Source organism: Borborobacter arsenicus (genome assembly GCF_003934165.1).
Taxonomy (GTDB): Bacteria; Pseudomonadota; Alphaproteobacteria; order Rhizobiales; family Rhizobiaceae; genus Pseudaminobacter; species Pseudaminobacter arsenicus.
In genome coordinates, this window is record NZ_RKST01000001.1 from 1 (window position 1) to 56,770 (window position 56,770).

General features: G+C 61.1%; 56 protein-coding genes (1 of these 56 cut by a window edge). 19 read left to right on the forward strand and 37 right to left on the reverse strand.

The features are described from left to right. The 4 genes from EET67_RS07670 to rpsL all read right to left on the reverse strand — a co-directional run. Window positions 1-119, reverse strand: a 119-nt coding sequence (locus EET67_RS07670) for a GTP-binding protein (protein WP_245450842.1), incomplete at its 3' end; no start/stop codon positions are given. A 66-nt stretch (window positions 120-185) separates the two neighbouring features. Next, window positions 186-2,276 carry an elongation factor G gene (gene fusA / locus EET67_RS07675; RefSeq protein WP_128625583.1) on the reverse strand — a complete coding sequence of 697 codons (2,091 nt, stop codon included), beginning with the start codon at window positions 2,274-2,276 and terminating at the stop codon, window positions 186-188. A 30-nt stretch (window positions 2,277-2,306) separates the two neighbouring features. Then, on the reverse strand, window positions 2,307-2,777 hold the full coding sequence (gene rpsG / locus EET67_RS07680; RefSeq protein ID WP_128625584.1) for a 30S ribosomal protein S7: 471 nt from the start codon (window positions 2,775-2,777) through the stop codon (window positions 2,307-2,309). A 59-nt stretch (window positions 2,778-2,836) separates the two neighbouring features. Continuing rightward, window positions 2,837-3,208, reverse strand: a complete 372-nt coding sequence (gene rpsL / locus EET67_RS07685; protein WP_008837709.1) for a 30S ribosomal protein S12 — start codon at window positions 3,206-3,208, stop codon at window positions 2,837-2,839. 582 nt (window positions 3,209-3,790) lie between these two features. Here rpsL and EET67_RS07690 point away from each other — a divergent pair. Then, window positions 3,791-4,447 (forward strand): TerC family protein, encoded by a 657-nt coding sequence (locus EET67_RS07690; protein ID WP_128625585.1) that lies wholly within the window; start codon window positions 3,791-3,793, stop codon window positions 4,445-4,447. Between the two features lie 209 nt (window positions 4,448-4,656). Beyond that, a complete protein-coding gene (locus tag EET67_RS07695) occupies window positions 4,657-5,397 on the forward strand; it encodes a flagellar biosynthetic protein FliO (protein WP_128626116.1) in 741 nt (246 codons plus the stop codon). A gap of 72 nt (window positions 5,398-5,469) precedes the next feature. Here EET67_RS07695 and dksA read toward each other — a convergent pair whose 3' ends face one another. Next, window positions 5,470-5,886 (reverse strand): RNA polymerase-binding protein DksA, encoded by a 417-nt coding sequence (gene dksA, locus EET67_RS07700; protein ID WP_128625586.1) that lies wholly within the window; start codon window positions 5,884-5,886, stop codon window positions 5,470-5,472. A 189-nt stretch (window positions 5,887-6,075) separates the two neighbouring features. On the opposite strand from dksA, the gene EET67_RS07705 reads away from it, so the two are divergent. From EET67_RS07705 to EET67_RS07730, 6 genes are all read left to right on the forward strand, one after another. Next, complete coding sequence (locus tag EET67_RS07705) at window positions 6,076-6,582, forward strand: SixA phosphatase family protein (protein WP_128625587.1); 507 nt, start codon at window positions 6,076-6,078, stop codon at window positions 6,580-6,582. Window positions 6,583-6,689: 107 nt separating this feature from the next. Further along, window positions 6,690-8,162 carry a YcjX family GTP-binding protein gene (locus EET67_RS07710; protein WP_128625588.1) on the forward strand — a complete coding sequence of 491 codons (1,473 nt, stop codon included), beginning with the start codon at window positions 6,690-6,692 and terminating at the stop codon, window positions 8,160-8,162. Then, the gene (locus EET67_RS07715; RefSeq protein ID WP_128625589.1) at window positions 8,159-9,232 is read left to right on the forward strand and encodes a YcjF family protein; all 1,074 of its coding nucleotides are present in this window, start codon (window positions 8,159-8,161) and stop codon (window positions 9,230-9,232) included. The genes EET67_RS07710 and EET67_RS07715 overlap by 4 nt, the downstream gene beginning before the upstream one ends. Window positions 9,233-9,346: 114 nt before the next feature. Next, entirely contained in the window at window positions 9,347-9,892 is a 546-nt protein-coding gene (locus EET67_RS07720) for a hypothetical protein (protein ID WP_128625590.1), read from the forward strand. A gap of 65 nt (window positions 9,893-9,957) precedes the next feature. Further along, complete coding sequence (locus tag EET67_RS07725) at window positions 9,958-11,169, forward strand: bifunctional 2-C-methyl-D-erythritol 4-phosphate cytidylyltransferase/2-C-methyl-D-erythritol 2,4-cyclodiphosphate synthase (protein WP_128625591.1); 1,212 nt, start codon at window positions 9,958-9,960, stop codon at window positions 11,167-11,169. After that, complete coding sequence (locus tag EET67_RS07730; RefSeq protein WP_128625592.1) at window positions 11,166-11,651, forward strand: CinA family protein; 486 nt, start codon at window positions 11,166-11,168, stop codon at window positions 11,649-11,651. Before EET67_RS07725 ends, EET67_RS07730 begins: the two co-directional genes overlap by 4 nt. Here EET67_RS07730 and EET67_RS07735 read toward each other — a convergent pair whose 3' ends face one another. The 13 genes from EET67_RS07735 to EET67_RS07795 form a co-directional block, all read right to left on the reverse strand. Beyond that, a complete protein-coding gene (locus EET67_RS07735) occupies window positions 11,652-12,113 on the reverse strand; it encodes a type II toxin-antitoxin system RatA family toxin (RefSeq protein ID WP_128625593.1) in 462 nt (153 codons plus the stop codon). Next, the gene (lipA, locus tag EET67_RS07740) at window positions 12,113-13,090 is read right to left on the reverse strand and encodes a lipoyl synthase (RefSeq protein WP_128625594.1); all 978 of its coding nucleotides are present in this window, start codon (window positions 13,088-13,090) and stop codon (window positions 12,113-12,115) included. The genes EET67_RS07735 and lipA overlap by 1 nt, the downstream gene beginning before the upstream one ends. An 8-nt stretch (window positions 13,091-13,098) precedes the next feature. Next, on the reverse strand, window positions 13,099-13,377 hold the full coding sequence (locus EET67_RS07745; RefSeq protein WP_128625595.1) for a GlsB/YeaQ/YmgE family stress response membrane protein: 279 nt from the start codon (window positions 13,375-13,377) through the stop codon (window positions 13,099-13,101). Between the two features lie 78 nt (window positions 13,378-13,455). After that, the gene (gene lpdA, locus EET67_RS07750; protein ID WP_128625596.1) at window positions 13,456-14,901 is read right to left on the reverse strand and encodes a dihydrolipoyl dehydrogenase; all 1,446 of its coding nucleotides are present in this window, start codon (window positions 14,899-14,901) and stop codon (window positions 13,456-13,458) included. 69 nt (window positions 14,902-14,970) lie between these two features. Beyond that, a complete protein-coding gene (locus tag EET67_RS07755; RefSeq protein ID WP_128625597.1) occupies window positions 14,971-16,368 on the reverse strand; it encodes a pyruvate dehydrogenase complex dihydrolipoamide acetyltransferase in 1,398 nt (465 codons plus the stop codon). Between the two features lie 12 nt (window positions 16,369-16,380). Next, window positions 16,381-17,775, reverse strand: a complete 1,395-nt coding sequence (locus EET67_RS07760; protein WP_128625598.1) for a pyruvate dehydrogenase complex E1 component subunit beta — start codon at window positions 17,773-17,775, stop codon at window positions 16,381-16,383. 15 nt (window positions 17,776-17,790) lie between these two features. Further along, on the reverse strand, window positions 17,791-18,834 hold the full coding sequence (gene pdhA / locus EET67_RS07765; RefSeq protein WP_128625599.1) for a pyruvate dehydrogenase (acetyl-transferring) E1 component subunit alpha: 1,044 nt from the start codon (window positions 18,832-18,834) through the stop codon (window positions 17,791-17,793). Between the two features lie 172 nt (window positions 18,835-19,006). Next, on the reverse strand, window positions 19,007-19,333 hold the full coding sequence (locus tag EET67_RS07770) for an FtsB family cell division protein (RefSeq protein ID WP_128626117.1): 327 nt from the start codon (window positions 19,331-19,333) through the stop codon (window positions 19,007-19,009). A gap of 148 nt (window positions 19,334-19,481) precedes the next feature. Continuing rightward, window positions 19,482-20,756 carry a phosphopyruvate hydratase gene (gene eno, locus EET67_RS07775; RefSeq protein WP_128625600.1) on the reverse strand — a complete coding sequence of 425 codons (1,275 nt, stop codon included), beginning with the start codon at window positions 20,754-20,756 and terminating at the stop codon, window positions 19,482-19,484. Between the two features lie 134 nt (window positions 20,757-20,890). Next, window positions 20,891-21,253: a PRC-barrel domain-containing protein gene (locus tag EET67_RS07780; protein WP_128625601.1), complete on the reverse strand. Its 363-nt coding sequence runs from the start codon at window positions 21,251-21,253 to the stop codon at window positions 20,891-20,893. Between the two features lie 85 nt (window positions 21,254-21,338). Continuing rightward, a complete protein-coding gene (locus tag EET67_RS07785) occupies window positions 21,339-21,542 on the reverse strand; it encodes a dodecin family protein (protein ID WP_128625602.1) in 204 nt (67 codons plus the stop codon). Between the two features lie 57 nt (window positions 21,543-21,599). Beyond that, on the reverse strand, window positions 21,600-22,436 hold the full coding sequence (gene kdsA, locus EET67_RS07790) for a 3-deoxy-8-phosphooctulonate synthase (RefSeq protein WP_128625603.1): 837 nt from the start codon (window positions 22,434-22,436) through the stop codon (window positions 21,600-21,602). Then, entirely contained in the window at window positions 22,433-23,314 is an 882-nt protein-coding gene (locus EET67_RS07795; protein ID WP_342634658.1) for a VOC family protein, read from the reverse strand. The genes kdsA and EET67_RS07795 overlap by 4 nt, the downstream gene beginning before the upstream one ends. 258 nt (window positions 23,315-23,572) lie before the next feature. On the opposite strand from EET67_RS07795, the gene EET67_RS07800 reads away from it, so the two are divergent. Beyond that, window positions 23,573-23,848 carry a hypothetical protein gene (locus EET67_RS07800; protein WP_128625604.1) on the forward strand — a complete coding sequence of 92 codons (276 nt, stop codon included), beginning with the start codon at window positions 23,573-23,575 and terminating at the stop codon, window positions 23,846-23,848. A 1,264-nt stretch (window positions 23,849-25,112) separates the two neighbouring features. On the opposite strand, the gene EET67_RS07805 is transcribed toward EET67_RS07800, so the two are convergent. The 4 genes from EET67_RS07805 to tpiA form a co-directional block, all read right to left on the reverse strand. Continuing rightward, window positions 25,113-26,741 (reverse strand): CTP synthase, encoded by a 1,629-nt coding sequence (locus EET67_RS07805; protein WP_165899826.1) that lies wholly within the window; start codon window positions 26,739-26,741, stop codon window positions 25,113-25,115. Between the two features lie 145 nt (window positions 26,742-26,886). Then, a complete protein-coding gene (locus EET67_RS07810; RefSeq protein ID WP_128625606.1) occupies window positions 26,887-27,828 on the reverse strand; it encodes a L,D-transpeptidase in 942 nt (313 codons plus the stop codon). 206 nt (window positions 27,829-28,034) lie between these two features. Continuing rightward, a complete protein-coding gene (gene secG, locus EET67_RS07815) occupies window positions 28,035-28,457 on the reverse strand; it encodes a preprotein translocase subunit SecG (protein ID WP_128625607.1) in 423 nt (140 codons plus the stop codon). A gap of 141 nt (window positions 28,458-28,598) precedes the next feature. Continuing rightward, window positions 28,599-29,363 (reverse strand): triose-phosphate isomerase, encoded by a 765-nt coding sequence (gene tpiA / locus EET67_RS07820; protein WP_128625608.1) that lies wholly within the window; start codon window positions 29,361-29,363, stop codon window positions 28,599-28,601. A 211-nt stretch (window positions 29,364-29,574) separates the two neighbouring features. Between tpiA and EET67_RS07825 the strand changes: the two genes are divergently transcribed. The 6 genes from EET67_RS07825 to lexA all read left to right on the forward strand — a co-directional run bounded on the left by EET67_RS07825 (window position 29,575) and on the right by lexA (window position 35,850). Continuing rightward, on the forward strand, window positions 29,575-31,464 hold the full coding sequence (locus tag EET67_RS07825) for a SurA N-terminal domain-containing protein (protein WP_128625609.1): 1,890 nt from the start codon (window positions 29,575-29,577) through the stop codon (window positions 31,462-31,464). 5 nt (window positions 31,465-31,469) lie between these two features. Beyond that, complete coding sequence (gene trpD / locus EET67_RS07830) at window positions 31,470-32,480, forward strand: anthranilate phosphoribosyltransferase (RefSeq protein WP_128625610.1); 1,011 nt, start codon at window positions 31,470-31,472, stop codon at window positions 32,478-32,480. Between the two features lie 4 nt (window positions 32,481-32,484). Then, window positions 32,485-33,291, forward strand: a complete 807-nt coding sequence (gene trpC, locus EET67_RS07835; RefSeq protein ID WP_128625611.1) for an indole-3-glycerol phosphate synthase TrpC — start codon at window positions 32,485-32,487, stop codon at window positions 33,289-33,291. Continuing rightward, a complete protein-coding gene (gene moaC, locus EET67_RS07840) occupies window positions 33,284-33,772 on the forward strand; it encodes a cyclic pyranopterin monophosphate synthase MoaC (RefSeq protein WP_128625612.1) in 489 nt (162 codons plus the stop codon). Before trpC ends, moaC begins: the two co-directional genes overlap by 8 nt. A 1-nt stretch (window position 33,773) precedes the next feature. Then, entirely contained in the window at window positions 33,774-34,979 is a 1,206-nt protein-coding gene (locus tag EET67_RS07845; RefSeq protein ID WP_128625613.1) for a molybdopterin molybdotransferase MoeA, read from the forward strand. A gap of 151 nt (window positions 34,980-35,130) precedes the next feature. Further along, the gene (gene lexA / locus EET67_RS07850; RefSeq protein ID WP_128625614.1) at window positions 35,131-35,850 is read left to right on the forward strand and encodes a transcriptional repressor LexA; all 720 of its coding nucleotides are present in this window, start codon (window positions 35,131-35,133) and stop codon (window positions 35,848-35,850) included. A 155-nt stretch (window positions 35,851-36,005) separates the two neighbouring features. Here lexA and EET67_RS07855 read toward each other — a convergent pair whose 3' ends face one another. After that, window positions 36,006-38,462 (reverse strand): ComEC/Rec2 family competence protein, encoded by a 2,457-nt coding sequence (locus EET67_RS07855; RefSeq protein ID WP_128625615.1) that lies wholly within the window; start codon window positions 38,460-38,462, stop codon window positions 36,006-36,008. Between the two features lie 159 nt (window positions 38,463-38,621). Between EET67_RS07855 and gltX the strand changes: the two genes are divergently transcribed. Further along, on the forward strand, window positions 38,622-40,046 hold the full coding sequence (gene gltX, locus EET67_RS07860; protein ID WP_128625616.1) for a glutamate--tRNA ligase: 1,425 nt from the start codon (window positions 38,622-38,624) through the stop codon (window positions 40,044-40,046). 165 nt (window positions 40,047-40,211) lie between these two features. Beyond that, the gene (gene gltA / locus EET67_RS07865) at window positions 40,212-41,501 is read left to right on the forward strand and encodes a citrate synthase (RefSeq protein ID WP_128625617.1); all 1,290 of its coding nucleotides are present in this window, start codon (window positions 40,212-40,214) and stop codon (window positions 41,499-41,501) included. Window positions 41,502-41,547: 46 nt separating this feature from the next. Here gltA and lpxB read toward each other — a convergent pair whose 3' ends face one another. From lpxB to EET67_RS07935, 14 genes are all read right to left on the reverse strand, one after another. After that, window positions 41,548-42,729, reverse strand: coding sequence for a lipid-A-disaccharide synthase (gene lpxB / locus EET67_RS07870; RefSeq protein WP_128625618.1), 1,182 nt, complete (start codon window positions 42,727-42,729; stop codon window positions 41,548-41,550). Further along, window positions 42,726-43,631, reverse strand: coding sequence for an LpxI family protein (locus tag EET67_RS07875; protein ID WP_128625619.1), 906 nt, complete (start codon window positions 43,629-43,631; stop codon window positions 42,726-42,728). The genes lpxB and EET67_RS07875 overlap by 4 nt, the downstream gene beginning before the upstream one ends. Further along, on the reverse strand, window positions 43,606-44,439 hold the full coding sequence (lpxA, locus tag EET67_RS07880) for an acyl-ACP--UDP-N-acetylglucosamine O-acyltransferase (protein WP_128625620.1): 834 nt from the start codon (window positions 44,437-44,439) through the stop codon (window positions 43,606-43,608). The genes EET67_RS07875 and lpxA overlap by 26 nt, the downstream gene beginning before the upstream one ends. After that, window positions 44,439-44,906, reverse strand: coding sequence for a 3-hydroxyacyl-ACP dehydratase FabZ (fabZ, locus tag EET67_RS07885; protein ID WP_128625621.1), 468 nt, complete (start codon window positions 44,904-44,906; stop codon window positions 44,439-44,441). Before fabZ ends, lpxA begins: the two co-directional genes overlap by 1 nt. A gap of 5 nt (window positions 44,907-44,911) precedes the next feature. After that, a complete protein-coding gene (gene lpxD / locus EET67_RS07890; RefSeq protein ID WP_128625622.1) occupies window positions 44,912-45,958 on the reverse strand; it encodes a UDP-3-O-(3-hydroxymyristoyl)glucosamine N-acyltransferase in 1,047 nt (348 codons plus the stop codon). A 51-nt stretch (window positions 45,959-46,009) separates the two neighbouring features. Next, on the reverse strand, window positions 46,010-48,403 hold the full coding sequence (bamA, locus tag EET67_RS07895; RefSeq protein ID WP_128625623.1) for an outer membrane protein assembly factor BamA: 2,394 nt from the start codon (window positions 48,401-48,403) through the stop codon (window positions 46,010-46,012). Window positions 48,404-48,620: 217 nt separating this feature from the next. Beyond that, the gene (gene rseP, locus EET67_RS07900; RefSeq protein ID WP_165899827.1) at window positions 48,621-49,760 is read right to left on the reverse strand and encodes an RIP metalloprotease RseP; all 1,140 of its coding nucleotides are present in this window, start codon (window positions 49,758-49,760) and stop codon (window positions 48,621-48,623) included. A 124-nt stretch (window positions 49,761-49,884) separates the two neighbouring features. Beyond that, window positions 49,885-50,700, reverse strand: coding sequence for a phosphatidate cytidylyltransferase (locus EET67_RS07905; RefSeq protein ID WP_128625624.1), 816 nt, complete (start codon window positions 50,698-50,700; stop codon window positions 49,885-49,887). Continuing rightward, complete coding sequence (locus tag EET67_RS07910) at window positions 50,697-51,416, reverse strand: isoprenyl transferase (protein WP_128625625.1); 720 nt, start codon at window positions 51,414-51,416, stop codon at window positions 50,697-50,699. The genes EET67_RS07905 and EET67_RS07910 overlap by 4 nt, the downstream gene beginning before the upstream one ends. A gap of 37 nt (window positions 51,417-51,453) precedes the next feature. Then, a complete protein-coding gene (frr, locus tag EET67_RS07915) occupies window positions 51,454-52,014 on the reverse strand; it encodes a ribosome recycling factor (RefSeq protein WP_128625626.1) in 561 nt (186 codons plus the stop codon). Between the two features lie 46 nt (window positions 52,015-52,060). Further along, on the reverse strand, window positions 52,061-52,783 hold the full coding sequence (gene pyrH / locus EET67_RS07920) for a UMP kinase (RefSeq protein ID WP_128625627.1): 723 nt from the start codon (window positions 52,781-52,783) through the stop codon (window positions 52,061-52,063). A 220-nt stretch (window positions 52,784-53,003) separates the two neighbouring features. Then, a complete protein-coding gene (tsf, locus tag EET67_RS07925) occupies window positions 53,004-53,927 on the reverse strand; it encodes a translation elongation factor Ts (protein ID WP_128625628.1) in 924 nt (307 codons plus the stop codon). 125 nt (window positions 53,928-54,052) lie between these two features. Next, entirely contained in the window at window positions 54,053-54,835 is a 783-nt protein-coding gene (gene rpsB / locus EET67_RS07930) for a 30S ribosomal protein S2 (protein ID WP_128625629.1), read from the reverse strand. Window positions 54,836-55,059: 224 nt separating this feature from the next. Beyond that, window positions 55,060-55,887, reverse strand: coding sequence for a cell envelope integrity EipB family protein (locus EET67_RS07935; RefSeq protein ID WP_128625630.1), 828 nt, complete (start codon window positions 55,885-55,887; stop codon window positions 55,060-55,062). A gap of 145 nt (window positions 55,888-56,032) precedes the next feature. On the opposite strand from EET67_RS07935, the gene EET67_RS07940 reads away from it, so the two are divergent. Next, complete coding sequence (locus tag EET67_RS07940) at window positions 56,033-56,497, forward strand: RidA family protein (RefSeq protein ID WP_128625631.1); 465 nt, start codon at window positions 56,033-56,035, stop codon at window positions 56,495-56,497. 8 nt (window positions 56,498-56,505) lie between these two features. Continuing rightward, a protein-coding gene (locus EET67_RS07945) for a glycerophosphodiester phosphodiesterase (protein ID WP_128625632.1) crosses the window boundary here: on the forward strand, window positions 56,506-56,770 show its 5' end (the start). Its footprint extends 464 nt past the window's final position; the window shows 265 of its 729 coding nt (coding positions 1-265); it begins with the start codon at window positions 56,506-56,508; its stop codon lies off the right edge, out of view.

Below are 56,770 nucleotides of genomic sequence, written 5' to 3' on the forward strand. Positions count from 1 at the left end.
CGGAAATCGCCGAAATACTTCGTGATCGCTGCCGTCAGCGACGTCTTGCCATGGTCAACGTGACCAATCGTGCCAATGTTCACATGCGGCTTGGTGCGCTCGAATTTACTCTTGGCCATGTGAGGTCTCCATTCCTAGAAGCCGATTAAGGCGACAAATTAAGGTGCGGTCGTAGGTTCTTGGAACTACGCGAATTTCTTCTGAACTTCTGCCGCCACTGCGGTCGGCACCGGATCATAGTGGTCGAACTGCATCGTGTACTGGGCGCGGCCCTGTGACATCGAGCGCAGCGTATCGACATATTTGAACATGTTGGCGAGCGGCACCATTGCGTTGATGACAACAGCCACCCCGCGCGCCTCCTGGCCCTGAATCTGGCCACGGCGGCTCGTCAGGTCACCGATGACGTTGCCGACATAGTCTTCCGGCGTCACCACCTCGACCTTCATGATCGGCTCGAGCAACTGAACGCCAAGCTTGGGTGCAGCCTCGCGGAAGCACGCCCGGCCGGCGATTTCGAAGGCGAGGACCGAGGAGTCGACATCGTGGAAGGCACCGTCAATGAGCGTTGCCTTGACACCGATCATCGGGAAGCCGGCGAAAGGCCCAGCCGACAAGACGCTGGTGATGCCCTTTTCCACGCCCGGAATGTATTCCTTCGGAACGGCACCGCCGACAATCTTCGACTCGAACTGGAAGTCGTCGCCCTCGGCATCCGGCTCGAAGATGATCTTGACGCGCGCAAACTGGCCGGTACCGCCGGTCTGCTTCTTATGGGTGTAGTCCTGCTCATGGGTGCGCGTGATGGTTTCACGATAAGCCACCTGCGGCGCACCGACATTGGCTTCCACCTTGAATTCACGGCGCATGCGGTCGACCAGAATGTCGAGATGAAGTTCGCCCATGCCGGCGATGATGGTCTGACCCGACTCTTCGTCGGTCTTGACGCGGAACGAAGGATCTTCAGCAGCCAGACGGTTGAGCGCCAGGCCCATCTTCTCCTGGTCGTTCTTGGTCTTCGGCTCGATGGCGATCTGGATGACCGGCTCGGGGAATTCCATACGCTCCAAAATCACCGGCTTCAGCGGATCGCAAAGCGTGTCGCCAGTGGTGGTGTCCTTCAGGCCGGCAAGAGCAACGATGTCGCCAGCGAAGGCTTCTTCGATGTCGGCGCGCGAGTTCGCATGCATCTGCAGCATGCGGCCGATGCGCTCCTTCTTGTTCTTGACCGTGTTGTCGAGCGACATGCCCTTGGTGACCTTGCCCGAATAAATGCGGCAGAAGGTCAGCGAGCCCACGAACGGATCATTCATGATCTTGAATGCCAGCATCGACAGCGGCTCGTCATCGGTCGAATGACGAAGAACTTCAGCCTCCGTCTTCGGGTCGATGCCCTTGATGGCTGGGATTTCATCCGGCGCCGGCAGGTAGTCTACGACGGCGTCGAGCAGCGGCTGCACGCCCTTGTTCTTGAACGCCGTGCCACAGAGAACCGGATGGAACTTGACCTCGATGGTGCCCTTGCGGATCAACTCGCGCAGCTCATCATTGGTCGGCATCTTGCCTTCCAGGTAATTTTCAAGCGCCGTCTCGTCCATTTCGACAGCGGTTTCGATCATCTTCTCGCGATATTCTTCCGCGCGAGCCTTCAGATCGTCCGGAATCTCGATGACATCCCAGTCGGCACCGAGATGCTCCTCGTGCCAGACAAGACCCTTCATCTCGATGAGGTCGACAACGCCCTTGAACTCGCTCTCAGCGCCGATCGGCAGCTGCAGAGCAATAGGAACCGCACCGAGGCGTGATTTGATCATGTCGAGGCAGCGATAGAAGTCGGCCCCGATCTTGTCCATCTTGTTACAGAAGATCATGCGCGGGACATGATACTTCTCGGCCTGACGCCAGACGGTCTCGGTCTGCGGCTCCACGCCGGCATTCGAATCCAGCAGCGTGATCGCACCATCGAGAACGCGCAGCGAGCGCTCGACTTCGATGGTAAAGTCGACGTGACCCGGCGTGTCGATGATGTTGTAGCGATACTGCTTGCCGTTGCGGCCCTTCCAAGAAGTCGTGGTCGCAGCGGACGTGATGGTGATGCCGCGCTCCTGCTCCTGCTCCATCCAGTCCATGGTCGAGGCGCCATCATGCGTCTCGCCCATCTTATGGTTCTTACCGGTGTAGTAAAGGATGCGTTCCGTAGTCGTCGTCTTGCCGGCGTCGATATGCGCCATGATGCCGAAGTTACGGTATTCGTGGATATGGAATTCGCGGGCCATGGGAGGGTGCCTCTAACTCTAGTTCGCGCTTTACCAGCGATAATGCGCGAAGGCGCGGTTGGCTTCCGCCATCTTGTGGGTGTCTTCACGCTTCTTGACGGCAGTGCCACGATTATTGGCGGCGTCCATCAGTTCGCCAGACAGACGGTCAACCATCGTCGTTTCGTTGCGGTTGCGCGCAGCCGTGATCAGCCAGCGAATGGCCAGAGCCTGCCGGCGCTCCGGACGAACATCGACCGGCACCTGATAGGTAGCACCACCGACGCGACGCGAACGCACTTCGACATGCGGCGCGACATTGTCCAGCGCCTGATGGAAGACCGTCACCGGCTCCTGCTTGGTCTTGGACTGCACCTGATCGAGCGCGCCATAGACAATCGTCTCGGCAACCGACTTCTTGCCGTCATACATGACTGCGTTCATGAATTTCGTGATAACCAGATCGCCGAACTTCGGATCCGGGTTGATTTCACGCTTATCTGCACTGTGACGTCGGGACATGGTTTTCGTCTCTCAACTTCGAGGTTCGGCGCAACAATCAGGCACCGGAACCGAAAAACTTACTTCGGACGCTTGGCGCCATATTTGGAACGGCGCTGCTTGCGGTTCTTGACGCCCTGCGTGTCGAGCACGCCGCGGATGATGTGGTAGCGCACGCCGGGAAGATCCTTGACGCGGCCGCCGCGGATCATGACGACCGAGTGCTCCTGAAGGTTATGACCTTCGCCAGGAATATAGCCGATCACCTCGAAGCCATTGGTCAGACGGATCTTCGCGACCTTGCGGAGCGCGGAGTTCGGCTTCTTCGGCGTCGTCGTGTAAACGCGCGTGCAGACGCCCCGCTTCTGCGGATTGGCCTGCATGGCCGGAACCTTATTGCGCTTCACCGGCGCAATGCGCGGCTTGCGGATCAACTGGTTGACGGTAGGCATTAAACCCTCTTGTCCAAATAATTCCGTGTCTCGAGCCCATTCACGGGCGGCTTCAAGCGGCGTTTCCATACGCAAATTCGGGCCACAAGCCGCATCTCGCGGTGAGCCCGAACAAAAAGCAGAGGAAGCGGAACTCCGCCTCATGCACGCCGGAAATGTGTATTCGCTCGTAAAACGAACCTTGTTTGAGGCAAACTCCAGAGCGCGACGCTGCCGGAAAGCCAAACCTCACATCGGTTCAGACGAGGCGGGTCATACTCGCAAGACCCGAAACCGTCAAGCCTGCAACACAGATTATCTTAACAAAACCGGCGTTTGACGGTACGTGTGCGGCGCAGCGCAATTATATTGCGTTGTTTTGCAAATGCGAAATCAAAAATGACGCAGCCGAACGGCTTCCCTCCGCTCTCCAGGGGCCAATTCGCCCGATCTGGTCAGGCCGGTGAGCGAATCTAAGGGCAGTGGACGGAATCACCTTATAGACACCGGCCGACTTTAGATTACTTGACGCAAGGCAAGCCCGCGCGTTAGGCCGTGCGTCACCACAGCCTGGCCACAGGCACTCAAGAAGGTCTTCGTAACATGGAAATTTTCACCGCCGCCGGATTTGCGGCGTTGCTGCAGGTCATTGCAATCGATCTCGTGCTTGCCGGTGACAATGCCATAGTCATCGGCCTGGCTGCGGCCGGCCTGCCTGCCGATCAGCGAAAAAAAGCTATTCTGGTTGGTGTTCTGGCGGCAACAGTCCTGCGTATCATCTTTGCGATGCTTACCGTCCAGCTCTTGCAGGTCCTCGGTCTGTTGCTGGTCGGCGGTATTCTGCTTTTGTGGGTATGCTGGAAAATGTGGCGCGAACTGCGCACTTCGAAAGCCGAACATGAAGCTGCCCATGAAGCCCTATCTGAGATGGACATCAACGCTGACGGTTCCGTTGCCAGCGGCGCCCCGCGCAAGACGTTGAGACAGGCGGCAATCCAGATCGTCGTTGCCGACGTGTCGATGTCGCTGGACAATGTCCTGGCCGTTGCCGGTGCCGCGCGCGACCATCTGACAGTGCTTGTCATCGGGCTGATCCTCTCTATCGCCCTGATGGGTCTGGCCGCCAGCTTCATCGCTAAGCTGCTGCATCGCTATCCTTGGATTGCCTATATCGGCCTGGCCATCATCCTCTATGTCGCACTCGACATGATCTATCGTGGCATGGTGGAAGTGGCGCCCTTCGTAGCTGCGGCTATGTAGCTCTTGCTGGGGCAGCCATGTGCTGCCCCAATGCCCTCCGGCCAATTCGGCCGCAAGGTCCCGCCAAATCAAAAATCGTGCCCGGCAACCCGGCAGCCAGCCCGACATGTTTCCGGCGTTCATCAACCGTGAAACGCAGCTTGCGGACGATGGAGCCAACGGTTTAGTGTCTCGCGCGGGCGAAGCGAATTGAAGCGAGGGCGCAGATGATGGACTGGTTGGATGGCATTGCCGGGCCCGGATATTCGGCAGCAATTTTGTGGACTTTTGCCGCCCTCATTCTCCTGCTTGTCGTCCTGGTCATCATCAAGCTGGTGCGCAGCCTGACATTCGGCACTTTTGTCGCCGGCGGCCGCAACCGCAAGGCGCGTCTGGCGGTGATGGACGCGACTGCAGTCGACAGCAACCGGCGTCTGGTTCTCGTGCGCCGTGACGACATCGAGCACCTGCTGCTGATCGGCGGGGCAAGCGATATCGTGGTAGAGCGCGATATCCGCCTTACCCAGCACCGTCGGCCAGTCCTGTCTGCCAGTGACAGCCATGATGTGCCCACTAGAACTCATGCGCCTGAACAACCGGCACAGAGGCCAGCACCGCCTCTGCGTGCGCCAGCCCCGACACCACGGCCGGCCCCCGCTGCCGTACGCCCTGCCCCTGCATTCGCACCGCGACCGGCGCCTGCGCCAAGGGCAGAGCCTCCGGTCGCGCCTCAAGCGACCCCCGCCCCTGTTCCGCATCGCGGTCCCTCACCGGTCTTGGCGCACACCAACCCGTCCCCGGCCGCGCCTCAGCCAACCGCCGAGCGCGACAAGATTGACGACGAACTGATGAAAGAGCTGGAATTTTCCTTGCGGGAAAGCCCTCAGGCGGCCGCTTCCAAGGCTGCCGAAGGCTCCCTCGATGACGAAATGACCAGGCTGCTCGGCGAGCTTTCCAGCCACAAGAGATAGCCGAACGCGATCAGCAAACAAAACAGGCGGCCGAAGCCGCCCGTTCTTCATTTAAAATGACTATCCGCGCTGTCAGTCGTCGCGATAGACCTTCTCGCGCCGCTCATGGCGTTCCTGCGCTTCGATCGACAGTGTTGCGATCGGACGGGCGTCCAGTCGCTTCAGGGCGATCGGCTCGCCGGTTTCTTCGCAGAAACCGTAAGTTCCCTCGTCGAGCCGCTGGAGTGCCGAATCGATTTTCGAGATCAATTTGCGTTGCCTGTCGCGTGCCCTGAGCTCGATTGCCCGATCTGTTTCGGAGGAAGCCCGGTCTGCGAGGTCCGGATGGTTGGCGTTTTCCTGCTGGAGAATTTCGAGCGTTTCGCGTGCTTCACGCAGGATGTCGCTCTTCCATCTGACGAGCTTCTGACGGAAGTAGGACTTCTGCCGCTCATTCATGAACGGTTCGTCTTCCGTAGGAACATAAGCGGTATCAACGAGTTCGTTCATTTCGACTCACCCCATTTACCCGTTTTTGGGGCCTATATATTCGTCGCTCAACGACCGCACAAGATCAATCGGTTTAAGACTCACGCAATTGTTAGCTGTATCGGCCGACCCGGTTCGCGTTTCGCGGCATGGCGAGTTGCGCAATCGCTGCGCCATGGCTAAACGAGCGTGACGAAATCGGGGGTGCGCATGGCAAGCAGGCTTTTTCTCCTCAGGCACGCAAAAGCCGGCTGGGCGCTGCCCGGGATGCGCGACTTCGATCGGCCGCTCGACCCGTCCGGCATTGCCGACGCCGCCGCCACCGGCATCGCCATGCAGGCCTGCAATTTCGTTCCCGATCTTACGCTTTGTTCCAGCGCCGCCCGGGCGCGGCAAACGCTGGAGGGCATCGCCGCCCATGCCGATACCGGGCGGACAGTGTTCCTCGACAGCCTCTATAGCGAAGATGCGGCCGGTTATCTGAAAATCATCCAGCAGTCTGGTGCCACAGGTTCACTGCTGGTCATCGGCCACAATCCGATGCTGGAAGATCTCGCCATGGCTATCGCAACCGAGGGCGAAAACCATGCGCGGGCCAACCTCCATGCCGGATTCCCGACATCAGGCCTCGCTGTCATCCGGTTTGCAAATCCTCTGGCCACCGCAGCTCTCGGGCAAGGTTTTCTCGAAGCTTTTCTGATACCCGGTGAACTGTAGAGAAATGCCAGCCACTACCGGCTGCCTTGACCTGAAAACTCTTCAGGCGTTTTAAATCCGACTTCCATAACCTATATCGGGAGACTTAACAGGCCGGGGTGTAGCGTTTGGCGTCTCTGACGACTTTCACCGACGAGGCGCGGATTGCGCTGGATGCGCTTTCAGAGCGGGCGACGGGTCTTTTCTCTCCTTCGATCCGTGTCGGCGTCACCGGCCTGTCACGCGCCGGCAAGACGGTGTTCATCTCCGCCTTCGTCCACAATCTTATCCATGGCGGCCGCCTGCCCTTGTTCGAGGCGCAGAAATCGGGCCGCATCGCCCGCGCCTTGCTGGAAGAACAGCCTGACGATGCGGTGCCACGGTTCCAGTATGAGGACCATATCGATGCCCTGGTGAATGCGCGGACATGGCCCGACTCGACTCGCGCCATCTCCGAACTGCGCCTGACCATCGAATATGAGTCGGCTTCCGGCTGGAATCGCATGTTTTCCAGCGGTCGGCTGTCGGTGGATATCGTCGATTATCCCGGCGAATGGCTGCTCGATTTGCCGCTACTTGGCAAAAACTATCGCGAATTCTCGCATGATGCCGTCGAACTCGCGCTGCTGCCGGTCCGTGCCGAGCTTTCGAAAGAATGGAGAAAGCTTGCAGCGGGCGTCGATCCGAACATGGATGCCGACGAGATGACGGCACGGCGGCTGTTCGAAAGCTTTGCCGCTTATCTGAAGGCCTGCAAGCTGGACGAGCGAGCATTGTCAACGCTGCCGCCCGGTCGCTTCCTGATGCCGGGCGACCTGGAGGGTTCGCCCGCCCTCACCTTTGCGCCGCTTCCGGGACTTGGCGATGCTCGCCCGCGCCCCGGCTCGCTGCATGCGATGATGGAGCGCCGCTACGAGGCCTACAAGACGCATGTCGTGAAACCCTTCTTCCGCGAGCACATTGCCCGGCTCGATCGCCAGATCGTGCTGATCGACGCCATGCAGGCACTGAATGCCGGGCCGGGCGCGATCGCAGATCTGGAGCGCGCCGTTACCGAAATCCTCGCCTGCTTTCGCCCCGGACGTGGCAGCCTGCTAACCGACCTGTTCTCACGCCGCATCGATCGCATCCTGGTCGCCGCAACCAAGGCCGATCACCTGCATCATGAGAGCCATGACCGCCTGCAGGCGATTGTGCGGCGCCTGACCGAACGCTCGGCCGCCCGCGCCAACCTGTCTGGCGCTGAAGTCGATGTGCTGGCTATGGCCGCCGTCAGGGCCACTCGCGAAGGCACCGTCAAGCAGGGCCGCGAAACGCTGCCGGTGATCATCGGCACGCCGCTGGAAGGCGAGACGATAGGCGATGAGATATTCGACGGCAAAACCGAAACCGCCATATTTCCCGGCGATTTGCCGGAAAAAGCTGGCTCGGTTTTTCAACAGAACGGCAGCGGATTAAATGACCAGGCCGACCCGGAGATCCGTTTCGTGCGGTTCCGCCCGCCGCACCTTGAGAAAACCGCGGAGGGTGTCACGCTGTCATTGCCTCATATAAGGCTCGATCGCGCGTTGCAGTTCCTGATCGGAGACCGCCTCGCATGACCGCACCGCGCAAGCCTGCTGCTTTTCGCATCGAGCCCGAATCGGAACAGGAACGGGCGCCGACGCCTGCCGCGCCGCGCAAGCCGAGAGCGGTGAAATCCGAAGCCGCCATCGTCACTCCGGCTGAAATCGACGTCTTCGAGGAACCGGACATAAACATAGGCGAGCCGCCGCCGGCGGTCGCACAACGGCGCCGCTCTTGGCTTGGAACAGTTTTCCTCGGTGCGTTCGGCATTCTTGTATCGCTGGCCATTGGCCTGTGGACGGACCAGTTGATCCGCGACCTGTTCCAGCGCGCGCAATGGCTTGGCTGGTTGGCGGCCGGCATGGCTGCCATTGCCGCAATTGCACTAGTGGTCATTCTGTTGCGAGAGATGCTGGCGTTGCGCCGGCTGGCTTCGGTTGAACATCTGCAACAAAAGGCGCTCGACGCCATTGCCCGCGACGACCCCAAAGCCGCCCGCGAAGTGGTGGACGCGCTTTCGGCTTTCGTTTCCGACAAGCCAGAAACGGCGGCCGGACGTCGCTCACTCGATGCCTTGCGTGGCGACATCATCGACGGTGCGAATCTCGTTCGTCTTGCCGAGACAGAGATATTGAGCCCGCTCGACAATCGCGCCAAAACGCTGATTCTTGATGCCGCCAAGCGCGTCTCGCTCGTCACCGCAGTCAGCCCGCGTGCACTGGTCGACATTGCCTATGTCGTCTTTGAGGCCGGGCGCCTGATTCGCCGCTTGTCCGAGCTTTATGGCGGACGTCCGGGCACACTCGGCTTCTTTCGCCTCGCCCGCAGCGTGCTGGCACATCTGGCGGTGACCGGGTCGATCGCGGTCGGCGACAGTTTTGTCCATCAGATCGTCGGCCACGGCCTGGCAGCGCGGCTTTCGGCCAAGCTCGGTGAAGGTGTGGTCAACGGCATGATGACGGCCCGCATTGGCCTCGCAGCCATGGAAACCGCCCGGCCTCTGCCCTTTATAGCCAAAGCCCGGCCCGGAATGAGCGATTTCCTGTCGGCCCTCGCCACCTTTGCCTCCCGCAAGCAGGAAGAAAAGCCGCCTTCCAAGCCCTGATATCGGCTGGTGATATTTCTTCATTTGGCAGCGCAGGTGATAAAGCGTTAACCAATCTTGTTCATCTTTCAGACAATTCGTAAACGAGCTTCCTTTGTTGCCGGGTATCCCTTCATGAAACGTGCAATCCTGTCTTGCGTGCTGCCGATCATGACGCTCGCCATTGCCGGCACCAGCGCCGCTCAGGCGTCCGAGCGGGACAAGAAATTCTTCGAATCAGTGCAGGGCGAATGGGTCGGCCCCGGCGAGATCGTCGCCGGCAAATACAAGGGCACCAAGTTCAACTGCAATCTTTCCGGCTCGACGCCCGACGGCAAAGTCGGCATGACGCTGGACGGCGGCTGCCGCGTTGGCATCTTCACCCAGAAGATGTCGGCGACCATCGAACAGAAAGGCGCCAAGGGCTACCAGGGCTCCTTCCTCGACGGCGCCGAGGGCAAAGGCCTCGATATCGTCTCCGGCAGCGTCGTAGACGGGCGCAAGGTCGTGCTCTCGCTCAATCGCAAGCAATTGAAGGGCGTGATGCAAGCGCGTGTAGCCGGCGAGGACACGATGATTGTGACGGTGTCGGTGAAGGTCGACAAGCAGATGGTGCCGGTCATCGGCATGAATCTCAAGCGTGTCGACGGCGCCGCTGTCGGCGCGATCGCCCGCAAGTAACAGCCACATCCGGCAGCGTCGTTAAAGCGCTGGCCTTGGCCGACGTCTGCGACTATGCGTTCGGCATGAAGACAAAAATAACCGGAACGCGCGGCATCGCAGCCGTCATCGTTGCAGCCGGCCGTGGTGAACGCGCCGGACAGGCAGAAGGCCCTAAGCAATATCGCCGCATCGGCACTCGTGCCGTGCTTGCTCACACCCTGAATGCTTTTGCCTCGCATCCTGACATCACCGCCATCGCAGTGGTAATTCATCCCGAAGATGGGGATTTGCTGCGCGCAGCCATCTGCGACCTGCCTGCGCATGTGCGCATCGTCCATGGCGGCGCAACCCGACAGGACTCCACCCGCCTCGGCCTGCTTGCCGTGGAAGAGGATAGCCCTCGCGCTGTTCTGATTCATGATGGCGTGCGTCCCTTCATCGACAAGACGCTCATAGACCGCGTTGCTGCCGCCATCGATACAAGCCACGGCGCCCTGCCCGCCTTGCCTGTTTCCGACACGCTGAAACGAGAGGCAGAAGGTGGCACCATCCTGGAGACCGTGCCACGCGCCGGCCTTCACGCGGCACAGACGCCGCAGGGCTTTCCTTATGAATTGATCCTGCGCGCGCACCAGCGGGCTTTCGACCAGGGCCGCAATGATTTCACCGACGACGCGGCCATTGCCGAATGGGCGGGCATTAAGGTGCGCATCGTTGCGGGCTCGCCCGAAAACATCAAACTGACCTGGGCAAGGGATATTGAAATGGCCGATCAGCGCCTCGCCGCTTCCGTGAACTTCCCCGACGTGCGCACCGGCAACGGCTATGATGTGCATTGCTTCGGCCCCGGCGACCATGTCACGCTCTGTGGCGTGGCCATCCCGCACGACAAGCAGCTTTCCGGTCATTCCGATGCCGATGTCGGCCTGCATGCGCTGACGGATGCGCTGCTCGCCACCTGCGGCGCCGGAGACATCGGCACGCATTTCCCGCCCTCCGATCCGCAATGGAAGGGTGCTGCCTCGCACATCTTCGTGGAACATGCAGTGAGTGTCGTGCGTTCGCATGGCGGCCGGATCGCCAATGCCGACATTACGCTGATCTGCGAGGCGCCGCGCATCGGTCCGCACCGTGAAGCGATGACCGAGGCACTTGGAAAGATGCTGAACATCACGCCGCAGCGCATTTCGGTGAAGGCGACGACGAATGAGAAGCTTGGCTTTGTCGGCCGCGAGGAGGGCATTGCCGCAATCGCCACGGTGAGCGTGGTCTATCCCGGAGAGGTGCCCGAATGAATGAGCTCGGCGAATTGGCGGATGCTTTCCTCAAAGCCTGCGCCCGCCACAAGATTCTGTCGGCAACGGCCGAATCCTGCACCGGTGGCCTCATCATCGCCGCGCTGACCGATATTCCGGGCTCCTCCTCCATGGTCGATCGCGGCTTTATCACCTATTCCAACGAGGCCAAGATGGAGATGCTTGGTGTATCCGCCGCCACGCTCGATGCGCATGGAGCCGTGTCGCGTGAAACCGCCGTGGAGATGGCCGCCGGCGCGTTGGCGCGCTCGCACGCAGGCATTGCCCTTGCCGTTACAGGCATTGCCGGGCCCGATGGCGGTTCGCCCGAAAAGCCGGTCGGCCTGGTCTGGTTTGGCCTGGCAAGACGCGGCGAGGCACTGATCGCCGAAAAGCGCATATTCGAGAATAATGGCCGCGATTTCATCCGCCGCCAGACGGTGCGAACTGCACTCGAAATGGGCCTGAAGGCGCTTGAGTAGCTACGCCACCTTCCCGGGTCCGTAGATCTCGACCGCTCTTTTCTCGAACGCCTCCACGAACATGCGGAAGGCGCGGTCGAACATCGCGCCCATCAGCGCGCCGAGAATGCGGCTCTTGAATTCATAGTCGATGAAGAAGTGGATGTCGCAGGTGCCATCATCCGTTGCATCGAAGCGCCAAAGATTGCTCAGATAGCGGAATGGCCCATCAAGATATTTGACATCGATCGTGTAGTCGTCCGGCTTCAAATGCACCTGGCTGGTGAAGGTTTCGCGGATCGCCTTGTAGCCCGCGGTCATATCGGCCACCAGTACCGTCTGCCCGTCACGCTCCCGGCGCGAGCGCACCGTAAGCGCTTCGCAAAGCGGCAGGAATTGCGGATATGTCTCCACATCCGCGACAAGCGCGAACATCTGGTCCGGCGTATGGGAAACCCGGCGGATCGTTTCGAATTTGGGCATCAGACCAGTGCGTCGGCGCGCTTCTTCAGCTTTTCCTCGCGCGCTGCCCGCAACCTTGCGAAGTCCTCGCCGGCATGGTGGGAGGAGCGAGTAAGCGGACTGGACGATACCATCAGGAAGCCCTTGGTATAAGCGATGGTCTCGTAGGACTTGAACTCGTCCGGCGTCACGAACGCCTTCACCGGATGGTGCTTCTTCGTCGGCTGAAGATATTGCCCGATGGTCATGAAGTCGACGTCCGCACTGCGCAGATCGTCCATCAGTTGCAGGATTTCGTTACGCTCCTCGCCGAGCCCGACCATGATTCCCGACTTGGTGAAGATCGACGGATCGAGTTCCTTCACCCGCTGCAACAGCCGCACCGAATGGAAATAGCGGGCGCCGGGCCGCACCGTCAGATAATTCGACGGCACCGTTTCGAGGTTGTGGTTGAAGACGTCCGGCTTGGCCGCAACGACTATCTCCAGCGCCCCCTCCTTGCGCAGGAAGTCCGGCGTCAGGATTTCGATGGTGGTTGCCGGCGTCATCTCACGGATGGCGCGGATCACCTCAGCAAAATGCTGCGCGCCGCCATCATCGAGATCATCGCGATCGACCGAGGTGATGACCACATGCGACAGCCCCATCTGCAGGACAGCCTTGGCGACGCTCTCCGGCTCGTTGGGGTCGAGCGGCAGCGGCCGTCCGGTCGCCACATTGCAGAAGGCGCAGGCGCGGGTACAGATCTCGCCCATGATCATGAAGGTCGCGTGCTTCTTTTCCCAGCACTCGCCGATATTGGGGCAGCCCGCCTCCTCGCACACCGTCACCAGCTTGTGCGAGCGAACGATGTCGCGCGTTTCGGCATAGCCCTTCGATACCGGCGCCTTGACACGAATCCAGTCCGGCTTGCGCAGCACCTCCTGGTCCGGCCGGTGCGCCTTTTCCGGATGCCGAACCCGGGGCGCCTTGGAGACGAGATCAAGCACTGTGACCATGATTTTTCCTAGCGAGCCGCCTGCGAGCGGCCGAAAATCCACAGGATGAGAAGTGCGCCGGCAATGGCGACAACCAGATTGCCGAGGAAGCCGTAATAGTTGATTTCAAGCAGCCCGGCCAGCGTGCCGCCGACGAAAGACCCGGCGATGCCCACCAATATGTTGGTGATGAAGCCATGGTCGCGGTTCATGGTCTTTTCAGCGACATAGCCGGCCAGGAAGCCGATCACCAGCATCCCGAAAAAGCCGGTGCCCGGCATGCTCAGAATTCCGTATTGAGGGTCCATCGGTCCTCTCCTCGCAAACTGTCCGCCAGCCCTGCATATAAGTCGCCGCCGCGCGCCGCAACAGGCGCGCATCCGCCGTCATGCATTCAGCGCGCGACCGTAAGCGTCGAGCACGCTTTCCTTCATCATTTCCGACAGCGTCGGGTGCGGGAAGATCGTGTGCATCAGTTCTTCCTCGGTCGTCTCCAGGTTCATCGCCACGACAAAGCCCTGGATGAGTTCAGTCACTTCAGCACCGATCATATGCGCGCCGAGCAGTTGCCCGGTTTTCTTGTCGAAAATGGTCTTGATGAAGCCCTGGTCCTCGCCAAGCGCGATCGCCTTGCCATTGGCGCCGAACTGAAAGCGGCCCACACGGATGTCGTGGCCGGCTTCCTTGGCCTTGGCCTCCGTCAGCCCGACCGAGGCGACCTGCGGATGGCAATAGGTGCAGCCGGGAATCTTGAGCTTGTCCATGGCATGCACGCCCGGAACATTGGCGATCTTTTCCACGCAGACCACGCCCTCATGCTCGGCCTTGTGCGCCAGCATCGGCGGGCCGGCGACGTCGCCGATGGCATAGATGCCGGGCACATTGGTGCGGCCATAGCCATCCACCACCACGCAACCGCGATCCGTCTTCACGCCAAGCTGCTCCAGCCCGAGATTTTCGATATTGCCCTGCACGCCGACGGCAGAGATCATCCGGTCGGCGGTGATCTTCTCTATCTTGCCGTCCTTCAGCTCGACATGGGCGGTCACCGAGTTCGCGCCCTTCTCGACCTTGGCCACCTTGGCATCGAGCAGAATCTTCATGCCCTGCTTTTCGAACTGCTTCTTGGCGAATGCCGAAACCTCGGCATCCTCCACCGGCATCACCGCCGGCAACAGTTCCACCACCGTCACCTCCGCCCCCATGGTGCGATAGAAGGAGGCGAATTCGATGCCGATTGCGCCGGAGCCCATCACCAGCAGCGATTTCGGCATCTCCTGCGGCACCATCGCCTCAAAATAAGTCCAGATCAACTTGCCGTCCGGCTCGATGCCGGGCAGCACGCGTGGCCGAGCGCCGGTCGCAAGGATGATGTGCTTTGCCGTATAGGTGCCCTCACCCTTGGTGTTCTTCGGCGCCGGGTGCTGAGGTTCCATCGGCTTCTTGGCCGTTTTTGTCACCACGATCTCACCCGGCTTGCTGAGCTTGGCCTCACCCCAGATCACATCGACCTTGTTCTTCTTCATCAGGAAGCCGACGCCGCCATTGAGGCGGGCCGAGACCCCGCGCGAACGCTCCACCACGGCCTTCACATCGGCCGACACCGTTCCGTCGATCTTCAGGCCGTAATTCTTGGCATGTTCGGCATAGTGCTTGATCTCGGCCGAACGCAGCAGCGCCTTGGTGGGAATGCAACCCCAATTGAGGCAAATACCGCCCAGATGCTCGCGCTCGACGATCGCCGTCTTGAAGCCGAGCTGTGCCGACCGCACCGCCGTCACATAGCCGCCCGGACCCGAACCGATGATGATGACGTCGTAGTTTTCGGCCACGGATTTTCTCCTCGGTTCCAATTTCCGGTCTTTCGGGGCAACCGCCGCCGGCCGGCGGCGGTCAGGAAATCACACCAGCATTCCCATCGGATTTTCGATGTGGCGCTTGAAAGCGGCAAGCAGTTCGGCACCCAATGCACCATCGACGGCTCGATGGTCGGTCGAAAGCGTCACCGACATAATGGTGGCGATCTTGATCTCGCCATTCTTGACCACCGCCCGCTCCTCGCCGGCGCCAACCGCCAGAATGGTGGCGTGCGGCGGGTTGATGACGGCAGAAAAGTCCTTGATGCCGAACATGCCGAGATTGGAAACCGCAGTCGTCCCGCCCTGATATTCCTCAGGCTTCAGCTTGCGGCTCCTGGCGCGCGCGGCCATATCCTTCATCTCGTTGGAGATTACGGACAGCGTCTTCTCATCGGCCTTGCGCACGATCGGCGTGATCAGCCCGCCGGGGATCGACACGGCAACGCCGACATCGGCATGCTTGTGCTGCACCATCGCACTGTCGGTCCATGAGACATTTGCCGCCGGAACGTCGCGCAGCGCCAGTGCCATCGCCTTGATGACCAGGTCGTTGACCGACAGCTTGTAGGCGGGAACATCGCCCTTGTCGGTCTTGCGCATCGGTGCGGCATCATTGAGCTGCTTGCGCAGCGCAAGCAGGGCGTCGAGCTCGCAATCCAGCGTCAGATAGAAATGCGGGATCGTGCTCTTGGCTTCCACCAGCCGCCGCGCAATGACCTTGCGCATATTGTCGTGCGGCACCAGTTCGTAGGAGCCTTCCTCGAAAAGCTTGAGTACGGCATCATCCGACATCGGCTTGGGCGCGCTGGCCGGTGCGTCTGCCGGTGCCTTCGCAGCAGGCGTTGCCTTGGCGCCGCCACCGGCAATCGCTGCCTCGACATCGGCCTTCACCACGCGGCCGCGCGGTCCGCTGCCTGCAATTGCGGCGACATCGATGCCCGCATCCTTGGCAATGCGGCGGGCAAGCGGCGAGGCGAAGGCGCGATCTGCCCCATTACCCTCCCCCTTGTGGGAAGGGTCGGTGCGCAGCACCGGGGTGGGGGCCGCTTGCGTTGCAACAGCCTTCTCACCCCCACCCGCGCCTTCGGCGCGACCTCCCCCATCCGAGGGGGAGGTAAGAGCCTTCTCCTGCTTAGCCTCTGCCTTGGCAGGTGCAGCACCATCGCCGCCGGCCTTGGCCGCAGCACCCACATCCTCACCGTCGGCCGCCAGAACGGCGATCAGCGCATTGACCTTGACGCCTTCGGTGCCGGCAGGCACGACGAGCTTTGCCACCGTGCCTTCATCCACGGCCTCGACTTCCATCGTCGCCTTATCGGTCTCGATCTCGGCGATCACGTCGCCGGGCGAAACCTTGTCGCCTTCCTTGACCAGCCACTTGGCAAGATTGCCCTCTTCCATTGTCGGCGAGAGGGCAGGCATGGTGATGTTGATCGGCATGAGCGTCCCCCCTCAGCGATAAGTGACGGCTTTCACCGCCTCGACGACCTCGCCGACATTGGGCAGCGCCAGCTTTTCGAGATTGGCCGCATAGGGCATCGGCACGTCCTTTCCGGCAATGGTGATCACGGGCGCGTCGAGGAAATCGAATGCGCGCTGCATCACCTGGCTGGCAATATGGTCGCCGACCGAACTCTGCGGGAAACCTTCCTCCACCACGACGAGGCGATTGGTTTTCTTGACAGAAGCAATCACCGTATCGAAATCGAGCGGCCTGATGGTACGAAGATCGATGATCTCGACATCGATGCCCATCTCGCGCAGCTCGGCTTCAGCCTTCACCGCATAGGTCATACCGATGCCGAAGGAGACGATGGTCACGTCCTTGCCCTGCTTGTGGATGCGTGCCTTGCCGATCGGTAGCACGAAATCATCCAGCTTGGGCACGTCGAAATGCTGGCCGTAGAGGATCTCGTTCTCGAGGAAGATCACCGGATTGGGATCGCGGATCGCAGCCTTCAGTAGGCCCTTGGCATCGGCCGCCGTATAGGGCATCACCACTTTCAGCCCCGGAATATGGCTGTACCAGGCGGCATAGCACTGCGAGTGCTGGGCGGCGACGCGGGCGGCAGCCCCATTCGGACCGCGGAAGACGATAGGCGCACCCATCTGGCCGCCCGACATATAGAGCGTCTTGGCCGCCGAGTTGACGATCTGATCGATCGCCTGCATGGCGAAATTGAAGGTCATGAATTCCACGATCGGCTTCAACCCGGCAAAGGCAGCACCAACGCCGACGCCGGCAAAACCGTGCTCGGTGATCGGCGTATCGACCACTCGCCGGTTGCCGAACTCCTGCAGCAACCCTTGCGTGATCTTGTAGGCGCCCTGATATTCGGCGACCTCCTCGCCCATCACGAACACGTCTTCATCACGGCGCATTTCCTCGGCCATCGCATCGCGCAATGCTTCACGCACCGTGGTCGAAACCATCTCCGTGCCCGCCGGAATATCCGGATCGGCCGCAACTTCCGCCTTGGGCGCAGCGGCGACAGGCTGCGCCGCCGGCTTTGATGCCGCTGAGGCTTCGACCGGCGCTTCGGGTGCTTTGGCAGGAGCCTCGCTTTTCGCAGTCGCCGGCGCTTTCATCGCATCGGCGCTTTCGCCGTCGGCCAGAAGCACGGCGATCGGTGTATTGACCTTCACCCCTTCGGTGCCGGCCGCAATCAGGATCTTGCCCAGAGTACCCTCGTCGACAGCCTCAACTTCCATCGTCGCCTTGTCGGTCTCGATCTCGGCAATAACGTCGCCGGCGACAACCTTGTCGCCCTCATTCTTCAGCCACTTTGCTAGGTTGCCCTCTTCCATCGTCGGCGAGAGCGCGGGCATGAGAATTTCGATCGGCATATCCCTGCCCTCCCCTTAATGTACGATGTCGGTCCAGAGCTCGGACGCATCCGGCTCCGGGTCGGCCTGCGCGAATTCGGCAGCATCGGCCACAATGTCGCGCACCTCCTTGTCGATCGCCTTCAGGTCGTCCTCGCTCGCCCACTTCTTGTCGAACAGACGCGCCTTGACCTGCTCGATCGGGTCGTGCTCGGAGCGCATCTTCTGCACCTCCTCCTTGGTCCGGTATTTCGCGGGGTCGGACATGGAGTGGCCGCGATAGCGGTAGGTCTGCATCTCAAGGATGATCGGGCCCTTGCCTGCGCGACACCATTCGGTCGCCATGTCGCCCGCCGCCTTCACCGCGCGCACATCCATGCCATCCACCTGTATGCCGGGAATGCGGAAGGACGTACCACGCTGCGAGAAGTCAGTTTCGGCAGACGAGCGCGTCACCGAAGTGCCCATCGCATAGCGGTTGTTCTCGATGATATAGATCACCGGCAGCCTCCACAGCGAGGCCATGTTGAAGCTTTCATAGACTTGGCCCTGGTTGGCCGCACCATCGCCAAAATAGGTCAGCGACACGTTCTTGTTGCCGCGATAGCGGTTGGCGAAGGCAAGTCCGGTGCCGAGCGGCACCTGCGCACCGACGATGCCGTGGCCGCCATAAAACTGCTTCTCCTTGGAGAACATGTGCATGGAGCCACCCTTGCCCTTGGAGTAGCCACCCTGCCGTCCAGTCAGCTCCGCCATCACCCCGCGCGGCGACATGTCCATCGCCAGCATATGGCCGTGATCGCGATAGGCGGTGATCATCTGGTCGCCTTCGATCAGCGCCATCTGCATACCGGTCACCACCGCTTCCTGGCCGATATAGAGGTGGCAGAAGCCGCCGATGAAACCCATGCCGTAGAGTTGGCCGGCCTTCTCCTCGAAGCGCCGGATCAGAAGCATGTGGCGATAGGCCGAAAGCTCCTGCTCCTTGGTGAATTCAACTGGCTTGGGCGTTACGGGGTTGGAACCGGATTTGGCATCCGCTTTCGATTTCGCGGGCGCCCTTTTGGCGGCAGCAGCCATGCATCACTCCCTGATACTGTCTCTTACGGACACTGAGAGGATGCCTCCACCCCCTCGAATTGGCAGGAACCTAGCATGCAATCTCATGTTCTGCCATGCGGAAAAATGCATGGCTGACATGCGCTTAAATGCCTATAATCATTGAAGATATTATCGATTAACCGCTATCGGGTTAATTCGCGTGATTGACCGGCCGCATGATGGTTATCTCGTCGGCGTGTGACAAATTAAGCGCCTTGCGGGCTTGCTCGTCAAGCATGTCCTTTTCAAGCGTCCCGTCATGCAACAGCTGCACCCGGCGCTCCAGATCGATCCGCTGGGCCCGGATGGCATCAAGCTTGCCCTGCAATTCGGCAGTGCGCGCATGCAACTGGTATTTGGAGTAGATGCCGAATTCGCCGTGATAGGCATGAAAGCCGAAATAGGACAGGAACAGCACGGTCAGCGCCGGCACGATCAGCCGACCCGTTTTTCTGTCCTTGTGCTGGCGAGTCCACATAAGCATTTCCCTCTCGCCCCATCTCGCGCATTCTTGCTTAATGGACGGTTACGAAGGCACCGATTTCAGCCCATGACACGCAAAAAGGGCGAGGTCTCCCCCGCCCTTCAATCTCACTGCAGGCTGGCATAGCCAGGTATTGCAGGTTTTATCCCTTGAGGATCGAGCGGCCGGCATAGCGCGCCTGGCTGCCCAGTTCCTCCTCAATGCGGATAAGCTGGTTGTATTTCGCCAACCGGTCGGAGCGCGCCAGCGAGCCGGTCTTGATCTGCCCGCAATTGGTGGCCACGGCGAGATCGGCGATGGTGGAATCCTCCGTCTCGCCCGAGCGATGCGACATCACTGCCGTGTAGCTTGCCTTATGCGCGGTTTCGACCGCGTCGAGCGTTTCGGTCAGCGAGCCGATCTGGTTGACCTTGACCAGGATCGAATTGGCGACGCCCATGCGGATGCCATCGCGCAGGCGCGCCGTGTTGGTCACAAACAGGTCGTCGCCAACGAGTTGCGCCTTATCGCCCACCAGATCGGTCAGATATTTCCAGCCGTCCCAATCGTCCTCGGCCATGCCGTCCTCGATCGAGATGATCGGATAGTCCGCAACCAGCTTGGCCAGATATTTGGCCTGCGCCTTGGCGTCACGCGTCTTCTTCTCGCCCTCATAGACGTAATTGCCGTCCTTGAAGAATTCAGTCGCCGCGCAGTCCAGTCCGATGAAGACCTCCTCGCCCGGCTTGTAGCCGGCCTTTTCGATCGAGCCCATGATGAAATCAAGGGCCGCCTGGGCGCTTTTCAGGTTCGGGGCAAAGCCCCCTTCGTCGCCGACATTGGTGTTGTGGCCCGCGTCCTTCAGGCCTTTCTTCAGCGTATGGAAAATTTCCGAGCCCCAGCGTACCGCCTCGCGGATCGAGCCGGCGCCGACCGGCATGATCATGAATTCCTGGAAATCGATCGGATTATCGGCATGCGCGCCGCCATTGATGATGTTCATCATCGGCACCGGCAGAACGCGGGCATTCGGGCCGCCCAGATAGCGATAGAGGGGTAGGCCGGAAGCTTCGGCGGCAGCCTTCGCCACGGCAAGTGACACGCCAAGGATGGCGTTGGCGCCGAGCCGGTTCTTGTTGGGGGTGCCATCGAGGTCGATCATGACCTGGTCGACCTCGGCCTGATGTTCGGCTTCAAGACCGCCGATCGCCTCGCAAATCTCGCCATTGACGGCTTCCACCGCCCGTTCGACGCCTTTACCCAGATAGCGCGTACCACCGTCGCGCAGCTCGACCGCCTCATGCGCGCCGGTCGAAGCGCCCGATGGTACCGCAGCGCGCCCCATGGAGCCGTCCTCCAGCACCACATCCACTTCCACGGTGGGGTTGCCGCGGCTGTCCAGGATTTCGCGGCCGATAATGTCGATGATGGTGGTCATTCAGAGCCCTCGATGGTGACGGTAAAAATCGTGGCTTCTCTTAGCGGAAGCGGCCGAAAACGCAAACTGCTGCGTAATGAAAAAAGCCCCGCCAGACATAGCGGGGCCTTTTGTGCACAACCGACGGGGAAGCATCACCAATAGGGATCGACCTTGTAATAGTCATAGGACGCATCGCGCGCCCTTGTCCCATCTGCGCCAGTCAGTTCATTGATCGAATAGACGGGCGCTGCTTCGAGTTGCTCCTTGGTGAAAGGCACCACATAGCCGCCCTTGTCGACCTCATAGTCGAGCAGCGACCATGGGATGGCGTGATATTTCTCACCTATTCCCAGAAAACCGCCGAAACCGATCACCGCGAACATGATGCCGTTCGACGTCTTATCGAGCATCACATCCTCGATCGAGCCGATACTTTCGCCGGCGGTGTTGTAGACATTGGTGCCGATCACGCGCGAAGCGGCAATTGCGTCGGTATGCCTGGAAACTGTCGGCATCTTCATTCTCCTCATTGTTCGTTGACACGAACGTCAATGGGGAGCCCTGCGGAAAGTTCCTGAATGTGATCGCGACGACGACGACCTAGTCCTCCAGGACGAATGTCACCTTCATGTTCACGCGATAAGCGGTGATCTGACCGCCCTCGACCACGACCTTCTGCTCCTGGATCCACGCTCCCTCGATATTCTTGAGCGTCTTTACCGCTCGCGCGACCCCCTGCTCGATGGCGTCCTCGAAGCTGCTTGTCGATGACGATGTGATTTCGGTTACCCGGGCGACTGACATGGCGTCCTCCTTGGCACGCCCCTCGCCCGAACAGCCTAATCCCGCTGGGCGGCGACCTCAACCGGCGGTCTTGGCGATGCGGTCAAAGGCCATCAGCCTTTCCAGCAGTTCCGGCAAATCCTTCAGCGGCACCATGTTCGGCCCGTCGGAAGGCGCATTGTCCGGGTCCTGATGCGTCTCAATGAACACGCCAGCCACGCCGACCGCCACGGCCGCACGCGCCAGCGTTTCCACGAAGCGCCTTTCGCCGCCGGACGAACCACCCTGCCCGCCCGGCTGCTGCACCGAATGGGTGGCATCGAAGATCACCGGCGCACCCATCTCGGCCATGATCGGCAGAGAGCGCATGTCGGAAACCAGCGTGTTGTAGCCGAAGGACGCGCCCCGTTCAGTCACCAGCACATTGGCATTGCCCGATCCGGTCACCTTGGCGACAACATTCTTCATGTCCCACGGCGCCAGAAACTGGCCTTTCTTTACATTCACCACCTTGCCGGTACGGGCGGCGGCGACAAGCAGGTCGGTCTGGCGCGAAAGGAAGGCCGGAATCTGCAAGATATCCACCACCGGGGCGACAAGCCCGCATTGCTCCTCGGTGTGCACATCGGTCAGCACCGGAACGTCAAGTTCCTTGCGCAAGGCCTCGAACACCGGCAGCGCCGCTTCCAGCCCTGCCCCGCGTGTTCCTGAAAGCGAGGTGCGGTTGGCCTTGTCATAGCTGCTCTTGTAGACGAAGCCGATTCCGAGATTTTCCGTCAACTCCTTCAGGGCGCCAGCCATATCGAATGCATGCTGGCTCGATTCAAGCTGGCAAGGGCCGGCAATCAGCGCAAGCGGCGCTGCATTGCCGAAAACCACATTACCGACGGTCACATGGGGATTGGGCGCGGTCATGCAATTTCCTCGAAAATGAAAACGGTCCCTTGGCCAGCAACAGCCGGTACGATCACGCGCCTGCCGATACGCTCATGGCCGACGGCGTTGTTTCGCAACACAGTCTCGATCGCGGCAAGAGCTTGCACCCCGAAGATGATGGCGGCAAGCCGAAGCCCGGTCGATTGAGGCGCGGCCTGCCCCGAAATCTGTTCGAAAGTTGCTGGCGTAACGCATTGCACGGTCGCATTGGCCAGTTGCAATTCGATCTGCCCGCCCGAGGCAACCGGTGTCTGCGTGCCAGCGACAGCGGACAGAAATTCGCCGGATGCCTGGGGCTCCTCGCTCACTGCGATCACGCCCGCAATGCGCCTGACCCCGTTTTCGTGCGCCTGTAACGCGCTGCGGCCCACCTTGGGGGCGTTGACGCGCTGGCAGGTGAAGAAAAAACTATCCGGGGCATTCTTCCCGGCGGCAAAGGCCAGCCGGAACGACGCCATATCGGTGTTGCCTGATGCATCCGTGAAGGGTCGCGAAAAATCAAGCCGTTTGCCCGCCGATATGCCGGCGCGGACAAAGCCGGCATGGTCGCCATCGGCATCGCCCGTGGCCAGTACCAGTGCCGAAAACCCCTCATCGCCATTGCGCGCACGAAACTGCCGGTCACGAGCGACGAAGACATTTCCTTCATCGGCGGCCAGCCGTGCCTGTGTCTCGTCGCCGGTGGCCAGCGGTTCGATGAAGGTGCCGTCCGCGAAATAGACGCAAGTATTCTCGGTGCCGAAAGGATGGCGCCCTGCCGGGGCCACCGTAAAGCCGAGTTGCATCAATCGATCGCGTGCCGTGTGCAGCGATGCTGTCGGCAGCACAAGATGATCGAGGGAGCGGGGCATGGTCATTGGATTGGCATGTGCCTCAAAACGGCCAGTGGTTCAAGCGCCCCCATCTTGCATCAGCCGCGAGCCCTCCATTGCGCTCACGATCGGTTGAACCGCGCGCGTCCGGCCACACGCCAATTTGAGGACTTCGTTAGCCGACACACTGTTCACAAAACGCACGCTGCAAGCTGCATCCCGTTCACATATTTACGCTGCATCGGATGACGCAAACGTCACCGGCAAGATTTTTGAACCAAACAGGAAAACAGGAGATTTATCATGAACAAGATCGCACTCGCTCTCGCGGTTGCCCTTTCCACCGTCGCCGGCTCGGCTTTCGCCTATGACGATGCCGCGCCCGCCTCGCTGATCGAAAACCCGGCCACGGCCACGATTGCCACCACCGCGCTGCCTGCCTCCGCCCGTTCCGGCGATGCCGCTCCGGCTTCGGTCGTCGTCAATGCTCCGGCCGCTGTCGATTACTCGTCGTCCGCCGCCATCGGCGCCAACGAGCCGCTTCTGGTCAGCCCGCGTGTTCTGGGCGGCAGCAACTAAGCTTTACGGCTAGTTCAACAAAAAAGGGTGGCAGGCTCCGGTCTGCCGCCCTTTTGCTATGGTTATCCGGTGCTCGATCACGCCCTGTCCGGTGAAGCTGCAAAGCCTGGCAAGCCACCCATCCGCGCATTGTGCATCCACACCGACTCCCACTCACAATTTGCCCCGCCCTTAAGCTGCCTCGCTGCGCTCGTCGCTGGCGGGGGCCCGAATGGCCAGGCGCAGGCCAAGGGTGCGGCTTTCCATCGCCACGCCCGCAAAATGCGTCTGGTGGTCCTTGCCCCGCCCTCTCCACCTTGCTCCGCCCCTCTCCGTCTCGGCTTCGCCTCGACACCTCTCCCCAGAGGGGCGAGGAACCCAGGTCTTGAAAGGTCTTAGCCACAGTTTTCCATTGCCACGCCCGCTTTCGCGTCTGGCCATTGTCAAAGAACATGGGAAGACGGGCGGCACGGGACACGCTCATCTTATTGTAATTTCGTGCGGTCCTTCGGCCGCCCGTCCGGTGTTCTTGCCTTGAGCGCGGGAGACAGCATTCCATCATGCCGGCAAAGCCGCCCTCCAAGGCCCGGACCTGAGGGCTCATCACCCAGCAACGCCACCATCGCGTCACCGATCCGGCACCGTCCCCTCCACGCTCATCCGGTTCATGACCCGTGTTCCCGCGAGGGCGATGCGGGGATTATGAGGGCACAAGCGCAAGGCGGGGATGAGAAAGTGCCGCGTGGGTGGGCAAAGGCAGGTGTGGCAAGGGGTTGCGGGCCGGGGTGGATGGATTCTGTCCACGCTTTCGGGGCGCATGCCTTCTGCGCGGCGGCGACTGTCGTCGCGGTCATGGAATGGATCCCCGAGTTCCAGCGGTTCGCTGCGCTCACCACCGGCCTCGAGGATGAGGAAGGGAAAGGGGAAAGGTCCCCCTCACCCGGCCTTCTGCACAAGCCACTGGCTCTAAAAGACAGGGCAGCGGCTTCTGGAAAAAGCGGCGGGAACCCGCGGGATGCCTAGGTCGTGAACTCATAAATCTGGTCGAAATGGTGTGAGGCCATCTGGCAGGATACGAGGAGCGAAGGCGCAGGAAATGTCGATCATTTTAAAGTCCTTCGCGACGCTGTAGCCGGCCAGAGGGACCACATCCGAAGGACGCCGAAACGGCTTCGAGCTGCGGCGTCGAAGCCCTTGGCCGATGAATCACATCGACCGGCGGGCTTCTCCTGGCATCTCATCGCCGTTTCAGGCGCCATTTCGATCATATTTATGAGTCCACGACCTAGACCAGCCGGCTCTGTTCCACTGCTGCTTCAATGAAGCTGGCGAATAGCGGGTGCGGATCGAGCGGGCGGCTCTTCAATTCGGGATGATACTGCACGCCGATGAACCAGGGATGGTCGGCATATTCGACCGTTTCCGGCAGCACGCCGTCCGGCGACATGCCGGCAAACCGCAGGCCGCACGCCTCCAGCCGGTCCTTATAGTCGATATTGACCTCGTAGCGGTGGCGGTGACGCTCGGAAATCTCGGTGCCGCCGTAGATTTCGGCGATCTTGGAGCCTTCGCTGAGCCGGGCCTCATAAGCGCCGAGCCGCATGGTGCCACCAAGATCGCCGGCTTCGCGTCGCTTTTCGAGCATGTTGCCCTTGAGCCATTCCGTCATCAGGCCGACGACCGGCTCCTTGGTCGCGCCGAATTCGGTCGATGAGGCATTCTCGATGCCGGCAAGCGACCGGGCCGCCTCGATGCAGGCCATCTGCATGCCGAAACAGATGCCGAAATACGGCACCTTGCGCTCTCGCGCGAATTTTGCCGCAAGGATCTTGCCTTCGGCACCGCGCTCGCCGAAGCCGCCCGGCACCAATATGCCATGCACCTTCTCCAGCCACGGCGCCGGGTCTTCTTTCTCGAAGATCTCCGATTCGATCCAGTCGAGCTTGACGCGCACCCTGTTGGCCAGGCCGCCATGCGACAGCGCCTCGATCAGCGACTTATAGGCATCCTTGAGGCCAGTATATTTGCCGACGATGGCGATGGTGACTTCACCTTCCGGATTGTGGATGCGCGCCGCCACGTCTTTCCACGCATCCAGCCGCGGCTTCGGCGCCGGGTCGATGCCGAAAGCGGCGAGCACTTCCGAATCCAGCCCTTCCTTGTGATAGGCGGCCGGCACGTCATAGATGTGGCCGACATCCAGCGCCTGGATGACGGCGGATTGGCGCACATTGCAAAACAGCGACAGCTTGCGGCGCTCCTCGGCCGGGATCGGCCGGTCGGCCCGCACCAACAGCACGTCAGGCGCAATGCCGATCGAGCGCAGTTCCTTGACCGAGTGTTGCGTAGGCTTGGTCTTCAACTCGCCGGCCGTCGGGATGTAGGGCATCAGGGTCAGATGCACATAGACGGCATTGTTGCGCGGCAGGTCGTTGCCGATCTGGCGGATGGCTTCCAGGAACGGCATCGCCTCGATGTCGCCGACCGTGCCGCCAATCTCGCAAAGCACGAAATCGAAATCGTCATTGCCGCCGAGCACGAAATTCTTGATCTCATCGGTGACGTGCGGGATCACCTGCACGGTGGCGCCCAGATAGTCGCCGCGGCGCTCGCGCTCGATGATGTTCTTGTAGATACGCCCGGTGGTGATGTTGTCCTGCTGGTTGGCCGAACGCCCGGTGAAGCGCTCATAGTGGCCAAGGTCCAGGTCGGTCTCCGCGCCATCATCGGTCACGAACACCTCGCCATGCTGATAAGGCGACATCGTGCCGGGATCGACATTCAGATAAGGATCGAGCTTGCGGATGCGCACGCGATAGCCGCGTGCCTGCAGGAGGGCCCCAAGGGCTGCTGCGGCGATGCCTTTTCCAAGCGAGGAAACCACGCCGCCGGTGATGAATACATATCGCGCCATGGGAATTATCGCTTATCGCCCCGGGATTGATTCCGCCAGTGGAAAAACGCCCCGTTGCGTCTTTTCCCGGCATGATTTTCATCGGGCTCATTAGCCCAAATAAAAAGGGCCGGCAAAACCGGCCCCTGAGAAATGTCGGCCTGCATCACATTACGACGACGTTCGTGCCCATTTTGACGCGCCGATAGAGATCCATGACATGGTCATTGACCATGCGGAAGCAGCCATTGGAGGCACTGGTGCCGATGGTTTGCGGCTGATTGGTTCCATGGATACGCAAATAGGTATCCTTCTTGCCCTGATAAAGGTAGATCGCGCGGGCGCCAAGCGGATTTTCGGGGCCGCCGGGCATGCCGTCCTTATACTGGCCGTATTTCTTCGGCTCGCGCTTCTGCATGTCGAGCGTGGGAATCCAACGCGGCCATTCCTGCTTGTCACCAACCGTCGTCGTTCCCTTGAACTGCAACCCTTCGCGCCCGACCGCGATGGCATAGCGGCGCGCGGTAGAAGAGGATTCGACCAGATAGAGATAACGCGCCGAGGTATCGATGACGATGGTGCCGCGCGGATAGCCGGAAAACGCCACCGATTGGGGCTCGAAGTCGGACTTGACCTTGAAATTCTTCCTGGCTTGCTTCTGTTCGAGCGCGGCGTCGAGCGCGCGGGTCTGCGGCAGCATGCGCGGCGAAGCCGGATCGCCGCCGAAAAGCACCGAGAGGAAGCCGCCCTGCGGCCGGTCCGATCCCTCGCTGCGCAATTCGCCATTATTGCCGGTCTGCGCGATGGTTGCGGGATCATCCAGGACGATTGCAGCAGCCGCAGCCGCGCCAGCCTTGGGCTTGCTGCTTGTGGCCTTTGCCAACTTCTTCTGGTCGTTGCCTGCCTTGGCCTCGGCCGCCCTTTTCTGCCTGACCTGTTCCTTGGCCGTCAGCTTCTTCTTGACCGTCTTATCCTTGGCCTCGGCATCGTCTGTCTTGGCGTTGGACGGGAACAGATAGGTTTTCGTCGGCGTGGTGTCGGCGTGGGCTGGAATCGACATGCCGATGGCAGCGCAGAGGCCCAAGAGAATGAGACCGCGAATGTGCATTATGACTATCCCGATATTTCGATATTGCGCGGCAACGCAAATTCATGCGGTGCGATGTGCCGACACTGCCGCTGCGGGATTTATAAGCAATTAACGTTGAAAATCTCAAGCGAGCCGTGATGTGCCAAGGCCGGTTTTCGGCTCGCAGAATCGTATTTGCATTTACTGTGCCTATTACACAACAGGCACAGTATCGGCATGGCGCCTTACTGGTTCGGAACCTGCGGTGCGGCAGGCTCGGCCGGCGCAGTTGCCGGCGGCGTGGCGGCAGGTGCGGAACCCTCCTCGCCCGCGGGAGGCGTGGCCGGTGCGCCGCCGAGCTGGTCGAGAACGCCACCGCCTGTGCCCTGGCTGGGGACAGTGCCCTCCTGCGTGGTCGGCACGCGGTCGAGAATGTCGGTCGGCCGCTCGCCATAACGCGCAATCAGCGACAGCGTCAGCGAGGTGACGAAGAAAACCGCCGCAAGAATAGCGGTTGCACGCGTCAGCGCATTGGCAGCACCACGCGCCGTCATGAAGCCCGAACCGCCGCCGATGCCCAGACCGCCGCCTTCCGAACGCTGCATCAGGATGAGGCCGACGAGCGCCAGAACGACCATCAGATGAATGACGATGACTACGGTTTCCATGACTTCACCTGGATTTGGCGGATTTGCGGGCGCAAGGCGCGTCGCTTGATGTGGAGGCGGCTCAATACAATGCTTTCATGGCATTTCCAAGCCCGTGCCCGAATATGGGATCAGCGACCTGCATTGCAACGAAAAAGCGGATCACATCGCTTGATAGGCTTCCGCGATGCCGAGGAAATCGGCGGCCTTCAGGCTGGCGCCGCCCACCAGGGCTCCATCGACATTTTCCACCGACAGCAACTCGACCGCGTTCGATGGCTTGACCGAACCGCCATAAAGAACGCGGACCTTGCCTGCTTCTGAACCGAGCTTTTCGGCAAGCCGGGCGCGGATATGCGCATGGGCTTTGGCAACATCGTCCACGGTCGGCGTCAAGCCGGTGCCGATCGCCCAGACCGGCTCATAGGCAACGATCATATTGGCGGCGGTGGCGCTGGCCGGCACCGAGCCTTCGATCTGGCGCGAAAGGACCGACAGGGTCGCGCCGCTTTCGCGCTCGGCCTGGGTTTCGCCCACGCAGATGATTGCGACCAGCCCTGCCCGCCAAGCGGCTTCGGCCTTGGCCCTCACCGTCGCATCGTCCTCGCCATGGTCCGTCCTGCGCTCGGAGTGTCCGACGATGACATGCGAGGCGCCGGCATCCTTCAGCATCTCGGCCGAGATGTCCCCAGTGTGGGCGCCGCTTGCCTTGGCGTGGCAATCCTCTCCGCCGAGGCGAACGGGCGTGCTGGCAAGGATTTCGGCGGCGCGCGTCAACAGCGTCGCCGGCACGCACAACAGCGCTTCGGTATCGGCGTCGAGGCCACGCATGAAGCCGTGCCCGATCTCGCGCAGTTCGCCAAGCGAGGCGCTCGTCCCGTTCATCTTCCAGTTACCGGCGACCAACGGGCGAATTCCTGGCGTCATGGTTCACTGTCTCCTGTGATGGTGGCGATGATCTCCTGTCTCCCTATCAAAAACGAGGCGCAAAGCAATTGTCGAAGGCGCGCAAAGCGACGCAGCGGGCGGGAAATCGGCAGGCTCGGCGTGCATATGCGCATTGAGTTTTGAAACCGAGGGGGCTATTGCCGATGGTTCGGACACTCTACACAAAGACAATCAACAACCGGACCTGATTATGCTTGATAGCTTGCGCAAAGCCGCTGGAACCTGGGTCGCAAAGCTGCTGCTGATGCTTTTGGTGGCAAGCTTCGCGGTCTGGGGCATTTCAGATCAGATCATCAGCGGCGGTGGCAGCAACAAGGTGGTGACGGTCGGCGACAGCTCGGTTTCCACGACGGAATACCGGCTGGCTTACGACCGCCAGGTCAATGTGCTGTCGCAACAGTTCGGGCGCCGCCTGACGCGCGACCAGCTCACCGCCCTGGGCATCGACAACCAGGTGCTGGCCCAGCTTGTCGCCGGCGCGGTGCTCGACGAGCAGGCGCGCGACCTCGGGCTCGGGCTCTCCAAGGACAAGCTGGCTTCGCTGACGGCGGAAGACCCGGCATTCCAGGGACCGGACGGGCGCTTCAACCGGCAGCAGTTCGATTACGTGCTGCGCCAGGTCGGCATGCGTCCCGACGACTATTTCAACAGTCGAGCCCAGATGGCCGTGCGCCAGCAGATTATCGAGGCGGTGTCAGATGGGCTGAAGGCCCCCGACACCTTCCTGCGCGCCGTCGCGCTTTATAATGGCGAAGACCGGACAGTCGATTATCTGGTGTTGCCGAAGGCACTGGTGGAGCCGATCAAAGCACCCGCCAATGACGTGCTTTCGGCCTGGTTCGAAGAAAACAAGCAGGACTACGCCGCGCCGGAATATCGCAAGATTTCCTATATCAAGCTGGAACCGGAAGACATAGTCGATGAATCCTCGGTCAGCGACGAGCAGGTGCGCGAGGATTACGAAAAGAACAAGGATCGTTTCACGACGCCTGAATCCCGCACCATCGAGCAGATCGTGTTCAAGACGCCCGAAGCGGCGCAGGCGGCACGCGATTCCATCGCCGGCGGCGCGACCTTCGAAAAGATCGTTACGGCCGAGGGCAAGACCATGGCCGACACCAGCCTGGGAACGCTGACCAAGGACAGGATCGCCGACAAGGCGGTGGCCGAAGCAGCCTTCGCACTTGCCGAAAACGAAGTTAGCCCGGTGGTGCAAGGCGCGTTCGGCCCGCTTTTGCTGCGCGTCACCGAGATCAAGCCGCAGACGGTGAAGTCGCTTGCCGACGCTTCGGCCGAAATCCGCAAGGAACTGGCGCTGGCCGAGGCAAGCCGCGTCCTTCTGGAAGTGCACGACGCCTATGAGGACGCGCGTGCCGCCGGCGAATCGATGAAGGAAGCAGCCGACCGCCTCAAGCTGAAAGTCGTCACCATCGACGCCATCAGCCGCTCGGCACAGGCGCCCGACGGAACCGTGATCAACACATTGCCGCAGTCGCGTGACCTGCTTCAGGCCGCCTTCGAAGCCGAGACGGGGGTCGAAAACCCTCCCGTGAATATCGGCTCGAACGGTTACGTCTTCTATGAAGTGGAAGGCGTCACAGCCGCCCGCGACCGCGCGCTGGACGAGGTCCGCGAAAAGGTTGTCGCCGACTGGACCAAGGCCGAAACAGCAACGCGGCTTGCCGCCAAGGGCGAGGAACTGCGCAAGCGGGTGAAGGATGGCGCTTCGCTTGACGTGCTGGCCGGAGAATTGTCGCTGGAAAAGCAGACCAAACGCGGATTGAAGCGTGGAACCGATGATGCCGATTTCGGTGAGGCCGGCGTTGCGGCGGCATTCAGCGTCGGCGAAGGCAGCGAGGGGCTGGTTTCGGCGCCCACCGGCGATGCGCAGATCCTATTCAAGGTAGTGGAATCCTTCGAGCCTGCAGGTGCCGGTCCGGACTCGGTGCCTGAGGATGCCCGCCAGCAGTTTGCCGCCGGCATGTCCGACGATCTTCTCGACCAGCTCGTCGCGCAGCTTCAGGCTCAGTACAAAGTCACGATTGACCGCAACGCGATCAACCAGGCATTGGCTTTCTGACCACGATGAGCACGCTCAAACCACATTTGGCCAAAGTCGCCACCGGTACCGCCCTCTCCTACGAGGAAGCGCGCGAGGCGTTCGACATCATCATGTCGGGCGATGCCACGCCCGGCCAGATCGGTGCCTTCCTGATGGCGCTGCGCGTGCGCGGCGAAACCGTCAGCGAGATCATGGGCGCGGTTGCCACCATGCGCGACAAGATGCTGCGCGTGGAGGTGCCGGAAGGTGCCGTCGATATTGTCGGTACCGGCGGCGACGGCTCGCACAGCGTCAATATCTCCACCGCTTCGGCTTTCGTCATCGCCGGCTGCGGTGTACCGGTCGCCAAGCACGGCAATCGCGGCCTGTCCTCGCAGACCGGTGCTTCCGATGTGCTGACCGCGCTCGGCGTGAAGATCGACCTCGAACCCGACCTGATCGGCGCTTGCGTGCGCGAAGCGGGCGTCGGCTTCATGTTCGCGCCCGCGCACCATCCGGCCATGCGCCATGTCGGCCCCACGCGCGCCGAACTTGGCACGCGCACCATCTTCAACCTGCTCGGCCCCCTCTCCAACCCGGCCGGCGTTACCCGCCAGATGGTCGGGGTGTTTTCGCCCGAATGGGTGCGGCCGGTGGCCGAGACGCTGAAGGCGCTGAAGGCCGACCGCGCCTGGGTTGTGCATGGCGACGGCTTTGACGAAATCACCACCACCGGCGAAACGCATGTGGCCGAACTTGTCGGCGGTACATTGAAGAGCTTTGTCCTCACTCCGGAACAGGTCGGCCTCAAGCGCTATTCGCGCGAGGACCTGCGCGGCGGCGATGCGGCCTTCAATGCGCAGGCGCTGCGCAACATGTTGTCGGGGGCACAAGGCGCCTATCGTGACACGGTGCTGATGAATGCCGGCGCCGGCCTGGTCGTCGGCGGCCATGTGGCCACGCTGGCCGAAGGCATTGCCGCTGCGGCCGCCGCAATCGACAATGGCCGCGCGCTTGGCGTTCTCGACGCATTGGTCCAGGTTTCGAACAGGTAGCTGCGTGACCGACATTCTGCGCAAGATTGAAGCCTACAAACGCGACGAGATCGCCGCAGCCAAGGCACGGTTGCCGCTGGCCGAGCTGAGCGCACGCGCACGCGACCTCGCGCCGCCACGCGGCTTTCTGGCCGCATTGCAGGCCAGACGGGAGGCAGGCAAATTCGCGCTGATCGCCGAAATCAAGAAGGCCAGCCCCTCGAAAGGGCTGATCCGCGCCGATTTCGACCCACCATCGTTGGCGCAAGCCTATGAGTTGGGCGGCGCTGCCTGCCTGTCGGTGCTGACCGATGCTCCTTCATTCCAGGGCGCGCCGGAATTCCTTACCGCCGCCCGGGATGCCTGTTCGCTGCCGGCGCTGCGCAAGGACTTCATGTTCGAGCCCTATCAGGTCTATGAGGCCCGCGCCTGGGGCGCCGATGCGATCCTCGTCATCATGGCGAGCCTGGAAGACGACGACGCCAGAAGGCTCGAAGACACCGCTTTCGAACTGGGAATGGATGTGCTGGTCGAGGTCCATGACGAAGCCGAAACCGAACGCGCGCTGAAGCTTTCCTCGCGGCTGATCGGCATCAACAACCGCAACCTGCGCACATTCGAGGTCAGCCTGGAAACCTCCGAGCGCCTGGCGACGCTGGTGCCCGATGACCGCCTGCTGGTTGGCGAAAGCGGTATCTTCACCCATGCGGATTGCCGGCAGCTCGAGCACGCCGGCATCGGCACCTTCCTGGTCGGCGAAAGCCTGATGCGGCAGGAGGACGTCGCTGCTGCCACCCGCACGCTGCTGACCGGAGCAAACGGGCATGGCTGACAAACCCGCCCTCACCCACCTTGGCGCCGACGGCCAGGCCAACATGGTCGATGTCGGCGAAAAGGCCGAAACGCAGCGCACCGCAATTGCCGAAGGCACCGTCACCATGCAGCCGGAAACGCTGCGAATGATCCGCAATGGCGACGCCAAGAAAGGCGACGTGCTGGGCACCGCGCGGCTTGCCGGCATCATGGCAGCCAAGCGGACCCATGAATTGATCCCGCTTTGCCACCCACTGCTTCTGACCAAGGTTTCGGTCGATATCGAGATGGACGAGGCACTGCCCGGCCTGCGGATCAGGGCGCTGGCGCGCGTGAGCGGCAAGACCGGCGTTGAGATGGAGGCGCTGACGGCGGCATCGGTTGCCTGCCTGACCATCTACGACATGGCCAAGGCGGTGGATCGCGGCATGGTCATTTCCGGGATCAGGCTGATCGAGAAGACCGGCGGCAAATCCGGCGACTTCCGGGCCGGGGATTAGAATGGCGCTGCTTGCCGTCAACGAAGCGCTGGAGCGGCTTCTGGATGGGGCAGAGCCGAGCGAATCCGAAACCGTCGCGATTGCCGAGGCTGCCGGACGCGTGCTTGCCGAGCCGCTGACGGCCCGGCGCACCCAGCCGCCTTTCGATGCATCGGCCATGGACGGCTACGCGGTGCGGGCGCAAGATGTGGCTCGCCTGCCTGTCACGTTGCGGGTGATCGGCATTGCCCCGGCGGGGAAACGATTCGCAGGGGTGGTTGGCCCCGGTGAAGCGGTGCGCATCTTCACCGGTGCGCCGGTTCCCGAAGGAGCCGATACGGTCGTTATCCAGGAAGACACCAGAAAGCTCGACGAAAACACGGTCGAAATTGTCGAGGCGCCGGCCAAAGGCCGCCATATCAGGCGGCGCGGGCTGGACTTTCGCGAGGGCGATGCCCTGCTGGACAAGGGCCGGCTGCTTGACGCGGCCGCGCTGTCGCTTGCAGCCGCCGCCAACTATCCTGCCCTTCCAGTGGTGAAGCGGCCCTTGCTGGCGATCATCGCCACCGGCGACGAGCTGATGCCGCCCGGCAGCGACACCGGCCCGGACCAGATCATCGCCTCCAACGCCTACGGCGTCGCCGCCATTGCCGAGGCGGCCGGCGCGCGAGTGCTCGACCTCGGCATTGCACCGGACCGCAGGCAGGCAATCGCCGCGCTGGTGCGACGCGCCGTCGATGAGGGAGCCGACGTGCTGGTCACGCTTGGCGGCGCCTCGGTCGGCGATCACGACCTGACCCATGCCGTGCTGACCGAACAGGGCATGGAACTGGACTTCTGGAAGATCGCCATGCGCCCCGGAAAGCCGCTGATGTTCGGCCGGCTTGGACGCACCCGCTTCATCGGTCTACCCGGCAATCCGGTGGCGAGCCTGGTCTGCTCCTATCTGTTCCTGAAACCGCTGCTGGCGCGGCTGGGCGGGCGGCACTACGCTCCTGACACGCTCCGAGCCAAGCTTGGCGCTCCCCTGCCCGCCAACGACCGGCGGCAGGACTATATCCGCGCCACCCTGCAGGACGGTCCGGAAGGTCTGCTGGCGACGCCCTTTATCGTCCAGGATTCCTCCATGCTGAAAGTGTTTGCCAACGCAAATGCCTTGATCGTGCGCGAACCGCATTCTCCGGCCGCAAACGCCGGAGATTCCTGCACCGTGATCAGGCTGCGCTGACCGCTCCAATGTCTTGCGAATAGCAGCCGGCAAATGTTTTTGGTTTCCGTACCCTTAACGGATTCATTAAAATTTAAACAGTTGCGGAACACAAATGGAACAGATAGTGTTTGTTCTGGTTTTGTTTTGTATTTGATTCCGTGGGGCTGCAATGCTGACGCGCAAACAACATGAGCTTCTACTGTTCATCCATCAGCGGATGAAGGAAACCGGAATCCCCCCTTCCTTCGATGAGATGAAGGAAGCGCTCGACCTTGCCTCCAAATCGGGAATCCACCGGCTCATCACCGCGCTGGAGGAGCGCGGCTTCATTCGCCGGCTGCCCAACAGGGCACGCGCCCTGGAAGTCCTGCGGATGCCCGAATCCATAGCTCCGGGTCTTGCGCCGCAGCGCGCCAAGTTTTCACCCAGCGTCATCGAGGGCAGCCTTGGCCGCCGCGAAGCCGAGCCCTCACGCCTGCATTCGGCCGGAAACGACGATGCCGGCGCATCCATATCGGTTCCGGTGATGGGCCGGATCGCCGCCGGCGTGCCTATCGACGCCATCCAGCACAAGACCCATTCCATCTCAGTGCCGCCTGAAATGATTTCCGGGGGCGAGCATTATGCGCTCGAGGTCAAGGGTGACTCGATGATCGAGGCCGGTATCTTCGACGGCGACACGGTAATCATCCGCAATGCCAGCACAGCCAATCCGGGCGAGATCGTCGTGGCCCTTGTCGATGAGGAGGAAGCAACGCTGAAGCGGTTTCGCCGCAAGGGAGCTTCGATTGCGCTGGAGGCGGCCAATCCAGCCTATGAAACCCGTATTTTCGGCCCCGATCGCGTCAAGGTGCAGGGCAAGCTGGTCGGTCTGATCCGCCGCTACTAGGGCATTTTGCAGCCAAGTGAAATCACTTGGCGTTGCACAAATCCTGCAAAATTAAACAGATAGGGTGGTTCACCTGACGGAGTCCTTGAACCGCTCCGGCCGATTTACGCAAATTCCGGACAGGAAACGCCCTCCACTTATCGTGGAATTGCTCTCTAAGGCACGGTGCTGGTCGCTGGCGGCATGATTTCTGCTGGTCTGTTGGCGGTCGACATGGGTTGTTTTGGTGTCGTCGCTGCGACAGGCTGTTTTCGCTGGTAAGGTGGCAAGCCACGCGCGGCACGCGAGAAACGGCGCTGTGTGTGCCAAGGCCGGTAGGGCTTGGCGAGCGCGAAGCGGACTTTCACGCCTTTTTCCGAATCGGACGAAAGATAGATGGCAGCGCTGCCGAACTGCGCCAGATCACGCAACGTGACCACCTCGGCGATGCTGTTGCGGCACATTTTCCGGGCGGTGGCATCGGCCACCACGATCAGGGTGGCTTGATCGCATAGGCTGCGCGCCGCCTCAATCGTAGCCGCATGGGCGATGAGCGAACCGGAGGGGTGGCGTGCGGCACATAATGCCTCGTCGCAAACGAACCCTATGCCCGGCGGCATCTCCGGGATTGTGGCCGGCGGCAATTCGGTAGCCGTGGCCTTGACAGGCTTGATGATTGTTTCCGCGCGCAAAGCGCGTTGCCAATTCTCGATCGTGAACTCGCCTGGCCTTGGGCGATTGATCGCAAGTTGGCCGCTGCCGGTTGCCAAGGCGATCAGCCGGCCATCTTCCGAAATGAAGGCATCCGGCGTTCGAACTGCGCCAAGCATCAACAAGCCGATCAGCACGAAAGGCAGGGCTACCAGCCGCAGCCAAGTGGTCGCCATCGTCGCAAGGATCAGGGCAATCGTCAGGAACACCAGCGCATAGACCGAGACGAGACCGACGGCATCGATGGGCGTGCGCTCGGAAAACCACTTCGACAAGGCGATCATGACTTTGAGGCCCTGGCCCATCACCGCAAAGAACGGCTGATCGAGCCCAAGCGTCATGGCGATGGAACCGGCAACGCCGAACGGCATGACGACAATCGAGACCACCGGCATGACCGCAAGATTGGCAACAAGGCTCAATGGCGACACGCGCTGGAAATGATAGGCGCCGAACGCGGTCGTTGCCAGGCCGGCGACGACGGAGGTCACTGCAAGTCCGATGACGACACCGCCGAGCTTTCGCACAACCACGCCAGCCTTCGATTGATGGTCCGCCGCAGAGCGGGATTTTCCGGATCGGCGCTCCGACCACAGCGCATAGGCGCCGACAAGGGCGGCGGTGGCGGCAAAGGACATCTGGAAACTGGGGCCAACGACTTCATGCGGAGCAATTGCAATCACGATGATAGCCGAGATCGCCAGATTGCGCATGGTCAGTGCCGCGCGATCGAACAAAAGCGCAATCAGCATGATCGCCAGCATGATGAAACTGCGCTGGGCCGCGACTTCCGCGCCCGAAATGAAAAGATAGAAAGCAAGCCCGACCAGCGCGATAGCCGCAGCATATTTCTTGATTGGATGGCGCGAGGCAAATCCCGGAAAGCATGCGAATATTGCACGCAGTGTGCCCATGACGGTCCCGGCAACCAGCGCCATATGCAGGCCCGAAATCGAGATGATGTGGTATATGCCCGAGCGCCGCATGGCTTCGTTGATGTCTTCGGGAATACCGGCCCTGACGCCGACCACGAGCGCTGCGGCAATCTCGCCTTCCGGCCCGCCAATATGGCCGCGGATGCGCCCGGCGATACGATTGCGGATATCTTCGACCCAGATCGAGAATCGCGCCACGGCCGGAACCGGCGCCGTTTGAGAAATGAGTTCCGGACCGCGCAGGAAAAACCCGCTGGCGCCGATACCGTCGAAATAGCTTTCGAACGAAAAATCATAACTCCCTGGGCGGACGGGACCGGAGGGCGGCAACAGCCGGACCAGCCCGGTAACTTCCGACCCGGCACGCAGATCCGGCGGGATCTTACGCGCCGACACCCGCACCCGCTCCGGCGCGTAACGCAGCACCGGGCGTGCCGTCCCCGTCACGTCCATCGTCAGCCGCACGCGTCCATTGGCCATATAGTCGAGGCTCAGAACACGTCCGGTCAATTGCGTGGAGATTTCGCTTCCAAGCATATTGGTGCCTGCACGCCAAGTTTCGGCCTTGGCGAACAGGGCGCCGATCAGGCAACGCAACATGCCCGCAAGGACAAAGCGCACGGCCTGCCGCTCGGCAGGGAGGAAGTGCCAAATCGCTGCAATAATGCCCCCGCAGCCCGACAACGGAACCCACGCGGGTTCCGCCGCAAGGTTGAAATAGACTATTGCCCCAAGCGCCAGGAAAACAGGAATGAGCAGGAAGGCTGTGCCACGCTCCTGCTCGACGGTGACGGCAAGACGCAACGCATGAGCGGCGCCGGTCGCCGTCAGTATATAGCGGCTGCCGGAAACAGGAGATCGGATCAGATCGCCAGTGCGGGTGGATACCGGCGGCAAGCGGGTGGTGGCCTCAGCAGGCAGGTCATTTGCCGAATAGCCGAGTAACGCTCTCTCGCTTACCTCGCTAGCGGATGTTTCCTGTGCCATCCGGCGTCCCGACCGGGACACGGCCGACCGCGCCCTTGCAGGCACCGCTCAGCCACGCCCCTCCCCCTTGCACCACTGACCCTCTATGCTACATGAAGCCCACCAAATTGCCATGCACGGCGCATGCCGTTGCTGCGGCCTCTTTTCCTCGGAAGCATCATGTCCAACAAAGTCGTCACCCGCTTCGCCCCCTCGCCCACCGGCTTTCTGCATATTGGCGGCGCGCGAACGGCACTATTCAACTGGCTTTATTCGCGCCACACCGGCGGCAAGATGCTGCTTCGCATCGAAGACACCGATCGCGAGCGCTCGACCGAAGCTGCCACAAGCGCCATTCTCGATGGCCTGTCCTGGCTGGGCCTGACCTGGGACGGCGATCCGGTATCGCAATTCGAGCGCGCACCGCGCCACCGCGAAGTGGCGGAAGAACTGGTGCGGATGGGTAAGGCTTACTATTGCTACGCCTCGCCCGAAGAACTCAATGAAATGCGCGAAAAGGCGCGGGCCGAAGGCCGCCCGCCGCGCTATGATGGCCGCTGGCGCGACCGCGACCCGTCCGAGGCGCCGGCGGGGGTCAAAGGCGCAATCCGCATCAAGGCGCCGACCGAGGGCGAAACCATTGTCCACGACCGCGTGCAGGGCGAGGTCCGCTTTCCCAACAAGGATCTGGACGATTTCATCATTTTGCGGTCGGACGGCAACCCGACCTATATGCATGCGGTGGTGGTGGACGACCATGACATGGGCGTCACCCACATCATCCGCGGCGACGACCACCTGACCAATGCGGCACGCCAGACCGTGATTTACAACGCACTGGGATGGGACGTGCCGGTCATGGCACATATACCGCTGATCCATGGTGCCGACGGGGCCAAGCTTTCCAAGCGCCATGGCGCACTCGGCGTCGAAGCCTATCGGGCCATGGGCTATCTGCCTGCCGCGTTGCGCAACTATCTCGCGCGCCTAGGCTGGAGCCACGGCGACGACGAAGTGATGTCGCTTGAAGACATGATCAGCTGGTTCGAGATCGAGGACGTCAACAAAGGGGCGGCACGGTTCGACTTCCAGAAGCTGGAGGCGCTGAACGGTGTCCATATGCGTAGGATGGACGACGCCGAACTGCTTGAGATATTTGTCGCCACCCTGCCCTATCTGGAGAACGGGGCGCCGATTGCGGGCGGGCTGGATGACGAGCGGCGGGCGCAGCTTCTGGCAGCCATGCCGGGGCTGAAAGAGCGCGCCAAGACGCTGGTGGAACTGGCAGACGGTTCAGCCTTCCTGTTTGCGCAGCGGCCGCTTGCCGTGGACGAAAAAGCTGCACCCGTTCTGGGCGAACGGCCGCGCACTGTGTTGAAGGGTGCGCATACCGCTCTTGCAGCACTTACCGGCGAGTGGAACGCGGCTGCGGTGGAAGCTGCAATTCGTGAATTTGCCAATGAAAATGGACTCAAGCTCGGGGCGGTCGCGCAGCCCCTGCGGGTAGCACTGACCGGAAAAACCACCTCTCCGGGTGTATTTGATGTGCTGGCGGTGCTCGGCCGTGACGAAAGTCTTGGACGCATTGCCGATCAAATCGATTAACGCGTTTTGACCTTATAATTTCCCATTGAAACCGCACTGCTGCAGTGCAACATTGCCGCCGCCAAACTTGGCACGGCTTGGGAAATGCGATAGCAGAAGCGCATATTTTTGAAGCGGCTCTATACCGGGCCGCAAGAACAGTGGACGGGCACGAAGGGAGTTGCGATGACCGAATCTACAGCAAAACTGGAATTTGGCGGCAAAACCCACGAGTTGAAGGTTCGAAGCGGATCGGTGGGCCCCGATGTCATCGACATCGCCTCGCTTTACAAGGATACCGGCGCTTTCACCTACGATCCGGGCTTCACTTCGACGGCCTCCTGCGAATCGGGAATCACCTTCATCGACGGCGACCAGGGTATATTGCTGCATCGCGGCTACCCGATCGACCAGTTGGCCGAACATGGTGATTTCCTGGAAGTCTGCTACCTGCTGCTCTACGGCGAATTGCCGACCAAGGCGCAGAAGGACGATTTCGACCTGCGTGTCACGCGCCACACCATGGTGCATGAGCAGATGACGAAGTTCTTCAGCGGCTTCCGTCGCGATGCCCACCCCATGGCGGTCATGTGCGGCGTCGTAGGCGCGCTGTCGGCCTTCTATCACGACTCGACCGATATTTCAGATCCGCATCAGCGCATGGTGGCCTCGATCCGTTTGATCGCCAAGATGCCGACCATCGCTGCCATGGCCTACAAATACTATATCGGCCAACCTTTCGTTTACCCGAAGAACGAGCTGAATTTCGCGGCGAACTTCCTCCATATGTGCTTCGCGGTTCCCTGCGAGGACTACAAGGTCAACCCGGTTCTCGCCCGCGCGATGGAACGCATCTTCATCCTGCATGCCGATCACGAGCAGAACGCCTCGACATCGACCGTGCGCCTCGCCGGCTCGTCGGGCGCCAATCCGTTTGCCTGTATCGCCGCCGGCATTGCCTGCCTGTGGGGCCCGGCCCATGGCGGCGCCAACGAGGCTGCCCTCACCATGCTGTCGGAAATCGGCCATGTCGATCGCATCCCGGAATTCATCGCCCGCGCCAAGGACAAGAACGATCCGTTCCGGCTGATGGGCTTCGGTCATCGCGTCTACAAGAACTATGATCCGCGCGCCAAGATCATGCAGAAGACCACGCATGAGGTTCTGGGCGAACTCGGCATCAAGGACGACCCGATGCTGGACGTGGCGATCGAACTCGAACGGATCGCACTGACCGATGAATATTTCATCGAAAAGAAGCTTTATCCGAATATCGACTTCTATTCCGGCATCACGCTCAAGGCACTCGGCTTCCCCACCGCCATGTTCACGGTGCTGTTTGCGGTCGCCCGTACCGTCGGCTGGATTTCGCAGTGGAAGGAAATGATCGAGGACCCGCACCAGCGGATCGGCCGGCCACGCCAGCTTTATACCGGCGCGACGGAACGCGACTACGTACCGATCGCCAAGCGCTGAAATCGGCATATGCATTTGAAAAGGCGCCCTTGGGCGCTTTTTTGCATCAAGAGCCAGCCTTATGGCCTTCTATCTTGGCAAGGATCACCTTGGCAGCTATCTCGCCTGCAGGCTTGTCCGTCGCCATTCGCCGCGCCACTTCAGAAAATCCGTCTTTCTGCCAGCTTCGGAAGGCTGTATCGGCAAACAAGGCTTCCAGGTGACGCGCAAGATTCTGGGGCCGGACATAGCGGTCATAGAATTCCGGCACGATCGGCCGATCGGCGATGAGGTTTGGCAACAGTGCCGACCAGACCGTGATCATACCCTGCAGGAGCCTGGCGATCGGATCGAGCCTGTAGGCGGAGACCATGGGCACGCCGGCGAGCGCCAGTTCCAGTGAAACAGTTCCGGACGCGATCAACGCCGCATCGGCTTGCCCGAATACCTGCCATTTGCGCGCGGCATCCGTCTCGATTTCCGGCTTGTCTTCCCAGTTCGCAACGGACTGGGCAACGAGATCGGCAACATGCGGAACCGTGGGCAGGACCAGCCGCAATCTGTGACCGCGCGCGCGCAGGATGGAAACCGTCTCGGCAAACGGTTCGATCAATTTCCGCACTTCGCCACGGCGAGAGCCGGGCAGCACGAGCAAGGTCTTGACGCGGTCATCCGACAGGTCGCGTGGCAGCGCCTGCGCCTGGCGGGCCGCCAGCACGCCAGCATCATGGCTGAGGCGATGGCCGACATAGGTGCCGGGCGGGCCGCCCAGACGCTCCAGCTCGGCAACTTCGAACGGCAATATGCACAGCACATGATTGACATAAGGGCGCATCGCGCGTGCCCTGCCCGGCCGCCATGCCCAGACACTGGGGCATACATAGTGGACGATGGGAATGGCGGGAGCGGCAGCGCGGACCTTGCGGGCCACGCGCAACGCGAAATCCGGGCTGTCGATGGTGATGAGGCAATCGGGCTGCACTTCGACAATCGCCCTTGCTGTCTGGCCGATCCTGCGCATGAGGCGCGGGAGATCCCGCACGATTGCGGCCACGCCCATCAAGGCAATTTCGCCGCCGTCGAACAACGGTTCAAGCCCGAGCTCCTGCAGATGCCTTCCACCGATGCCGACAAGCTGGATGTCGCGCCCCGTCATCTGCCCGAGCGCGCGAACCACATCGGCGCCGAGCAGATCGCCTGACTCCTCGCCCGCCACGATTGCGACCTTCAAGGGGGCAGCCGCCGTCATTCGGTGCCGCCGGGTGCAAGGCCGACAACAAACAGGCCGAGTTCATCCGCCCGTTCGACCATGCGGCCAAAGTCGAGAACCAGCGAGCCACCAGCTTCCACGCCGATGCCGGCCAGGCCGGCGGCATGCGCCCCCTCCACGGTAGCTGGCCCGATCGCCGGCAGGTCGGCGCGCATTTCCTGGCCCGGCTTGGCGCATTTGACGAGAACGCCACGTGTCTTTCCGGCCAGCCGGCCATGGCCGCGCATGCCGGCCACTCGCGCCAGCAACTGGTCGGTGCCCTCGATGCCTTCGAGCGCGATGGCGCGCCCGCCGATCGCAACCGCGCCCTGGCCAATGTCCAGCGCGCCGATCGCGCGGGCAGCAACCAGCCCGGCCTCCAGATCGGCCCAATCGGCCTTGCGTGGCTGCGTGCGCGTCATCGGCCCCTCTTCGGCAAGAAGATCAGGCACTATCTCATGGGCACCGACAACCTTGAACCCGTAACCCTCAAGTCCGCGTACGAGCGCCCGCAGAAGTCCGTCATCGCCCTTGGCAAGCGCGGCAATCGCCCTGGGAAGCAGCGACAGCAGGGACAGCCTGGGACGGACGGCGCGCCAGTTCGGACGTCGCTCGATGCCGCCGGCAAGGACGACATGGGTGATGCGGTGGCGCTTCAGCAAGGGCACCAGGCCACCGAAATCCTCCAGCGGCAGGGTCTCATGGTCATAATCAGCCAGTCCGGTATGGGGTTCGGTTTCACCCTCGATATGGACGATAAAGGGAGAGTGGCCGGCAGCGGCCAGGCCCTGGGCGACATTGACCGGCAATCGGCCATGGCCGGCGACGATGCCGACCCTGTCGCCGGCGGCAAGCTTTATCCGCAGTCCCGCCGCGTCAGTCCTGATCGTCGGCGTCGTCATCGACGGCACCCTTCAGCGGCGGCACGGCATAGTGGCGCTTTCCTCGCACGGCGATGAAATCGACAATCTTCATGGCACCGGGCGAATCGGCGAATTCGGCGCGCGCGATCTCGATATTCTCGCTGACCGGTTGGGCCGGATCGAAGATCGTCTTGTAGGCGCGCCGCAATGTCATGATCTCGGCTTTCGACATTCCCGACCGCCGCAGCCCGACAACATTCAGGCCACGAAGCTTCGCACGGTTGCCCATGGCAATCGCGTAAGGGATCAGATCGCCCACAAGCATGGAACCGCCGGCAAGGAACGCCCCCTGGCCGATACGCACGAATTGATGGACCGCGCTCAAGCCGCCTATGCCGACATTGTCGCCAACCTCGCAATGGCCGCCAAGCGTAGCGCCGTTGGTCAGGGTGACATTGTTGCCGACGATGCAATCATGCGCGACATGCGAATAGGCGAGGAAATTGCAATTGTCGCCGATTGTGGTGGCGCCGCGAGCATTGTCGGTGCCGATATGCATCGTCACGAACTCGCGGATGATGCAATTGGCGCCAACCGTCAATGTCGTGCGCCCGCCCTTGTGGCTCTGATTTTGCGGCGGGCCGCCAAGCACGGCCTGCGGATAGACAATTGTGTTCGCGCCAAGGGTCGTGGCTCCGATGACCGTGACGTGGCCGACAAGCTTCACGCCGTCATCGATGACCGCATCAGGGCCGATATGGCAGAGAGGGCCAATATGAACACCGGAACCGATGCTGGCGCCGGTTTCGATGACAGCGGAGGAGTGGATGAATGTTTGCTTTTGCATCAGGCCGTGGGGGGCGACATCATCGCCGAAATTTCTGCTTCAGCCGCCTTTGCGCCATCGACGAGCGCTTCGCAAGCAAAACGCCAGATATTTCCGCGCTTCTTGACTTTATTCACATGGATGTGAAGGCGGTCGCCAGGCACGACCGGACGCCGGAATTTCGCATTGTCGATGGTCATGAAATAGACAAGCGACGGCTTGTCCGTGTTCTGGCTCTTGATGCAGATGGCGCCGGCGGTCTGTGCCATCGCCTCCACGATCAGCACGCCCGGCATGACCGGCTGTTCGGGAAAGTGCCCCTGGAAATGGGGTTCATTGATCGTGACATTCTTGATGCCGACCGCGGAATTGTCGGCATCGATATCGATGATCCGATCCACCAGAAGAAACGGATAGCGGTGGGGCAGCAGTTTCATTAAACCAAGGATATCCACTGCCTCAAGCGTGGACAGCGCTTCTTCAGCCATTGATCTCACTCTTTCGGTTTTGTTCTGGAAGACAGCTTGCGGATGGCGGCAACGTCGCGCATGAACTCCATCATCGGCCGCGCGGGCAGCCCGCCCCATACTTCGCCGGCCGGCACGTCATTCATGAAACCGCTTGCCGCCGCCAGCCTTGCTCCGCTGCCGATCGTCAGGTGATCGGCGAGACCGACGCGGCCGCCCATCATCACATAGTCACCGACGGTTACCGAGCCCGAAATCCCGCAATGGGCTGCAATCACGCAACCGCGCCCGATGCGCACATTATGCGCGATCTGCACGAGGTTATCGATCTTGGTGTTCTCGCCGATAACAGTGTCGGCCATGGCGCCACGGTCGACAGTGGTGTTCGCGCCGATCTCGACATTGTCCTGGATAACGACGCGGCCGATCTGCGGCATGCGCTCGGGCCCGAACGCACCGGAAACAAAGCCGAAACCATCCTGGCCGATCCTCGCGCCGCCATGGATGATGACGCCATTACCGACAAGCGCATATTGAAGGGTGACGCTGGGGCCGACATAGCAATTGCGGCCGATCTGCGATGACGGTCCGATCACTGCGTTGGGAGCAACGATGGTGCCACTGCCGATGGCGACATTCGCACCGATGACGGCACCTGCTTCGACAATGACATTGTCTTCCAGGCGAACGCTTTCCTCGACATGGGCGAGCCTGGACACACCGGTTTCCCCGGTCATCGGCTCGGGCATGGCAGCGGCCGGAAAGAGCAAGCGCCCGATCTGGGCAAATGCCGCCTGCGGTCGCGGCGTTACCAGAACGGCCATGCCTGAAGGAGCAAGATCGGCGACATCGGGCGTGCATAGAAGAATCGCCGCGCGCAGTGCCTTCAAGCCACCGGCATTGCGCTTGCCCTCAACGAAGACGAGCGCTTCGTCTCCCCCCTCGCCCACTGGAGCGATGGTCGAGATCTCGGTTTGCGCATAGCTGGGATCAACGAATTCGGCGCCGGTGAGATTCGCGATCTCTAGCGCCGTATAGCGGCGCGACGGCACGAAAAAGACCGGGTCGGACATGTGAACCTTTTCTTCCGGGCCCGCATGGCCCGGAAGTCTCACCCGCTCAAATCAGAAGCGGGTCGAAATGCCGAAGTTGAAATTCTGCTCGACGTCGGAATCTTCCTTGACCACAGGCACGGCATAGTCGACGCGCAGCGGACCGAACGGCGACTGCCAGATCAGGCCTGCACCGACCGACGCACGCCATTCCATGTCGGTTCCGGCAACCGTGAGGGTGCCAGTTCTTTCGATCTTGTTTCCGTACAAGGTTGCCGCATCCGCGAACACCGCACCCTTCAGGCCGAAGCTTTCCGGAACGACCGGGAACGGGAACTGGGCTTCCACCGAGGCATTGAAATAGGTGGTGCCGCCGAGATGATCGCCAGTAGCCGGATCAAAGGGGCCGATGCCATCATATTCGAAGCCGCGGATTATGCGCTCATTGTTCTTGAAGTGATCGAAGATGCGCAGATTATTATCGCCGAAACCGGCAATGTGACCGCCACCGATACTGACCAGCCCGACAACATCCAATTCATCGGACAGTGTATGATAGTAGCTGCTCCGCCCGGTGAGCTTGACGAATTCCGCATCGCCACCCAAGCCTGCAACTTCCGTAGTGAAAGTCGCATAGATGCCGGCATGCGGATTCTTCATGTCGTCAATGGTATTGTAGAGAACCGTCCCCGACACCGATGACTTAACCCAAGGACTCTCTCTAACACCCTCTTGAATCGCCTGTGACACGTCGCAGACCGGAGTTGGAGGCGTGCCTGATTCATCAACCAGTCCATTGCCGTCCGCATCGCAATGCTCGCGCAAACTGTACTTCTCCTGCGTGTAGTTATACGCAAGCTGCGTCGATACGGATTCAGTGATCGGCAGACCGAAACGGACCGTAGCACCGTTCAGTTCGCTCTCATATTTATCCAGCGTGCGTGTCTGGCGGTAGATATCGAAACCGGCCGAGATACGCCGCCCGAGGAAGTAAGGCTCCGTGAACGACACCATGAAGTCGCGCGAGTCCTTACCGCCGCCGGCAGACACGCGGATGAACTGGCCACGGCCAAGGAAGTTGCGCTCGGTAATCGAAGCTTCCACCGAGGGTCCAGGGGTTTGGCCGCCGCTGGTATAGCCGGCACCGATTGAGAACTCGCCGGTCGACTTTTCGACGACATCGACCACAAGGACAACCTGATCCGGCTCCGAGCCGGGAGCCGTCGCAATCTCGACGCGATCGAAGAAGCCAAGATTCTCAAGCCGCTTCTTGGCGCGCTGGATCAGAACCTGGTTGAAGGCATCGCCTTCGCTGACATCGAATTCGCGGCGGATGACATAGTCGCGCGTGCGCGCATTGCCACGGATCTCGATGCGCTGGACATAGGTCTTGGCGCCCTGGTCGATGGTGTAAACCACCGAGATGGTGTGGCTTTCGAAGTTGCGGTCGCCGCGCGGCGTGACCTGGGCGAAAGCATAGCCCTTGCCGGCCACTTCTTCCGTCAAGGCGATGATGGAATCCTCGACATCCTTGGCGCTATAGGCCGCGCCCGTCTTGGTCTCGACCAGCGACTGGAGTTCCGTGGTGTTGACCTCGGGGATCGAAGTCTCGATCGAGACATCGCCGAAAGTATATTTGTCGCCCTCCTCGACCGTGATCGTCACGGTGTAGGAATTGGACGCCTCATCCAGTTCACCAAAGGCGGAAACGACGCGGAAATCCGCATAGCCGCGATTGTAATAGAAGCGGCGAAGCGCCTCCTCGTCAGCGCGCAGACGCTGCTCGTCATAGATGTCGTCACGCGTCAGCAGGGACAGGATCGTCGACTTCTTGGTCGTGATCACATCCGAAAGGCGCCGGTCGCCGAACGCGTTGTTGCCGACGAAATTGACATCGGCGATCTTGGTGCGCTCGCCTTCATTGACCTCGAACACGACATTGACGCGGTTTTCGCCCAGATCCATCGTGCGGGCGTTGACCGTGGCGTCGTTGCGGCCGATGCGCCGATAAGCCTCGCGAATTGCTTCGGCGTCGGCTTCCATCGTCGCGGTCGAGAATGCACCGCGCGGCTTCAACTGCACTGCGCTCGACAGCGCCGCGTCCTTGATCTTCTTATTGCCCTGGAACAGGACCTGGTTGACGACCTGCAACTCTGAGACCTGCACGACGAGCGTCGAGCCGACCTGATTGATGCGAACGTCGGAAAACAGACCGGTGGCAAAAAGCCGCTTCACGGCCTCATCGACATCAGCACTCGAAAAAGACCTGCCGGGGCTTATTCCGACATGCTCGCGAATCGTGGATGCCTCGACACGCTGGTTGCCCCGCACATCGATGCTGCTGACGGTTGCCGCCGACGCGGCCGACACGCCTGCAAGCTGAATAGCAAGCGCGCCCGGCACAGCCAAGGAAGCGGAAAGGGCCACCGCGGACGCGGCGCTCAGAAAACTCGATGCTGCCTTCATAGGGCTATGTAACCTTTTCTCGAAGTCCCCACGGCGAGAAAACCGGACGTGCGGCTAATTTCCCATACCGTATTAACCGGATTTTCCTTACACGCAAGGCTTCTGGTTAATTTGCATTTACTTAGACCAATCGCGTGGCATTAGCGTCACGCATATCGCGGCTGATGGTAAACGCAGTCTCAATCCTCACAGCGTTGCGGTGATTTTCTTAATGATTTCAGCACCCAAATAGATCGTTCCAGAAAACGAATCCCATAAAGGCAAGCACGAGGAACATACCAGCCCGATAGGCAATATCCATCATCCGTTCCGACAGCGGCCGGCGCATCACCGCCTCCACCCCATAGAAGACCAGGTGCCCGCCATCCAGCGGCGGAATCGGCAGCAGATTGAGGAAGCCGATTCCGACCGACAGCAGCGCCACAAGCTGCACCACCCACTCGAAACCGAGCTTTGCGGCCTTACCGGCCATGTCGGCAATCTTGACCGGGCCTCCCAACTGGCACTTGTCTTCGCGCCCGACGACAAAGCGCTGCAGGAATTCACCGGTACGCATGATGATATGGCCGGTCTCGCTCACGGCCTCTACAAGCGCACCTGCCGGGCTGTAGGTAACCTGGCGCGGCTGGCCGAGCGCTTCATTGTTGATGACCCCGATCACACCGACCTTGACGGTGTTTCCCAGCGCATCCTGCTGCTCCATGATTTCAGGCGTGGCGTTGAGGATGATCTCGGCGCCATTGCGCTCCATGACGAAGGTGATCGGATCGCCTGCACGGCCGGAGACAAGGCGCTGCACATCCGAGAAGGTTTCGACCGGCGTTCCATCGACGCTGATAAAACGGTCGCCCGGCTCGAATCCGGCAAGGGCGGCGGGGCTTTCGGCGCGCACCTCCGCGACCATCGGGTCGGAAACGAAGCGGCCATAGACCGAAAACATCACGGCAAAGACCGCGATGGTCAAAAGAAAGTTGAACAGCGGCCCGGCAAAGACGGTCGCCGCGCGCTTCCAGACCGGCTGGGTGTGGAAGGCATGCTTGCGCTCGGCTTCGGTCAGCTTTTGCGTCGCCTCCGAATCAGGAGAACTGGTGACGCTCATGTCGCCGAGGAATTTGACGTAGCCCCCCAGCGGGATGGCCGAGAGCTTCCAGCGCGTGCCATGGCGATCGTTGAAGCCGAAAATTTCGGGGCCGAAACCGACCGAGAAGGCCTGCACGCCGATGCCGCACCAGCGGCCGACCAGGTAATGCCCCATCTCGTGGACAAACACGACGACGGTCAGGACAAACAGGAACGGTATGATGGTGCCTATGAGCAGGCTGTCCATGCCGAACATCGCGGAAAGAATCTCGCTCAAATCAAGCCCTCAACCTGTCCACGTGCTCAGCGAAGAGCGCGCCGACAATACTGCTTCAACCTCGACAAATCCAAGACATCCAAGCCGCCGGACCCCGGCACGCCGCGGTTACTATGCGCCCGGATCATGCCGGAAACAGCCCATGCGCCGGGTGATCCATCCCGCCAAGGGTCATGCAAATCACGTAAAGGGCAAGGGCTGCCGCGACAAGTCCGTCGACACGGTCCATCACGCCACCGTGACCGGGGATGAGGTTGCCGGAATCCTTCACGCCATGCCGACGCTTGACCCAGGATTCGAAGAGATCGCCGATCTGCGAGACGATGGACAGGAAAAGCGCCACGCCAACCATCAATGGCAGGCCGGTGCTGCCTGACGCGGCCGCGACCGCAAGCCCCGCAACCATGCCGCCGACCGTACCGCCGATCGCTCCGCTCCAGGTCTTGCCCGGCGAAATGGATGGCGCCAGCTTCGGCCCGCCAACAGCCTTACCCACGAAATAGGCGAGGATATCGGTTGCCCAGACAACAGCAAAAAGAAACAGGATGGCAACCAGGCCGGAACTGTCGCTATCGCGCAGAAAGGCCACTGAGAGGGCCGAGAGCCCGGCATAGGCAAGGCCGGCGCTCGTCCATGCGCCCTGCCCGCGAACCAGGCCGGAGACGACTGATACGATCAAGGCCAGGCCGAAGACGGCAAGGACCGCCGGCGCCGAATAGCCCGCAACGAGCGCAACCAGGACCACCGCGAGAAAAGCGGCTATGAGCCATTGAAAGGACGCGTTGGCTGCCGTGCGCGCCATGGCGCACCATTCGAAGAAAACCGCTGCCGCGATGGCCGCAGACAGGATACGGAACGGCAGGCCGCCAAGCCATGTCAGGCCAAGCACGACCACCGCCAGCACCAATGCGGAAATGACCCGAAGCTGGAGGTTGCTCAAGATGCGACGCCTTGCGCGGTCAGCCCGCCAAACCTGCGGTCTCGCGCCGAAAACTGCCGAAGTGCATCGGCAAAATGTTCCTTGGTGAAGTCCGGCCAGTAGCAAGGAAGGAACACAAGCTCGCTATAGGCAGCCTGCCAGAGCAGGAAATTCGACAGCCGCACCTCGCCGCTGGTGCGGATGACCAGGTCGGGATCGGGGATTTCACTGGTGTCGAGAGCGGCCGTGACATGGTCGACGCTGATCTCGTCGACATCGATCTTTCCGGAGACGGCGTCGGCCGCGATCCGGCGGGCGGCACGCGCGATCTCGTCACGCCCGCCGTAATTGAAGGCGATGACGAGGTTGGTCTCGCGATTGTTGATGGTAAGTGCTTCCGCCTCCTCGAGCAGCGCGGCGATGTCAGGCTCAAGGCCGGAACGCTCACCGATGATGCGCACGCGCACGCCGTTCTGGTGAAGCTCGGCCAGATCGCGCCTGATGAATATCTTGAGCAGACCCATCAGATCGCTGACTTCGGATTTGGGGCGCGACCAATTCTCGGACGAAAAGGCGTAGACAGTGAGCCAGGAAATACCGAACTCGCCGGCCGCCCTGACCGTCTGGCGCAAAGCCTCGACCCCGGCGCGATGGCCGGCAACGCGCGGCAGGCCGCGCGCCTTCGCCCAGCGGCCATTTCCGTCCATGATGATCGCGACATGCGCAGGCGTTGTCATCGCTTCGCTTTCGGGCCGCCGGCTTACCGACAAGGTGTCAAACCTGCATGATTTCGGTTTCTTTTCCGTTCAACAGGCTATCGATCGTGCTGATCGTATCGTCGGTGAGCTTCTGCAGCTTGTCGGACTGGACGCGCTGGTCGTCCTCGCTGATGTCGCCATCCTTCTGCGCCTTCTTCAGCGTATCCATGCCGTCGCGGCGGACATGGCGCACGGCAACGCGCGCGTTTTCGGCATAGCCATGCGCAATCTTGACCAGTTCCTTGCGGCGCTCCTCAGTAAGCTCAGGCAGCGGAATGCGCAGCGTCGTGCCATCCATGATCGGGTTGAAGCCCAGATTGGATTCGCGAATAGCCCGGTCGACGGCACCAACCATCGACTTGTCCCAAACGGAAACCGAAATCATCCGGGGCTCAGGCACGGACACGGTCGCGACCTGCGTGATCGGCATAGCCGTACCATAGGCCTGGACCTGGATCGGATCGAGCAGGTTGCTCGACGCGCGACCGGTCCGGAGCGATGCAAGGTCGTGCTTGAAGGCGCTGACGGCACCATCCATGCGCCGCTGAATGTCGTTGAAATCTGCCCCGTTGTTCATAATTTTGTCTCCTTGGCTCGTGGACGTTCAAGGCCGTTCATGCCGATCATGCGTCTGCGACGATCGTGCAGCGGCCGCCGCCTTTGAGAATATCCCCGAAACCGCCCTGCTCATGGATCGAATAGACGATTATCGGAATGTTGTTTTCGCGTGCAAGGGCAATTGCAGCGGTATCCATGATCGTCAGCCCTTGCGCAATGACCTCGTCATGGCTGATGCGGTCATATCTCGTCGCCGTCGGGTCCTTCTTCGGATCGGCCGAATAGACGCCATCGACCTGGGTGCCCTTGAAAAGCGCGTCGGCGCCAATCTCGGCCGCCCGCAACGCCGCTGCCGAATCCGTGGTGAAGAATGGATTTCCGGTGCCCCCGGCAAAGATCACCACCTTGCCCGCATTCATGTAGGCAGTGGCCTGGCGCTGCGAGAAGCTTTCGCACAGTTCGGGCATTGCGATGGCCGACAGAACCACGGCATCGACGCCGAGCTTCACCAGCGAGGTGCGCAGCGCGAGCGAGTTGATGACGGTCGCCAGCATGCCCATATGGTCGCCGGTCACCCGGTCGCCACCCTTGGATGCAACCGCCACCCCGCGGAAGATATTGCCGCCACCGATGACAACGGCCACCTCGACGCCGAGCGCCCTTGCCTCGGCAATGTCGGAGGCGATGCGGTCGACGACCGAGACATCGATGCCGAAATGCTGCTCGCCCATCAACGCCTCGCCCGATGCCTTCAGCAGAACACGCCGATAGAGGGGTTTGGCCGTCATATTTTCCTCGTCTGGTCTTGCCCGCACTGTTCCAGCCGAGCGTATGCCGGGATTGCGCTACAGTATGCCGCCCGCGCTATTTCCTGGGCATGGTCTTTTTTTCCGAAAACCGGCTCCCGCTTTTCGGGACCACGCCCCAGCGGGATTGCGATACACGAAGGGCACCGCGTTGTCACGCGATGCCCTGTTCATAAAACGCGAAGAACAGCTTGATGCTGCGTTACTTTTTAGCCGCCGCGGCAACCTCTGCCGCAAAATCGGTCTCTTCCTTTTCGATACCCTCGCCGAGCGCATAACGCAGGAAGGCGGTGATCTTCGCCGGAGCGCCGATTTCCTTCTCCGCTTCCTTGAGGGCAGCCTCGACCGTCACGTCCGGATTGATGACGAAAGCCTGCTTGAGAAGGACGACCTCCTCGTAGAACTTGCGCATCCGGCCTTCGACCATCTTTTCGATGATATTTTCAGGCTTGCCCGATTCCCGGGCTTGCTCGGAGAAGATAGCCTTTTCACGAGCGACAGCGGTCGGATCGACCTGCTCTGCGGTCAGTGCCAGCGGATTGGTGGCAGCAACATGCATGGCGACCTGCCGGGCAAAGGCACGGGCAGCATCGGCGTTGCCTGTCGTCTCGATGGCGACCAGCACACCAAGCTTGCCGAGATTGTCGGCAACCGCATTATGAACATAGGTCGCAACCGCACCGGACGACACCGACAGCTTGGCCGAGCGACGGAAAGCGAGGTTTTCGCCGATCGTGCCGACGGCATCCTTGATGGCGTCGACAACGGTCTTGTCGGTGCCGGGATAGTTTGCTGCAGCAACGGCCTCGGTGGAACCGTCGCTCTCAAGCGCGACCTTGGCAACGTTGCGGACGATTTCCTGGAACCCTTCGGCACGGGCCACGAAGTCCGTTTCCGAATTCACTTCGACAAGGACAGCGCTGGTTGCGTCACCGGCTGCGCCGACCAGACCTTCGGCCGCCGTACGTCCGGCCTTCTTGTCGGCCTTGGCAATGCCCTTGGCACGCAGCCAGTCAACGGCGGCTTCCATGTCGCCATTGGTTTCGGCAAGCGCTGCCTTGCAATCCATCATGCCCGCGCCGGTCATGTCGCGGAGCTGTTTTACCTGTGCTGCTGAAATGCTCATCTTGGCCTCTTTGTATCAAATGCGTTGGCGCACCACCCCGATTATCGGTGATGCGCCTGACGCCGGCACGACATGGCGTGCCAAATCAAAAGAAAATGAAAGCCGCATTTGCGGCCTTCGCGCTATCAGGCTTCTGGAGCGGTCTCGGCCGGCGCTTCCAGGATCACCGGCTCGAAGGGCGCTTCTTCCGCAGCACCGATGTCCACACCCAGAGCACCCTGCTGGCGCGCAATGCCGTCAATGGCGGCCTTGGCGATCAGATCGCAATAAAGCTGGATCGCGCGTGCGGCATCGTCGTTACCCGGAATCGGGAAGTCGACCTTGTCCGGATCGCAGTTGGAATCGACGATCGCCACGACCGGAATACCCAGACGCTTCGCCTCGAGGATGGCAATCGCTTCCTTGTTGGTGTCGATGACGAACATCAGGTCAGGCGTCGAGCCCATGTCCTTGATACCGCCGAGCGCCTTGTCGAGCTTTTCGCGCTCGCGCTCAAGGTTCAGACGCTCCTTCTTGGTGAAGCCGAGGGCCTCGCCCGCCAGCAGCTCATCGAGCTTGCGCAGACGCTGGATCGAATTGGAGATCGTCTTCCAATTGGTCAGCATGCCGCCCAACCAGCGCGAATTGACGTAGTACTGCGCCGAACGCTGCGCGGCATCGGCAACGATTTCGGAAGCCTGACGCTTGGTGCCGACGAACAGCACGCGGCCACCACGGGCAACGGTGTCGGACACCTGCTTCAACGCCTGATGCAGAAGCGGCACCGTCTGGCTGAGGTCGATGATGTGGATGTTGTTGCGCGCGCCATAGATGTAGGGCGCCATCTTCGGGTTCCAGCGATGGGTCTGGTGGCCGAAGTGAATACCAGCTTCCAAAAGCTGGCGCATGCTGAAATCAGGCAGAGCCATTCTCTATTTCCTTTCCGGTTAACCTCCACGGACACTTGACGGCTTTGAGAAAACCGGAACGAAAGGCTTGCGCTTCTCGGGGTTTTATCTGACCGCCACCGGAGGTTTCAGCCGGATTTCTCCCGGGCAGACACCAAAGTCCGTGTGTGGAATGCCGGCGCATATAAAGGCTATACCGGCTTTTGGCAAGCGCGCCCGCCATGGGCGCGACAAGACAGCCTGCTCTACCGCTCGCATTTTTCCTTCGGCGCGGGAAACAGCGCCAGATTGACGAGCTTTCCGGTCATCGAAAAATCGCCATAGTCCATGACCAGGTCGCGCGTCAGGCCATTTTCGTGCAGCTTGAAGGCAATCCGGTATTCCGGCACCTCTTCGCCGCCATCGGTGTTTTCATCGAAATAGGCGATGTCCACCGGCCAGTATTTTTGGGTGGCAAGGTCCTTCAGCGCTGACAATTCCGGATCGCTCTTTTGTGCGTCGGACTTCTTGCCAACGACGACGGTCGTCGTCATCACCTTGTCGGCATCCTCGGAACCGTCAAACAGATTGGTTTCGTAGAAAGTCTCGCCGCTATTGGCCTTGTTGATCAGTTCGACCAGGTGCTGGGTCGGAAATTGCGTCGCCGGAAGCTCCAGGCTGTTCTTTTCCGGCTTGTCGATCTCGACCCTCAGCCCATCCTTTTCACGGGTCGCCGTGCCCTTGACTTCGCGATCCAGCGTCTGGTCGACAAAGGATTTCGTCACGAAGCTGAACGTCTTGCCTTCGGCATCCTCGAAAGTGGTGGTCTGCTGGTCGGTCACGCGCGAGTTCTCGCCCGTATCGATCTGCGTCACGAAGCGGAACTTGACCGTATAGCCCTCACAGGCCGAGCCGTTGAACTCATAGACCATGCGACCGGCGATGCCGGTGATTCCCGAATTGTCCGATGCCTTGTCGAGAACCAGATCATACACGGCCCGATGTGGCGCAAGCGGCGTCACGGCAAAAGCCGGGACAGCAGCGAAGGCCGGTGATGCGAGAAGGGCAAGCAGGGCAAGGCGCGATACGCGCATGAGACGCTCCAGTCGGCGTGGCCACGTTTTGCCACATTCACATTAAAGTGGGCCACTTTAAAAAAAGTCATGGCGGAAGCGAGGCAAAAATAGCAGTTTGCGCTCGAACAACCGACCACCTCACATGAAGACATAGGAAAACAAGATGGGCGACACAATCGAAAAGCGGCTCCAGAGCATGGGCATCAATCTGCCGGAAGCGGCAGCGCCAGCGGCCAACTACGTGCCTTTCGTGCGCACCGGAAATCTGCTCTACCCCTCCGGCCAATTGCCTATGAAGGACGGCAAGCTGCACATTACAGGCTTGCTCGGCCGCGACATCGACACCGCCACCGGCAAGGAAGCCGCAAAGCTGTGTGCGATCAATGTGTTGGCACAGGCAAAGGCAGCGTTGGGTGATCTGGAAAAAATCGCCCGTCTGGTGAAGATCACCATTTATGTCGCCTCCGCACCGGATTTCACGGAACAGCATCTGGTCGGCAACGGCGCCTCCGATTTCTTTGCCGACGTGTTGGGCGAGCGCGGCAAACATGCGCGCGTCGCCGTTGGCATGGCAGCACTGCCGCTCAATGCCGCCGTCGAGGTCGAAGCGATCATCGAGGTTGCCTGAGGCACGCCATGGCCGACCTTTCCTGGCTGACCGCGCAGCCGATCGCGCATCGCGGTTACCACGATCTCAACAAGACGGTGTGGGAAAACACGCTGTCGGCCTTTAGCCTCGCTGTCGAGCGAGGCTATGCCATCGAATGCGATGTGCATCTTTCGTCCGATGGCGTACCCATTGTATTTCATGACCACTCGCTCGAGCGGCTGGCCGGGCAGGATGGCTATATCTGGCAGCGAACCGCTGCCGAGCTTGCTGCGCTCAGCATCGGCGGCACGG

Excerpts from the sequence above, each read along its gene's own strand:
- EET67_RS07730 (WP_128625592.1), top strand. The coding sequence starts at position 11,166 with ATGAATGAGCTCGGCGAATTGGCGGATGCTTTCCTCAAAGCCTGCGCC.
- frr (WP_128625626.1), bottom strand. The coding sequence starts at position 52,014 with ATGAACAACGGGGCAGATTTCAACGACATTCAGCGGCGCATGGATGGT.
- secG (WP_128625607.1), bottom strand. The coding sequence starts at position 28,457 with ATGGAAACCGTAGTCATCGTCATTCATCTGATGGTCGTTCTGGCGCTC.
- lpxA (WP_128625620.1), bottom strand. The coding sequence starts at position 44,439 with ATGCAAAAGCAAACATTCATCCACTCCTCCGCTGTCATCGAAACCGGC.
- EET67_RS07825 (WP_128625609.1), top strand. The coding sequence starts at position 29,575 with ATGCTTGATAGCTTGCGCAAAGCCGCTGGAACCTGGGTCGCAAAGCTG.
- rpsB (WP_128625629.1), bottom strand. The coding sequence starts at position 54,835 with ATGGCTCTGCCTGATTTCAGCATGCGCCAGCTTTTGGAAGCTGGTATT.
- EET67_RS07725 (WP_128625591.1), top strand. The coding sequence starts at position 9,958 with ATGAAGACAAAAATAACCGGAACGCGCGGCATCGCAGCCGTCATCGTT.
- fusA (WP_128625583.1), bottom strand. The coding sequence starts at position 2,276 with ATGGCCCGCGAATTCCATATCCACGAATACCGTAACTTCGGCATCATG.
- EET67_RS07855 (WP_128625615.1), bottom strand. The coding sequence starts at position 38,462 with ATGGCACAGGAAACATCCGCTAGCGAGGTAAGCGAGAGAGCGTTACTC.
- pyrH (WP_128625627.1), bottom strand. The coding sequence starts at position 52,783 with ATGACGGCCAAACCCCTCTATCGGCGTGTTCTGCTGAAGGCATCGGGC.
- EET67_RS07760 (WP_128625598.1), bottom strand. The coding sequence starts at position 17,775 with ATGCCGATCGAAATTCTCATGCCCGCGCTCTCGCCGACGATGGAAGAG.
- EET67_RS07770 (WP_128626117.1), bottom strand. The coding sequence starts at position 19,333 with ATGTGGACTCGCCAGCACAAGGACAGAAAAACGGGTCGGCTGATCGTG.
- trpD (WP_128625610.1), top strand. The coding sequence starts at position 31,470 with ATGAGCACGCTCAAACCACATTTGGCCAAAGTCGCCACCGGTACCGCC.
- EET67_RS07715 (WP_128625589.1), top strand. The coding sequence starts at position 8,159 with ATGACCGCACCGCGCAAGCCTGCTGCTTTTCGCATCGAGCCCGAATCG.
- dksA (WP_128625586.1), bottom strand. The coding sequence starts at position 5,886 with ATGAACGAACTCGTTGATACCGCTTATGTTCCTACGGAAGACGAACCG.
- EET67_RS07940 (WP_128625631.1), top strand. The coding sequence starts at position 56,033 with ATGGGCGACACAATCGAAAAGCGGCTCCAGAGCATGGGCATCAATCTG.
- EET67_RS07875 (WP_128625619.1), bottom strand. The coding sequence starts at position 43,631 with ATGACGACGCCGACGATCAGGACTGACGCGGCGGGACTGCGGATAAAG.
- gltX (WP_128625616.1), top strand. The coding sequence starts at position 38,622 with ATGTCCAACAAAGTCGTCACCCGCTTCGCCCCCTCGCCCACCGGCTTT.
- EET67_RS07910 (WP_128625625.1), bottom strand. The coding sequence starts at position 51,416 with ATGACAACGCCTGCGCATGTCGCGATCATCATGGACGGAAATGGCCGC.
- bamA (WP_128625623.1), bottom strand. The coding sequence starts at position 48,403 with ATGAAGGCAGCATCGAGTTTTCTGAGCGCCGCGTCCGCGGTGGCCCTT.
- EET67_RS07755 (WP_128625597.1), bottom strand. The coding sequence starts at position 16,368 with ATGCCGATCAACATCACCATGCCTGCCCTCTCGCCGACAATGGAAGAG.
- rpsL (WP_008837709.1), bottom strand. The coding sequence starts at position 3,208 with ATGCCTACCGTCAACCAGTTGATCCGCAAGCCGCGCATTGCGCCGGTG.
- EET67_RS07805 (WP_165899826.1), bottom strand. The coding sequence starts at position 26,741 with ATGGCGCGATATGTATTCATCACCGGCGGCGTGGTTTCCTCGCTTGGA.
- gltA (WP_128625617.1), top strand. The coding sequence starts at position 40,212 with ATGACCGAATCTACAGCAAAACTGGAATTTGGCGGCAAAACCCACGAG.
- EET67_RS07745 (WP_128625595.1), bottom strand. The coding sequence starts at position 13,377 with ATGGACCCTCAATACGGAATTCTGAGCATGCCGGGCACCGGCTTTTTC.
- EET67_RS07845 (WP_128625613.1), top strand. The coding sequence starts at position 33,774 with ATGGCGCTGCTTGCCGTCAACGAAGCGCTGGAGCGGCTTCTGGATGGG.
- lexA (WP_128625614.1), top strand. The coding sequence starts at position 35,131 with ATGCTGACGCGCAAACAACATGAGCTTCTACTGTTCATCCATCAGCGG.
- EET67_RS07795 (WP_342634658.1), bottom strand. The coding sequence starts at position 23,314 with ATGACCATGCCCCGCTCCCTCGATCATCTTGTGCTGCCGACAGCATCG.
- moaC (WP_128625612.1), top strand. The coding sequence starts at position 33,284 with ATGGCTGACAAACCCGCCCTCACCCACCTTGGCGCCGACGGCCAGGCC.
- EET67_RS07800 (WP_128625604.1), top strand. The coding sequence starts at position 23,573 with ATGAACAAGATCGCACTCGCTCTCGCGGTTGCCCTTTCCACCGTCGCC.
- lipA (WP_128625594.1), bottom strand. The coding sequence starts at position 13,090 with ATGGTCACAGTGCTTGATCTCGTCTCCAAGGCGCCCCGGGTTCGGCAT.
- EET67_RS07935 (WP_128625630.1), bottom strand. The coding sequence starts at position 55,887 with ATGCGCGTATCGCGCCTTGCCCTGCTTGCCCTTCTCGCATCACCGGCC.
- lpxD (WP_128625622.1), bottom strand. The coding sequence starts at position 45,958 with ATGTCCGACCCGGTCTTTTTCGTGCCGTCGCGCCGCTATACGGCGCTA.
- EET67_RS07735 (WP_128625593.1), bottom strand. The coding sequence starts at position 12,113 with ATGCCCAAATTCGAAACGATCCGCCGGGTTTCCCATACGCCGGACCAG.
- EET67_RS07785 (WP_128625602.1), bottom strand. The coding sequence starts at position 21,542 with ATGTCAGTCGCCCGGGTAACCGAAATCACATCGTCATCGACAAGCAGC.
- rpsG (WP_128625584.1), bottom strand. The coding sequence starts at position 2,777 with ATGTCCCGACGTCACAGTGCAGATAAGCGTGAAATCAACCCGGATCCG.
- kdsA (WP_128625603.1), bottom strand. The coding sequence starts at position 22,436 with ATGACCGCGCCCAATCCCCATGTGACCGTCGGTAATGTGGTTTTCGGC.
- EET67_RS07695 (WP_128626116.1), top strand. The coding sequence starts at position 4,657 with ATGGACTGGTTGGATGGCATTGCCGGGCCCGGATATTCGGCAGCAATT.
- EET67_RS07810 (WP_128625606.1), bottom strand. The coding sequence starts at position 27,828 with ATGCACATTCGCGGTCTCATTCTCTTGGGCCTCTGCGCTGCCATCGGC.
- eno (WP_128625600.1), bottom strand. The coding sequence starts at position 20,756 with ATGACCACCATCATCGACATTATCGGCCGCGAAATCCTGGACAGCCGC.
- EET67_RS07720 (WP_128625590.1), top strand. The coding sequence starts at position 9,347 with ATGAAACGTGCAATCCTGTCTTGCGTGCTGCCGATCATGACGCTCGCC.
- fabZ (WP_128625621.1), bottom strand. The coding sequence starts at position 44,906 with ATGGCTGAAGAAGCGCTGTCCACGCTTGAGGCAGTGGATATCCTTGGT.
- tsf (WP_128625628.1), bottom strand. The coding sequence starts at position 53,927 with ATGAGCATTTCAGCAGCACAGGTAAAACAGCTCCGCGACATGACCGGC.
- lpxB (WP_128625618.1), bottom strand. The coding sequence starts at position 42,729 with ATGACGGCGGCTGCCCCCTTGAAGGTCGCAATCGTGGCGGGCGAGGAG.
- EET67_RS07690 (WP_128625585.1), top strand. The coding sequence starts at position 3,791 with ATGGAAATTTTCACCGCCGCCGGATTTGCGGCGTTGCTGCAGGTCATT.
- EET67_RS07705 (WP_128625587.1), top strand. The coding sequence starts at position 6,076 with ATGGCAAGCAGGCTTTTTCTCCTCAGGCACGCAAAAGCCGGCTGGGCG.
- EET67_RS07780 (WP_128625601.1), bottom strand. The coding sequence starts at position 21,253 with ATGCCGACAGTTTCCAGGCATACCGACGCAATTGCCGCTTCGCGCGTG.
- pdhA (WP_128625599.1), bottom strand. The coding sequence starts at position 18,834 with ATGGCTGCTGCCGCCAAAAGGGCGCCCGCGAAATCGAAAGCGGATGCC.
- tpiA (WP_128625608.1), bottom strand. The coding sequence starts at position 29,363 with ATGACGCCAGGAATTCGCCCGTTGGTCGCCGGTAACTGGAAGATGAAC.